This is a genomic window from Leptolyngbya sp. AN10 (assembly GCF_050565645.1).
GTDB lineage: Bacteria > Cyanobacteriota > Cyanobacteriia > Leptolyngbyales > Leptolyngbyaceae > Leptolyngbya.
The window spans coordinates 57,422-115,092 of the sequence record NZ_JBNXVP010000015.1 but is presented as its reverse complement, the minus strand read 5'-3'; the positions used below and the strand labels follow the sequence as shown (position 1 = coordinate 115,092).

Here is a 57,671-nt window from a genome sequence, read left to right as displayed (position 1 = left end):
GCGATTGTCTAAATCGTTCAGGAATGTGACCGAATTGCGGTTGAAGACCGTATCGCGAACCAAATCAGCAGCGAACATATCAAAGCTATCCGTTACACCCGAATCGTTAAATTCGATGTTGGCAAAATTCACCGAGCCAAAGGTTGCTGTGGTCAAATTGTCCAAGTTCTCCAGCTTGAAATCGCGAATGATTGCGCCTGTATTTGCAACACCCTCAAACGAGATCGCCAGATCATTACCCACTTGGGTCAAGATCATGTTCTGAGCGCTGAGATCTTCGCCGACGAATCGAATTGTGTCAGCTTCACGCACGATCGCTTCAGATGGAGTTGTCGTTGGACCAATGCCCGTAAAGTTGACCGAAGCTAGAATCCCTTCCCCTTGGTTAACGGTGGCAGTTTTGTTGCCGCCTTCATGGTTCGCCACGTTCGAGAAGCGCACACCAAATAGGGTTTGATACATCAACCGATAAATCTCGGTGTTGTCCAAGGTGCTGGGTAGGTCGTCTGCATTTAATCCAAACGCTTTAGAGACAATGCTGCCGGGGAAATCTGGAGTTCCGACCCAACCTACTGCGAAGTTGCCTAAGTTGCCATCTAAGCCATCTGTGGTCGGGAACGATCGCCAAGGAGCATCGGGACTAGCAGTACTGCCATTGATGCCGTCGAGGAAGTTGCGAACTGTGTTCGTCGTTGTGGGATTGACGTTGATAAACGGAACCGTAGGCTCGCTATCTTGCAATTCGGGAGTTGTAATCGCGTTGCCCGATGGACGATTAAAGGGCTTGAACTGTGTGACCTGCAATCCGCCTGCTTCACTGTCTGCGGCAGTCAGGACTAAAGTGTTTGGATCTTGCGATCGCACATAGTCCATTGCAACTCCGATCGCTGCATCTGCCCGACGAACTCCCTCGATCGCGCCCACTGCATTGTTATTGTTGCCGAAATTATCGGTTCCTTCTTCTTCGACCACCGCAAAGAAACCATCCGGATCGCGGCGAACAATCTTGAGGGCAGCATCGAGCATTTCCGCTACAGTCGGAGCCGTCGCAACATAGAGCGGAGAAGGATTCGGGGAATTTAGCCCTAAAGCTTCTTCGGGTCGATCGTTAAACGTATGATTTGCCGCAAACACGCCTAACAATTTCTCAGGCGGATTGCCGCTGTTCACCGCTGCATTTAATTGCTCTTCGGTATAAACCACGGTGTAACCGAGTGATTTCGCTAGATCAATTAAATTCGTCGTGGGGCGATCGGCAGGATCATCAAATTCAGCATCAATCTCAGCCGTGACATGGAATCCGGTTGTGCCTTTGGGAAGTAGGTAAACTTCACCGCCCCCAAGAATCACATTCGTTCCCGATCGAATCACTTGCTCTGCAATTTCAGCCGTTTTATCTCGCGCTCTTAGATCGTTGCCGTCTCGATTGGTAGTTTTTGCAGTGAAAGCAGCCGTTCCAGGTTCGCCAATGTGACCGGATTGAATCAAAGCTACGGCTTTTCCTGCCTCGATCGCTTCATCCAAAATCGTCTTGCCAATTCTCCCAGACAGCGGAATTACCGGATTATTGTTCTCATCCAACCCGAACGATTCTGCAAACAGCTTTGTCCCCGTCGCATGAGTGACCGCACCTGCATTCGAGGTTCCGGTAAGCTGATCTTCCATGTGTCCGAGATAAACTCCAGCATTGCTCATCATGTCCCAGTTGATGCGACCGTCTGGACCTTTATCGATGTTTCGTAATGCGCTGAAGTAGGAAGGGCTGGTTCCATCTGGGTGAATGAAAATGACATTACCCGTATCGCGAGTTGGTGTCGGTGCTGGAGTGGGCGGCGCGACTCTAGACGGCAATTCTGTGTTGAAAAGCGTCTCATACATCAACTCGTAGATGCCTGTGTTGTCGATCGTGGAAGGCAATTTATCCGAATTCAAGCCACTCGCTTTCGTGACGATCGAGCCAGAAAAATCCGGAGTTCCGACCCAGCCGACCGAGAACGGAAAGCGATCGCCATTTGCGTCTGGAGCCGCCACAAAGGGTTGAGTATTCGTTCCGGTTTGACCATCCAGCGGATTTTGGCGATCGGTATTCGTCGTGGGATTGACTGCGATCGTACCCACCGGACGATCGGCGCGGGTGTCTCGAACTTGTAAGCCACCGCCGTCACTATCAGCAGCAGTAATGATCAAAGTATTGGGATTACGATCGAGAAAATCCTGTGCCACTCCGATCGCAGCATCGGCTCTCAGAACTGCCTCGATCGTGCCCGCCGCATTATTCACATTGCCAAAATTATCGGTTCCTTCTTCTTCAAGAATCGTGATCGATCCGTTGTTAAAGTTCGGGTGTCGCTCCATTAATTTTTGCGTCACCTCTAGCATTTCCGCTGAGGTTGGAGCCGTCGGAACATAGAGCGGGGTGGCATCCGGTTGTCCGAGTCTGAGAACTTCTTCGGGTCGATCGTTAAACGTATGGAATGCAGCAAAAACACCGAGAACTTTCTGGGGCGGATTCGGGAGTTCGAGCAGATTAAACAGTTGATCTCTCGTGTAAACCACCGTGTAGCCGCGTGATTTCGCCAATTCAATCAAATTCTCTTGAGGACGATCGAGCACATTCGTACTTCGAGCATCTAACTGAGTCGCTGTCTCATGAAATCCATTCGTCCCCACAGGCAGCATGTGAAGTTCACCACCGCCCAAAATGAAATCAACTCCAGATTCGATTACGGCTTTGGTAATATCTGTGACTCGACGACGAGGAGGAATCCGTTCGCCATTGAGCGTGATCTCGCCCACTTGAGCCACAAATGCGGCGGTTCCGGGTTCTGCGATAAAGCCCGATTGAACTAAGGCAGTGACTTTATTTGTCTCGATCGCTTCTTGCACGATCGTTTTTCCAGTATTGCCCGATGCGGATGCTACAGGCGATCCATCCCGATTTAAGCCAAAAGATTCGGCATAAACCTTAGTTCCTGTCGCGTGTGTGACTGCTCCCGCATTCGAGGTTCCGGTGAGTTGGTCTTGCATGTGACCGAGATACACCGCAGAGCGATCGAGTTCGTCCCAGTTCAATCGTCCATCGGGACCATACTTCTGAAATCGTCCGGCTGCATAAGTCGCGGCACTGGTACCATCCGGGTGAATAAAAATTACGTGATTTCCGTTCATGTGAATGGGGCACTATCAGTAGAAACATCTAGTCCCCAGTGTCCCGGTCTAAGGTTAAGGGCATTCGCCCCGAACGGTTAAGGCTATCTACTCAGCAAGGTTAAGAAAACGATCGAAGAAATCTAGATTTCGTGTAAAAAGTCCTCTTGTTCGTTCAGCGATTTCCATCCTGCTTGCCACTGCGATCGATCTTTAAGCAACTTCGCATTCATCCAAAACCGGACGTTTGGATCACAAGCCGCGATCATTTCAGCAAACACCCATTCGCCTTCATTTTTACGATTCACAACTTGAAAGTGCCGCCAGCCCCAGGTTTCTTGTTGAGCCGTCCACTTTGAACCCACTAGATGCGGAAATTTTTGTTTCTTAGCCATGTTTCCATTTTAGATTTTCCCTCTCGATTCAGGAATACTCAGGCTGGATTGAAATATTCGTCACATCGGTAATCAAACAGTACTATGAAGTGTTTTCCTGCTCACTCTTCCCGGTTGAAGACTATGATTCGGACAAATTTATCCGTAGCGACACTGATCTCGATCGGTGTTGCGCTTCCCGTTCAGGCTGAAAATCTCGATCACGTCCGCCAACTGCTCTCGACAAAACAATGCGTCAATTGTGAATTAAGCGGTGCAGGACTGGTGTTTTCTCAATTATCTGGCGCGAATCTCTCTGGTGCGAATCTCTCTGGAGCCAATCTGAGCCAAGCCAATCTGACAGGCGCAAATCTCTCTGGTGCGAATCTTGCAGGTGCAACCTTGAGTGGCGCGAATTTGCAAGGCGCGAAATTGACAGGTGCGAACTTGCAAGGAACGGATTTAACTCGATCGTATCTCGTCGGTGCAGATTTGACCGGAACCCAGATCGAAACCGCGATCGTTCAAAACGCGATCGGGCTTCCAACCACTGCCGGAAATGCCGAAATGTTCTACCAAATGGCAATGGAGGCAGGGAAACGGCGACAGTATGAAAGAGCGATCGAGAATTTCAATCAAGTCTTAGTGAGAAAACCCGATTCGGCTCCAGCGTTCATCGGGCGAGCAATGGCGCGATTGGAATTGGGCGATCAAAAAGGTGCGATCGTAGATTCAGAACGAGCAGCGGCTTTATTTGAGCAGCAAGGCGATCAAAACAGTGCCAAAAGTGCAGGAAATCTAGCTCAGACGTTGAAAAATCCGCCAAAAGAACGATCGGGCGGCGGATTTGGTCAAACCGTAGTGAACGTCCTTGGCGGATTATTGCAATTGTTTTTAGTGCGGTAGAACTGCGATCGTTCCAACGCAAAGTTCAACTAGAGACGCGATTAGACCATTGCATTTCGCGTCTCTACAAATCTTAGAGAATGTTTAAAAAGTAATCGTTCATCGCCTCAATCGTCCCTCGAATGGAATTCGGGGCTATCGGAACAAAGTCTGTTGAAACAGACTGAAGAGGATCTGACGATTGGCTTTCAGTCCCCTTTAGTGGACTTTCTCCGATAGCCCGTGATTTCCAATCACGGGCGGAACGCAATTGCAGCGAAGAGTCTTTCTACACTTTCCAAACACCCTCTTAGGTAGATGCGGGATTGATTGATCAGACAATCCGTTACAAATCCCATTAATTTCTAGAGTTGAGCTACCTCTGCTTAGGGTGCGAAAGTGGTCAATCTCGACTGCAATTCAGCCGGAAGAATGACACCATTAATTGCATGAACAATGCCGTTTTCAGCTTGGATGTCTGCACCAACCACGGGAGCATTTCCAACCGTCAGCGCACCCGTTCCACCTTGAGCCGCGATCGGATTACCACCGAGCGATCGCACTTGCTTCGAGGCTAAATCTGCCGAGGAGACACGACCCCGCACAATGTGATTTTCTAAAACTTGCACTAGCAATCCACGATTCTCCGGTTGGACTAATGCTTTGAAGGTTGCAGGAGGCAGTGCAGCCAAAGCTTCATCGGTCGGCGCAAAGACGGTAATATTACCGCCTGCAAGCTGAGTTCCGAAGGTACCACCCGTCGAATCTGCTACGCGCACCAGAGCATTGAACAATTCAAACGAAGGGCTAACGCGAACGATTTGATCGATCGTTTGACCTTCAGAACCCGCAAACGATACGGGAGCCGTCGGAGTTGTAGAGGTTGTGCCCGGAAGGTTATTGGTTTCAGGGCGATTCGCAGGAGCGACAGTTCCCGGAACGCTTTGATTGTTGGGAACACCTGGAATTGTGGTTGTACCACCAGAATTAGAATTATCAGGCGATGTGATGGTTCCAGGAGTATTTTGCCCGGACTGACCCCCGATCGGAGGAACACCAGAATCGCGGTTACTGGGTGGGACGACAGGCGGCGTATTTGCTGGAGTGGTTTGTGCCACAGAAGGCAAACCGATGCTCAGGCTCAATCCCAGAGCAGAAAATCCTGTAACTAAACGCTTCAATGATGTCTTCATTGTTACTATTTTTGAACACTGCGCCTTCAGCGTATAAGTTACGCAACTGAACTTCCTCAGTCAGGTGAAATAATCCAAAAGAAGGGTTTTACCGTTGGGCTTGCTGCCGAATGTCTAGCATATCTGCCAAGGTAAAACTCACTTGGATCGGGCTGTCATCTTCAGCAGGCATGACGGTTACGACTGGACGAGCGGGAGAAATTACTTCCGGTTTCGGAGCAGATTTCGCGATCGCTCTTGCTTGTTGGGCAATCGGAGGACGAGTCGATCGAACTGGAGGACGCGATTGCACCGTTTCACGAGTCGGGGGAGCTTGCCGCTTCACCACTCGACGCGGAGTCGATTTCACCGGACGCAGTTGTTTCGCAAGCAACATAGACGTGATTGCACAACTGGAAGTTACCAGTAGAATGAGTCCGAAGGTATTGATCGGCTTGCTCAATTGAAAAGGAGTGGCTTGAACTTCAGGCTTGGGAGATTCTGCTACTTCTAGCGGGGCAGGATTTGTATAAGTCAATCCAGAGAGAGCTAACCAACCGAAAAAGAGAAAAGAACTCCAAACCGTGAACAAACAGAAGAAAGGATGACGGTTTACAAGATGGAGTAGGAGATGAAAAGCGGTTGATTTTGCACTCGGTTTTTGAGTTGTCGATCGTTTGTTCGATCGTGTCGCGCTCATGTTTTGCATGGGTATTGTCCGATTGCCCAATAGCGATGCGATTCGCATCAATGGATCTAGAAATTGTACAAGAGAAATTCTTTATTTGGCTAATATTGACCGATTGTCCGATCGCTGCAACCTATCTAAAGAATGACTCTATATACTTTGTATCGTTTACCTTTCTAGTATTCCCGGACTTTTTAGAAGGCTTGAGGAAAGAATATCTAATGCATTGTTTTCGACTCGAAAACAATGCAATGTTAAGTTCTGTGTTTGGGTGTTGTATAGCAATCCTAAATCAGTTGTGAATTGCAGGATTGATCGTGCCCCCTAACCCCCAAGCTTGGGGGAACAAGACTCTTAGCCCCCAGAATTGGGGGTTTGGGGGCGTTCCCGAATCTCACAACTCAAACCGGATTGCTATAGCAATTTTGGGGACTCGATCGAGTCCCCCGATCGTCTACAGATTCGACATTACAGATCGAGCGGCTTCGATTGTACGATCGATATCTTCATCAGTATGTGCAAGCGACATAAAGCCTGCTTCAAACTGCGATGGAGCTAAGTAAACGCCTTGTTCTAACATGCCGCGATGGAACTTGCTGAACTTTGCAAGATCCGATTTTTTTGCATCTTCGTAGTTGTGAACCGGACCTTCCGTGAAGAAGAAACCGAACATGCCGCTGATTGAGCCGCCACATGCAGAATGACCTGTTTCTTTCGCCACATCTAAAAGACCTGCAATCAGGCGCGAAGTAATGCGATCGAGATACTCATAAGTCCCCGGTTGGCGCAACAGTTCGAGCGTTTTAATGCCAGCAGTCATCGCTAATGGATTCCCCGAAAGCGTTCCAGCTTGATACATTGCGCCCGCAGGAGCAACCATTTCCATGATTTCGCGTCGTCCACCGTAAGCACCGACAGGCAGACCGCCACCGATCACTTTACCCAAGGTAGTAAGGTCTGGAGTGATGCCAAATTTCTCTTGCACACCACCGTAAGCAATGCGGAATCCGGTCATTACTTCGTCGAATACTAATAGTGCTCCGTGTTCTGTGGTCAGTTCGCGCAAGCCTGCTAAGAAGCCAGGATCGGGAGGAATGAATCCAGCATTTCCAACGATCGGTTCAAGCATAACCCCTGCAACTTCACCGGGATTTTCTTCGAGCAGTTTCTTCACTGCATCCAAATCGTTGTAAGGAGCATTCAACGTGTTGCTCGTAGTTGATTTCGGCACACCTGGAGAATCAGGCAAACCGAGCGTTGCAACACCCGATCCAGCCTTCACCAAGAACATATCTGCGTGTCCGTGGTAGCAGCCTTCAAACTTGATAATTTTTTCGCGTCCAGTAAACGCTCTCATCAAGCGCAGCACAGACATACAAGCCTCTGTGCCCGAATTCACAAAGCGCACCATTTCAATGCTCGGAACGGCATCGATCACCATTTCCGCCAAAACGTTTTCTAAATACGATGGTGCACCGAAGCTAGTTCCTTTTTCGGCAGCAGCTTGAATGGCTTGGATCACGTCGGGGTGAGCGTGACCGCAAATCGCAGGACCCCAAGTGCCAATGTAGTCGATGTATTTATTCCCATCGACATCCCAAGCATACGCACCTTTAACTCGATCGAAGACGATCGGCTGTCCACCAACGGACTTAAACGCCCGCACTGGAGAACTGACTCCACCCGGCATCAGTTTTTGTGCCGCTGCAAAGATTTCATCTGATTTAGTGGTTTTCAAAGTACCTGTAATCAAAGCTTTCTCCTTAAATCCAATCCTGAAGATATTCCGTAGGGTAGGGGATTTTTTCCCACAACAGCGAGATACTACACAATTATCCCATTTACTGGAGGCGACTGAATGTCGTACCAAAGTAATCGTGAACTGCCTGATAGTGTTCGCGATCAACTGTCGGAAACTGCCCAGCACTTTTATAGGGTAGCGTTTAACTCTGCGCTTCAGTGGTACGGTGAGGAGACAAAAGCGCATCAGATTGCGTGGAGTGCAGTGAGAAATCAAGCCGTAAGTTTGAATAGCGCGATCGTTGAAGTTCTGTAAATTAATTGCAATGAAAAACCTGCGATCGTAATTGAGCGATCGCAGGTTTTTTGTGTTCAGAAAGTTAATTAGCCTTTGCCGTTCTCATCAACCATCGATAACATGCCTTGTAACGTTGCAGGAATGCTGCGCGGGTCCATGAACATGACCTTGCTGCTATCGCTCTTACCAACAGTCGTTCCCATGTCCAGATAGCTCAGGGCTAAAAGAACTTTTCCAGCCTCGGCAGCACGCGGATCATTGTTCAAAGCTTGCGTCACAATCTGAATCGCTTCTGCGGTTGCTTGAGCTTTCAAAACTGCTTGTTGGCGTTCCGCTTGGGCTTTGAGCACGATCGTTTTCTGATCTGCCTCGGCTGCCAAAATCGTCGCTTTCTGACGGGCTTCTGCATCCAGAACTTGCGCTTCCGCTTTACCACGAGCCGAGTTTACTGCTGATTCCCGTTCCCCTTCAGAGGTGAGAATAGCAGCCCGTTTGCGGCGTTCTGCGGACATTTGCAACTCCATCGATTCTTGAACCGCTTTGGAGGGCACAATGTCGCGGAGTTCGACACGAGTGACTTTCACGCCCCAAGGATCAGTCGCGGTATCCAGTTCGCGCAAGAGAATTTCGTTAATCTGCGATCGAGCCGTAAAGGTCTCATCCAATTCCAACTGTCCCATCTCAGCCCGAATCTGAGTTAGAACCAAATTCACCATTGCAGACTGGAGATTTTGCACTTTGTAATAGGCTTTCTCCATGTCCACGATGCGCCAGTACACGACAGCATCCACCGTGATCGAAACGTTATCGCGAGTAATACAACCTTGTGGCGGAATATCGAGGACTTTTTCCCGAATCGTTTCCTGGAACGCAACGCGATCGAGTCCTGGAAACACGAAATTCAAACCAGGCGACAATTTGCGATCGTAGCTTCCCAGACGTTCCACTAACGCTTCGTTTCCTTGCTGGATGATTTTAACGCTTGAAACGGCTCCACCGCCGACGACTAAAGCAATAACCCAACCCCACATAACAACCTCTCCTTAAAATTCTTCTGGCATCACAATTAAAGTAGTTCCCCGACGACCGACCACATACACGCGGCGACCTGCGGGAATGTCAAGATTTGAGCTTTCGCAACGAGCCGCCCAAGAATTGCCCTCATAGCAAACTCGTCCTACTTCACCCGGACGAATTTCGGTGAGGGTTTCCGCTTCAGTGGCATCAAGTTTATAAGCGGCTCGACGATTGACAAACCGACGAGAAACGAGAATGAGCACGATCGACAAAATCACCCATAGCCCGATTTGGAATCCGAGCGGCAATAGGTGAGCCACGATCGCGACGAGTAACGCACTTACGCCAAGAACAAAGGCGATAAATGCAGTCGGCAGGACGAACTCGATCAAACACAGTCCTGCACCAACGATGAACCAAACGACTGTGGGAGTCATAATCTAAACAAATTTGAACGGAATCAAAGTCTCACACCGAATTTAGAATGCAGCGATCGCGGACTGGAATTCTCATGCTTTAATACAGACTTCAAATCGTGAGTGCAACATTCCGGTAACGTGTTGATCTTTTCGACGCAGTTGGCGGTAAGATGCGTTGCGATTCGCCTCCTTCATCTTAGCTTCTCCTGACTATGAACTCCTCTGGCAAACTCTTTGAACGTGCAGCTACGACGACGATTAGACGGTTTCAATCTCAAGGATTTCATTATCTTTGGGCTGTGGGAACGACTGCTGGGCGGAAAAAATCAGGAACCACGATCGCCGATCGCTATCAGGTCAAAGCGCCACAAATTTGGCTAGATACACAGCCAGAGAATGACCCACAAGCGCCTTTGGCTGCGTCGGAATTGGCACAGACTTACTTGTTGTTGTATCCGTATCGATTGCACGTTCCAGAGGTGTACGGGGTTTGTCGGGATGGCGGAGATGAGATTTTATTACTAGAGAACGTGCCAATTACGGAATCTGGAGAATTACAGCCGTCGATCGCGCAAGTTTGGTATCAAGGCAGTGCAACTCGCCAGATTTATTGGTTGTGGCAGATGCTCGAATTGTGGACACCGTTGAAGGAGTTGGGAGTCGCATCGAGTTTGTTGTCGCCGGATTTTGTTCGGATTGAGGGATGGCGGATTCGGCTGAAAGAATTGATTCTCGATGAAGGGCAAACTCAGGAAGCTTTTGCAGCGCCGACTTTGGCGAATTTGGCTCAGAGTTGGGCGGTCTTATTGCCCGATGCAAAACCTGCGATCGCGGAACAGTTACAAGCTCTCTGCGCTTTGATGCAAACTTCAGATGTGAGCTACCGCGAGATTTCGACTCGGTTAAATGTGCTGTTGTTGGAACAGGCTTCTCAGTTGCCGTTGAGAATTCAAGTGCATGGCGCGACGGAAGTTGGGAAACGTCGATCGCATAATGAAGATTCTTGTTATCCGATCGCTTCGAGAACGCAGACGTTTGATGATTTGTCGGCAAAATTAACGATCGTCTGTGATGGAATTGGTGGACATGATGGTGGCGAAGTTGCCAGTCAGTTAGCAGTTCAATCGATTCAATTGCAAGTTAAAGCACTGTTATCGGAAATTGCAGGACAGCCGGAACCGTTACCTCCGGATTTGATTTGTGATCAATTAGCTGCGATCGTTCGAGTTGTAAATAATTTGATTGCTGCTCAAAACGATGCTCAGAACCGGACGGCTCGGCGGCGGATGGGAACAACTTTAGTAATGGCATTACAGATTCCGCAACGAGTAACTTTACCGGGAGGCTCGATCGCGAATAATGCTCACGAAGTCTACCTCGTCAATGTTGGAGATAGCCGCGCTTACTGGATTACACCCGAATATTGTCATCAATTAACCGTCGATGATGATGTCGCAGTGCGAGAAGTTCGGATGGGTCGATCGCTGTATCGGGAAGCGCTGAAACGCCCGGATTCGGGAGCGCTCACTCAAGCAATGGGAACTCGTGAAGGACATCATCTGCATCCAAGTGTACGACGCTTCATTCTTGAAGAAGATGGAATGCTCGTACTCTGTTCGGATGGTATGAGCGATAACGGATTTGTCGAGCAATCTTGGGCGGATTATGCAGAGCTAATTTTGCAGGAGAAATTCTCGATCGAGTCTGCGGTGCAATCTTGGCTGGACTTCGCCGATCAGCGGAACGGACATGATAACGCCTCGATCGTGCTCACTCATTGTCAAGTTTCAGCCGCATTGCCAGAAATGCGATTACCGTTGTCGAAATCGATCTCAAGTGGAGACGATCCAGAACTGCCAGAACCGATCGTCATTCCGCCGACTGAAGTGGTGAAACCGAAGAAGAAAAATCGCATCTTCTTAAAATCTTTGCTGGTTCTGCTTTTGGGTGGTGGTGCAGCGTTGGGAACTTGGTATTACCGTGATCCGGTGGGAATGCAGCAGCGGATTCGGACAGAAGCGGGACGAATTCAGCCAACGATCGAATCATTGCGTCAACTCATCCCTAACGATTTGCTCAAACGATAGAGCGATCGACACGCATTATGCAAAGATTAAAGGGTTGTCTATCGTTCATTCAGGGCAAGTGATTGTGGTGAATCTTGCGGAGAGAGGAACACTCAAGGTTATGAAAATTGGCGATCGTGTTCGAGTGAAAGAATCAGTGGTGGTCTATCACCATCCGGAACACCGCAACGAGGCGTTTGATATCAAAGGTCAAGAAGGCGAGATAATCGCGGTCGTGAAAGAATGGCAAGGTCGTCCGGTTAGTGCAAACTTTCCTTTCCTGGTCAAATTTGCAGGCAAGTTTCGCGCTCATCTTCAAGAGTTTGAACTTGAAGTGATCTAAGTAGGTGCAAGACTTGTAAAGTTCTCGATCGCACCCCAATAACTTGGCGGAATCGTCATTTACGCTTAGAAGAGTGGAGCAATTCACTCTTTTTTCGTATGTTTTAGACGATGATGCTAACTCGATTCAAATACTGGTTTGTGGCGACGATCGCGTTTCTTTCTGTGACGATTGCTACTCAATCTCTCGCGTCCTGGAATACTTTCGATTCAACGTATAAAGCGATTTTGCCTCCGAAAAATGAGAACGGGCAAATTCAGAAATGGGATACGAGCACAGTCACTTACAGCTTTGTAACGGCTGCGAATGTCAAAGATTACCCGGATGATCATCCTGAGAAAATTAGCCCGGTTCCCGAAGAGACGAAAGGCTATGTGCGCGAAATTCTAGAAGAAATGTATGCTTCGGTGATTCCAATTACGTTCAAGGAAGTTCCAGATACGAATGATCCGAAAGCGAGTGCAAATATTCGCGTGATGGTTTATGAGAATACTTCTGGTAGTTATGCCTCTGCGTATCGACCCAAAACGTATGGCGATCAGCGCGATGGAGCGGTTTTTCTCTACAGTGGTGGCGGTGACTGGAAAAAAGGCATTGGAAGTGCAGAGTACGCAACGATCGTTCACGAGCTTGGACACGCGATGGGACTAAAACATCCCGGTCGATACGCGGAAGATGAAGAGCCGCCGTTTCTGCCGTTGGAAATGGATAACACAATTAATTCTGTGATGTCTTACGATGTGGACTCGAATCTAGCTCAGGAACCCTCGGCTTGGAATTGGTCGCTGATGGCGCATGATATCGCAGCACTACAAGCCCTTTACGGCGCGAATAAGGCGTTTCAGGCGGGCGATACCGTTTACAAATTTACCGGAGACGGAACGAGTATTTTTCCGTTTAATGGAGTCGATCGACAATTCAAAGCGACTCAAGCAATTTGGGACGGTGGAGGCAATAACTCGATCGATGTCTCTGCACTTCCCCTAGATGAAAACGGCTACTACTATGATCTTCGTCCTGGTGGTCAATTAACGACAAAAGAAGCATTCAATAGTGGGCGGTATACGCTTCATGCTCCTAAAACTCAAAATCCAGAAGGTAGCGCAGATCAAGAATTCAAAATGTCCAAGTTTGCCACGGTGATTGGATTTGGAGTGCAGATCAAAGATATCGAAGGATCATCGAGTTCTGATGAAGTGATTGGGAATGCTTTGGACAATCGGATTATTGGAAATGCAGGAAACGATCGCTTAGATGGCGGTGCTGGAAATGATTGGATTGAAGGCGGAACGGGAGACGATCGCTTAATTGCAAGTGCAGGTCGAAATGTTCTGCTCGGTGGTGCAGGCGATGATATCTATCAGGTTGGCACTGTAGCGGGAACGCGAATCATTGATAGTGAAGGACGCGATCGTATTGTCTTCGATCGACAACCGAGCTTAAACGCAATGATGCGCCGGAATGCAGATTTGATCGTGGATTTAAACTCTGATGGAATCGCGAATCCGGATCAAGATTTAGTCATTGCAGAATTTTTTGCAGAAAGCTCGATCGTTTCTGTTGGAAATTGGTCGCATCAAAGAATTGCTAATGCTTTTAGTCGCCCGATCGTCGTCGGAACCAACTAAAAACATTGATATCGCCGCGCATTTTTTCTAGTTCGCGGCGATTTTGTTCTGAAATTTCGGCATACCATTCGCAATATCGATCGTGTGCTTCACGTGAATGAACTTCTTGATAAAACTGATGTGTCGATCGATAGATTTCAAACAGTTCTGGCTCGACTTGAACTGGGGGCAAAAACCAGCGGTGATTTTGAATTGGCATGAGAACAAGCGCAAACACGTTCTGCTAATCTAGCGCAATTTATTAAAAATTCCTGTTAAGGCAGTCCTCACGGTAGAGTCAGGAATCACCAGAGTTTGCAATCATACGAAGCGTGGGGGCAGGATCAATTCACCTAAATTTAAGCTGAGTTACGATTATATTCCCTCTATGTTCGACATTGTTATACGCAATTTTGTCTCATTCAATTGTTTTTTAAATAATTCGATCGTAGAGCTATGAATGAATCTAAAAATATTCGCGATCGACAAAACCTAATTCATCAATTAGAAACCGTCGATCAACAAGTGCATCAGCTTTTTCAATCGTTTGACCAATCACCTACACCAGATGCTTCTTTTACAGAATATCTGTCTGCACTTTCCAAAGCCCTAACAGAATTAAAATCGATCGAAGAAGAAGTGTGTCAGCAAAATCAACAACTTCTTGAGACAAGACAGGCGCTTGAAGCGCAGCAACGCCGCTATCAAGAGTTATTTGAATTTGCTCCAGATGGCTATCTAATCACAGATAAACACGGAGAAATTCAAGAAGCAAATCGAGCCGCAGCAGAGCTATTAAAGATTGATAAAAGATATATTGTCGGTAAGATTCTGATTAATTTTGTCGCAGCAGAGCACCGGAATGTTTTCCGATCGCTGTTACTTCAACTGCAATCGATCGAGCAAGTTCGCGAATGGGAAATTCCGCTGATTGCCGACGATGGAACGCGATTTGAAGCTGCTTTAACCACTGTTGCGGTAAAAACAGAAACTAGAGAAACGATCGCGCTTCGGTGGCTTGTGCGAGATATTACCACGCGAAAACAAATTGAAGAACAATTAAGAAAAATTCAAAATCAGAACTTACAACTGATCGAAGCCGATCGATTAAAAGAGCAATTTATCGCAACCATGTCTCACGAGTTGCGAACGCCTTTGACTGCAATTTTAGGCTTTTCCGATTTATTACTCCGCCAATTTCATCGCCAATTTCCCCCACATCAAGCAAAATTAATCGAACGGATTTTTGAAAACGGACGGCATTTATTAAGCCTGATCGAAGATATTTTAGACTTTTCAAATCTGCGGGCGAAGCGAATTGAACTTCACTTAGAAACATTCGATTTGAACGAATTAGTCTCTTTGACCGTTGAAGAAATGCGATCGCTGGCAGAACAAAAGAAACTAGGATTTCATACTCACTTCACAGCTAGAAATTCGACGATCGTGAACGATCGAGCAAGAGTGAAACAAATTCTATTCAATCTCATTTCTAACGCGATCAAATTTACCGATTCCGGTTCCGTCTGCGTTCAAGTCAAGCCGGGAAAATTCGGCAGAATCGCGATCGCAGTTCAAGACACCGGAATTGGAATTGATGATGCCAATTTTGATTCGATTTTCCAGGAGTTTCGACAGGTCAATCAAACCACGACTCGACAACATGGCGGAACCGGGCTAGGGCTTGCTATCACTAAAGCGCTTACTCAATTGATGGGCGGAGAAATCACAGTTCAAAGCAAACCAGGGATGGGTTCTACATTTACGGTTGAACTGCCGATGCAAGTTGCCCCTCTCTAGACAGAGTGCGATCGCGCTTTTCTTCTGTCAGTGTGCAGATTTAGCCACTGTTCAAATGTTCTAAATTTAAGCCTGATTGGACTGGCGCAGGAGCGAAACATGCCGGATTTAGATGACCAAGCCATTAGCAAGGTTGCAGAACTCGGAATCAAGAGCCAACTCGACGCAGTTGAAACTTTAAACGTTGCAATTGATATTGATCCCCTAAAAGTGATCACTGGAGCCTTAAACTCTGTGTCGATCGCGGGCGAAGGAATGGTGATGAAACAAGACCTTCGCATCGAACAAATGGAGTTCAATACTGGATCAGTTGCAGTGAATCCGATGAGCCTTGCTTTTGGCAAAATTGAATTGACACATCCCACTGAAGCAGAAGCGATCGTAACCCTTACCGAATCAGATATTAATCGCGCATTTCGCTCTGATTTTGTCAAAGGCAAAATGCAGAATTTAGATGTGCAAGTCAATGGTGAAACTGCCACCGTTGATATGCAAAAAATTAATTTTGGTCTGCCTGGAGCAGGCAAGATTTTATTTAGCACAGAAGTGATTTTACAAAATTCACAAGAGAGGAAATCTGTAGCCTTTACTGCGGTTCCGAAAATCAGCCCAGACAAGCAACAGATTGTACTTGAAGATGTTGAATATTTAGACAATCAAGAACTGTCCCCAGAGTTCACTGAAGCGATGTTAAACGAAGCCAAAAAACTGCTTGATTTGAAGAATTTCGAGCTTGGTGATATGTCGCTTCAGCTCCAGCGATTGGCAGCACTGAAAGGAAAACTAATTCTTCAGTCAGAAGCGATCGTCAATCAGTTTCCGTCATCCTAAAGGCAAATTACTCTATCAGGAGAACCCCTATGTCGAGATCTACGCCGAGCGTTCCGTTGTTGGTTGAATCAGATGAAGCTGAATTGCGCGATAGTGGCGTTCCTAGCACCGTTCACGTCCTAAAACACCCGTTGCATCCGTTGATTGTCACTTTCCCGATCGCACTGTTAACCAGCACGCTCTTAACGGATGGCGCTTATTGGCTGACCCAAGATGCGTTCTGGGCGCGGGCTTCCTTCTGGTTGCTGATTGGTGGTTTGATTACTGGATTAGTTGCCGCAGCGACCGGAATGAGTGATTTTCTGCGAATTGGTCGGGTTCGTGAACACAGTGCAGGCTGGGCGCACATGGTTGGAAATATCGCAGCATTGCTCTTGTCTGGAGCGAATTTGTGGTTACGTTGGGGCAACCAAACGGGCGCAATTGTTCCCACTGGGATCTTAATTTCTTTGTTTGTTGCGGCGACTTTAGGAATTACTGGATGGTACGGGGCTGAATTAATTTACCGCCATAAAGTTGCAGTCATTGGTATTGGACCCAAAGGGCGACCCTAACTGAATGGAAGAGTGAAGAACAGGTTACTTCACGCTTTTGGACGATTGGTCAACTCATACATTTGAAAGAGGCAAGATACGCCTCTTTTTTTTACGTTTATATCAGTAAGAGTTCAATTTTTTTATTATGAATAACGATTCAAAGCCCGCTGAAAATACTAATGGGATCAATCAACCGATGACCCCTCAAGAAGTTGATCCGCAGCAAAAACTAGAACAGTTAAAAGAACTCGAAAAAGGTGGTTTGACGGCAAACCCTGGCGATCGCATTGATGAGTCGAAATCTTTAGAAGAAAAAGCGAAACAAGTTGCGGTCGATGCTCCGGATATCACGGGCGACCATATTACCGTTCCGACCTATTTCGTGTTTGAGACTCCCGAAGGCGAAGAGAAAGCGCTGCACCACGTCAAAGACGCTGAAGAGATCTCCGACATGATTCGTATGGCTCGTATGGACGAGGACGGCAACCGAATTTGGCGGTAGGAATGTTTGATTTGGGCGATCGCTAAAATTTGTCGATCGCCTAACCGCCAATATCCCAGAACAAAGGAGAACAACGATGGCACAAGCCTCAGAACAGCAAAAGTCCCAACCCGCTCAACAGCAAGACCAACAGCCCGGTAAAGAGTCCGAAATGAATCCACTACCTCGGCACTCGGATTACAAGTACAAGGGCAGCGATAAACTGCTTGATAAAGTTGCTTTAATCACTGGCGGAGATAGTGGAATTGGTCGCGCAGTCGCAATCTTTTTCGCGAAAGAAGGTGCAGATAGCGTCATTGTTTATCTCAACGAGCACGAAGATGCTCAGGAAACGGTTCGCTTGGTTGAGAAAGAAGGTCGTCGCTGTATTGCGATCGCGGGTGACATTGGCGACGAGGCTTTTTGTAAAGAAGCGGTGCAAGAAGCAGTCGGTGAATTCGGACATCTCGATATTTTGATCAACAATGCCGCAGAACAGCACCCACAAGACGGCATTGAAAACATCACCGCAGAGCAATTAGAGCGTACTTTCCGCACAAATATCTTCGGTATGTTCTTCCTAACCAAGGCAGCTATGCCACATCTGAAAGAAGGAAGTGCAATCATTAATACGACTTCTGTGACGGCATATCAGGGAAGTCCGCAGTTGCTAGATTACTCTTCAACGAAGGGCGCGATCGTGGCATTTACTCGATCGCTATCTAAGTCCTTGGTCGAAAAAGGAATTCGGGTGAATGGAGTTGCACCGGGACCGATTTGGACTCCGTTGATTCCGTCTACGTTCCCGCCTGAGAAGGTTGAGAGCTTTGGTCAACAAGTCCCGATGCAGCGAGCAGGACAACCGGAAGAAGTGGCTCCGAGCTATGTCTTCTTAGCTTCGGATGATTCGAGCTATATGACCGGACAAATTCTGCACCCAAACGGCGGTAACGTGGTCAACGGTTAGGCTTAGACCGATGAGAAGAAAGTATAGCAATCCTGAGTGAGTTGTGAAGTAGGGAGGGTTGTGAAGAAGTAGGGAGTGGGGAGTGGGGTGTTGCTCTCGTTTTGATTTCTTACTCCCTACTCCCTACCCCCACTCTTTCTAATTTAGATTAAAAATACTGCCCCATTTCTTCCCAAACCCGTTTCATAAATTGATTAATAAGTAGATGGGTGAGATTAATCGTAAGATGCGTTTCGACTCCGCTCAACGCGCAACACCCGATTCTTCGAGGGTTGAGCGCAGTCGAAACCCAAACCCAACGAGCGGTTTAATTTGGCTCTCCTACTTATCTGACTCCTTTGTTCAAACCCTTTTATTAATCTGCTTCAATTTTTTCTTTTCGCATCCACAGAGTGAATTCTATGGATCGAATCGGAGTATCCTTAGAACAATAATAAGTTTTGTTAACAAATGACTTGGAAGATTTACATTGAGCCAGATTGGTTCAACCTCACCTCACCTTTGTTGAAACGAAAGCGATCGGCGTTTGAAATTGAGGATCTACCAGGGATTTGGCGGATTCACTGGCAACTCGGTGATACAACGCTTTTATCCACGTTTTACACGCGCATTGATCAAGCCTGCCTCGTCTGGGGAATGATTTCGGTTCTCATTTTTTCCATCGCTCAGTTTTGCGCCCTTGATTGGCGACTTCAAGCGATTCTTTGGACAGGACTGACGCTGATGGGCACGATCGTCATGGTTCAACTGTCGCATCATTGGCGATCGATTAAGCCGCTAAGTGATGTGATCGATGCTTGGGTGTTTCTCATGCTGTTCGGAGTTGGACTCACGGATTTGAGCGTCTTTTTCGGTTGGGGATTTCTGCTCGTCAATCTTTGTCCGTTGTGGCTGATTTTGGATGGAATTGGCTATCTGTATACGGGCGCGAAGATGCGATCGCGTGCTTTCGCTTTTATCGGATTGCTCAACCTTGCAGGACTCGTACTTTTACCCTATATCAGCGAGTGGCAGTTCTTGGCGACTGGATTAATCACCGGAATTAGCACACTTTTGATGGCGGAACTGCAATGGGATTCGGGTGATGTCTGTGCTCACCTCGCGAAATTACAGACAGAAGAATCGAATTTCTAAATATTCCTTAAGGGGCATTTTCGATTGTCAAACTGTCGCATAAGATACAAAATATATTCAGGTTCATTCCCTTAACCCGGTTAATCCGAAGGTCTCTTATGCGTCACTCCCGTGTTGTTCAATCCTACAATTATGCGGCTCCTAGCCTAGAAGTCACGGAAGCGGAACTCTTGAACCGTCGTGTTCCGAAAGGTTGGACTTGTCAAACCGTGGCTCAATTGGGCATTCCTCACGCAGATTCACCGAAGACAGTTGAGGAACAAGCGCCCGAAAAACCTAAGCGGAATTGTATTGTTCGACGGTCATCGCACTCGATCGCGGATGCTCATCGTTTGACGATTCATCGAAATGTGACTCGTCGGATGCAGGCAGCAAAGGAACGGGGCGATGAAAAGTTATTACGCGCTTTGGAAGCTGAATTGCGAGAAATGATTTCAGCATAAGCGTACAGATTTGTAGGTGAAGGTTAGCAGGTGGCGTGATTTGAAGTTGCGCCACCTTTTTTTGCTTCTATAGCCGTACCTATTTTAGTTAGGACACGTCTTGAAAGCCCCCCAAACCCCCAATTCTGGGGGAGCCAGAGTCTTAAGCCCCCAGAATTGGGGGTTTGGGGGCAACTCCGAGGATGTCCTACTCTAAACTTCTACTGCTATAGAGTGCAGGCTTCCAAGTGCCATGAAATCCGATCGGGATCACTTCGGGCAATCCTAATCGGCACACAGGCGAATCGTTTAAGCGATCGCTATCAAAAATCCAAACTTCACTAGAGTCGGTGTTGCCATCATATACAACCGTCACGACCCAACCTCGATTGGAATCGATCGCGTCTGGCGCGTAAATTGGCTCCATTGGATACCGATTCTCACCGCAATCCGCTTCGATTAGTTCACCTGTCGATTGATCAAATCGAGCGATCGCACCAAAAATTTCTGTCACTGGATCAGCGTTACGTCGATGTAATGAGACATAGGTATGCTGCCAGGGTTGTCCAACTTGATCCGGTTGAACGATCGGGAATTCACAATGTCGATCGAGTAGTTCTTGCTGTTCCAAAACTTTTCCAGTTAGCGGATCGACTCGAATTTGCCAAAGTGTTGATTTTGCTGATGTCGAAGGTGTTCCAGTTGCGACTTGTCTGAGATATTCGTTCGTGTTGAAATCTGCGTATCGAATCACATCAACGACTGCATTTCCATGCTGATCTACACAAGCGTTTCCAAAGTGCCATTGATACCAAGGATCAGTTTCACCTTGACTGATCAGATTCAGCTTTTGTCGATCGAATACCAGCACTTGAGTGCCTTTCTCTGGCTTCCAGTCGAAGGATTCACTAAAACTTTTGAACTTCGCTAACAATGGCAGAGGATTCAATCGCACAGGCGGAATGAAAAACAAAAGATACTGTCCTGCCATGACAAAATCATGAATCAGCGGAAATCCATCAAGCTTGTGACTGTTCCGCTGTTTGAGTTTGCCAGTCGAATCCACACAGTAGAGATTCAGGACTGTATCTTTGCCGAAACTTACTCCGAAATTGTAGAGATCTCCGGTGATTGGATCGTGCTTTGGATGTGCCGAGAATGGGAGCGAATCAGGTAAATTTCCCAAATGATCTTGGTGTTGAGTTTCGAGCGTTTCTAGATCGAGCGCATACGGATGTCCACCTTCCCAGAGTGCGAGTAAGCGATCGCTAAACGCCAAAACTGAAGTATTTGCAGCATTCTTTAAGCCTTTCGTGAATCGATCGAGCAATCCTCCAGGCGGTAACATTCCATAGCCGCTGTAGAGCAATTTTCCAGAGTGTTCTTCATTCAAAAATTCGGGTGTTTCAACATAGCGATACACACCTGTTGCACCTGTAGGGTTGAAATGCACTCCTAAGATTGCGCCATCTCCATCAAACCAGTGTCCGACTCGAATTCCGCCTCGCTCTAATCGACCTGGACCATTGCGGTACAAAGAGCCGCGTAGTCCTTCAGGAATTGTGCCAGACAGAATGGGGAGTTGAGTCGGTGCGAATCCTTTTGCTGTATGTAAAACGGATTGATTCCAAGAGTAAGGGCGCGTTGCTGTTAGCATTGTTGTTCTCTGAGCTTCACTGTAGCCGTACTTATTTCAGTTAGGACACTTCGAGGAAGCCCCCCAGCCCCCAAGTTTGGGGGAGCAAGAGTCTTAAGCCCCCAGAATTGGGGGTTTGGGGGCTACTCCAAGGATGTCCTAATCTAAACTTCTACTGCTATATGTCTGATCTTAGTAGCTCGATCGCGCTAACAGCACAATTTTACGCTCAGTCATTTGTCTTACCCCAACTCAGCACAATCAGTGATATCTGCTGAAAATATGACTTTTGTTACTTTTCCTACCTTGTAGTCTTTCCGGGTTCTATTAGATAAAGAGTGTAGGAGGGGTGTGCTCTGTTTGACACGTAAAAGTGCGTGTCCAGGATGATGAACGGCTTGAATTTAACAAAATATTTCCTAACGAACTGTGGAATCGTTTTAGTTGCTTTGGGTTCTCCCGCAGTTGCTCAAATTACACCCGATACAACGCTTCCGAATGGCTCGATCGTTGAAACTCAAAATACTCGATCGCTGATTACTGGGGGAACGAGAGTTCAAGATAATTTATTTCACAGTTTCAGCGAATTTTCAGTACTGACGAATAATGCTGCGATTTTTAACAATGATCTGAGCATTCAGAATATTTTTACCCGTGTTACAGGTGGGAATATTTCTACGATCGATGGTCTGATCCAAACCAATGGTACGGCAAATTTCTTTCTGCTAAATCCGAGTGGAATTCTATTTGGAGCAAATGCCAGATTGAGCATTGGTGGATCGTTTGCAGCGAGTACTGCCGATCGATTCATGTTTGGAAATCAAGGTGAATATCGTGCTACTAATCCGCAAGCGCCGCCATTGTTAACAATCAGTGTTCCGATTGGATTGGGAATTCCACTATCGGGAAGCTCGATCGTCAATCAAGGAGTTCTCACCGTTCCTCAGACTTTCACCTTACAGTCTGATCAGTTGCAGCTAGATGGACAGATCAGTGCAGGACGCGATCTGATTCTACGATCGAACAATCCGATTGTGAGTAATGCTCAGTTCAACACAGGCGGCAACTTTTGGATTGAAGACTTTAACGGCAACTTAGGAACATTGCTGAGTTCTGGAGGTTCCCAAATTCGCTCGATCGGAGATGTTAGTTTCGGGAACTATCAAGGTGCTTCTCTACAGATTTTGGCAGGAGGATCAATCAACATTCCTGGCGAAGTTCAGATTGATCGTACAAGAAGTGCTGGAAATGCCGGAGATACAACAATTTCGGCTCAAGGCAATGTTGATATTTTCTACATTGATACTTCAAGCCGCTTTGGGAATGGTGGAAATATTACGATCGAGGCGGGTGGAACCATCACTCTGGAAGAAGGAGCAATTACCCGTGGGCAGCAAGACAGCGGTAGTGTTCAACTGACTGCAACAGGTGATATTAAACTGAGCAGCATTCAGACGGTGAGCGGATTCGGGAATGCAGGTCGTGTTCGGATTACCAGTCGTGGTGGCTCGATCGATGCAAACAGTAGCAACATTTCAGCATTTGCCGATCTATCCGGTCAAAATGGTAATTCTGTAACGCTGAATGCAGCAGGAGACATCAAGGTTCAGAACATTGGAACTTCTGGAGGATTCGCTGGAAGCAGTAGCGGAGACATTCAACTGACCAGTCAGGCTGGAAGCATTTTTCTGAATGATGGAACATTGTTTAGCTTGAAATTTGGATCAGGAACTTCTGGAGCGATTCGCCTGAGTGCTGGACAGAATGTAGACGTGAATCAAGGCGAAATCGTTTCTAGTAAGATTTTTGGCTCTGAAGGTAGATCTGGAGATATCTCGATCGACGCAGGAAACTCGATTTTTCTGAATCAAACCTCGTTATCGAGTTCAACTGGATTGGACAGTACAGCGATTAGTCGCGGCTATGGGCTAAGACAACTTAGCTTTGGTAGCAGTAACTTTTATCCAGGTTCTGGGGATGCAGGGAACATTCGATTAAACGCAGGGCGAGACATTACAGCAAAAGATAGTGCAGTCTATAGCATCGTTTTAAACAATAGTGCGGGCAATGCAGGACGCTTGGATGTCAAGGCTGGCAATAACATCATTTGGCAAAGAGATCCAGGGCGCTTTAGGAATCCAGGACTGTATGCGGTGAGCCGAGGACAGGGCAATGCGGGCGACATCACGATCGAGGCAAATTCTCTCAGCTTATTTGGTGCGGGGATTGAAACAGGACTATCCTCTCAAGCGATCGGGGAATCGGGCAACATTAACATCAATCTTCGAGACAATCTATTGCTAGACGGTGGAGCCGATTGGACGGCTGCGATTACAACCCAGATCAAGCCGTTTGATGCTTTAGTTGAAGCACTGGGCACGAAGGGCAATATTACGATCGATGCAGGCTCGATCGACATGAGAAATCGAGGTGAAATCTCATCGGGAGTAGGAGATGCGGCTTTTGGACAGCGTTCTCGGAGCCTTTCAGCAAGGGGCAACGGTGGGAATATCGACTTGAATGTTCGAGGCGACATCACGCTGGATACCAGTTCGATTAGTAGTCAAATCTTTGCGAATGGGAGCGGCAATGCAGGGAAGATCGACATTGATGCTCGATCGCTGTTGATGCGACTTTCTACGATCGCGTCAGGCTTGGAAGGTGGACAAGGCACTGCAAATACAATTCGGATCACAGCACAAGATTCGATTCATCTAGAAACCTCAGATATTACTTCCGCACTCCAACCTGGCTCGATCGGGCGTGGACAAGACATTTCCTTGACGGCTCGTTCGATTCGCTTAACAAATGGTGCTCAGATCAATACGCTGACATCAGGGAACGGCGATGCGGGGAATGTCTTCGTCAATGCCGATACTGTTCTGATTGAGGGCGTAAATTTGACCGGATATCCGTTTGCATTGTTCAGGTATTCTCCAGATTTCAGCACCATCCTTTCGACGACTGCTCCTGCTTTTGTAGGCGGAACTCAGAGCGGGATTTTTAGCAGCACGACTCAGAATAGCAGCGGGGGAAACATTACGATCGGTGCGCGATCGCTCACGATTCAGCAAGGAGCAGAGATTGATGCGATCACGGCTGATCCGATTGCAGTTTTGAGTCGTGGTCGGGGCGGTGTGATTCAAATTAATGCCGATCAACTCAGTCTACTAAACGGTGGAAAATTGAGTGTTTTGACTTCATCACAAGGGGCAGCAGGAACAATCCAAGTTACTGCAAATCAGATTCAAATTGCTGGAGATGATCCCTTTTATAGTGCTCGTTTAGAGCGGTTCTTTGAAGGAGAGATTGATTTTTATGGCAAATTCAGACGTGGGAGCCAGTCGGTGAGCGGGATCTTTGCCAGCACTTCACCAGAGTCGAGTGGAATCGGGGGTAATATTGCGATCGACACTCGCGATCTAACAGTCGCTAACAATGGGCGAATCTCGGTTGATAGCCAAGGAACTGGAGATGGCGGACGGATTCGGATTGATGCGGGTAATGTTTTGCTCGATCGAGGAAACATTGTGGCTAAAACACAAAGCGGTGAAGGGGGAAACATTTCGCTGACTTCGCAGAATTTACTAAGACTGCGGAGGAATAGTCAAATTTCTGCAACTGCAATGAGAAGTGGAAACGGTGGAAACATTGATATCACAGCGAATGGATTTATTTTGGCGATTCCGAATGAGAACAGTGATATTACCGCGAATGCAGTTCGAGGGCGCGGTGGAAATATTCAAATTACGACTCGATCGATTCTTGGAATTTCACCTTCTGAGCCAACCGGATTGAGTGATATTACTGCAAGTTCTGAGTTTGGATTAGATGGAACAGTTAGATTGAATACCTTGCAAACTGAACCGGATCAGAAAGCTCAAGAAGTTCCGCAGCTTGTTGATACCTCGAATCAGATTGCTCAGACTTGTTCTCCTCGATCGAGAGCGAATAGTTTTGTTGTGACTGGGAAAGGAGGACTTCCCCCTGATCCGACTGAGGCGTTGAATGCTACATCTGTCTGGAGAAATTCGAGAAGTGAGATTGCTTCTACTCCATCAAAATCGAACAATCTTGTCGAAGCAACTCACTGGATTAAAAATGCGGATGGAACGATTGCGCTCGTTTCGGGAACACCTGTGCAGGCAACGATTCCAACTTGTGCAGGAGAAAAACCATGAAGCGATTTCTTCTGTGTTTTCTGGTGGGATGTTTGATTGTTTTGGGGATTAGTCGATCGATGTCAGCTTCTTTGCCTGAAGCGCAGATTCTTGATAGTCAAGCTCAACAATTCCTCGCACAAGACAATGCAGAAAGCGCCCTTAGATCGTGGGAACAAGCAGAAAAACTGTATCGAAACAGCGATCGACAAATTGAAGCTCTAGGGACTCAACTCAATCAGGCTAAAGCTCTTCAATCTCTAGGTGCATTTCGTCGTGCAAAAGCATTACTGACTGAGCTACAGACTCCACTCTCACAACAATCGAATCTCAGCTTGAAAGCTAATGGATTACTTACATTAGGCAGTGTTTTAAGATTAGTTGGAGAATTCAAGCAATCCCAAGCAGTACTTGAACAAAGTCTCTCAATTAGCACTGATCCGTTTGAAATCCAGGCAGCACAATTTCAGCTAGGGAACACCCTTCTTGCACAGCAACAATTAGAACCTGCTCTTGCTCGATTTCAACAAGCAGCAAAACTTCCCAGTGAGACTCAGTTTCCAGCACAGCTACAACAGTTTAAGTTGTTAATGCGATTAGAACGTCGGTCTGAAGCAGAGAAGCTACTCCCAGAACTACGATCAAATCTCGAAACACTTCCGCTCAACTCTAGAACTATCTATGCTCAAATTGAATTTGCGGATTGTTTGTCAAAGGTTTCTTCTACAAAATCCGCAGCAGAACAATTCGCGATCGCAATTCAACAAGCTCAAACTTTAAAGAATCCAAGAGCAGAATCTTACGCAATCGGACGTTTAGCTTCTTTGTATGAACGCTCACAACAATGGAAAGAAGCTCAACAACTGACAGAAAAAGCAGTGTCGATCGCAGAACAAATCAATGCACCGGACATCCTCTATCGATGGCAATGGCAAACCGGAAGACTGTTCAGAAAGCTAGGAAATCAATCAGAAGCAACGATCGCATATTCCAACGCAGTCAAAACTCTACAAAGCTTGCGAAATGATCTCGTTTCAATTGCTTCTGATGTTCAATTCTCCTTCAAAGAGCAAGTTGAACCTGTGTATCGTGAATTCGTTGATCTCCTAATTCAGCAAGGTTCTGAGCCGAATCTAGTGCAAGCGAGACAAGTAATCGAATCCCTACAACTCGAAGAACTGAACAATTTCTTTCGCGAGGCGTGTTTAACGGCTGTAGCACGTCAGATTGATCAAATCGATCGAACTGCTGCGATCTTCTATCCGATTATTTTAAGCGATCGATTAGAAGTGATTGTTTCCCTACCCAATCAAGCTCTAAAACGGTATTCCACTGTTCTGCCTCGTGCAGACATTGAAGCAGGTATCGATCGGATGATTCAATCAATGCGATCGACTTCTTTTGAATCTGAACGATTACCGATCGCGCAAGAACTCTATCGCTGGTTGATCCAACCCGTAGCAACCGAGCTTGAATCAATTGAAACATTGGTGTTTGTGCTGGATGGTTCGCTGAGAAATATTCCGATCGCTGCATTGCACACCGGACAGCAGTACTTGATCGAGCAATACGCGATCGCAGTCACACCAAGTTTAGAACTATTCAGTCCTCGACCGTTGCCTCGACAGAATTTAACTGCATTAGTCGCAGGACTGAGCGAAGCCAATCAGGGAGCCGTCGCACTACCGGGAGTACAACAGGAGGTGATTCAAATTGTAAAGACTATCAGCGCAACTGTGCTAAAAAACGAGGCTTTTACGAACAAAGCATTGCAGAGACAACTTCAATCAAAACCTTTCTCGATCGTACATCTTGCCACTCATGGACAATTTAGCTCTAGTTCTGACAGCACATTCATCCAAACCTGGGATGGAAAATTGACTGTAGAAAATCTGCGATCGCTACTAACACAGCGAGATGTTTCTGATGCTTTCCCGATCGAACTGTTAGTCTTAAGTGCCTGTCAAACCGCAGAAGGTGACGATCGAGCAGCATTGGGAATTGCTGGAGTTGCGATTCGATCGGGAGCGCGAAGTATCTTAGCTTCGCTTTGGATGGTCAATGATCGATCGACTGCTAGTTTTGTGACTCAGTTTTATCAAGGCTTAATTCACGATCGATTACCCAGAGCAGAAGCAGTTCGCCAAGCTCAACTATCTTTGCTCAAAACCCAAGAGTTTAGTCATCCCTACTATTGGGCAGCGTTTACTTTGATTGGAAATTGGTTATAAAGTTTGGAGACTGAACAATGATGAACTTCTCAAGTACATTCACCACGGCTCTGATTGTTTTTCTCTTGGGTCAAGCCCAAATAACCCTGGCGAGTGCATTCGATCCACCTCCCGGACAAGGACAGCCTGGAAGCACAGCAGGAGGGGCTTCTCGTCCTTCACAGCCGACTTGTGCCGCTTCCAATCGTGACATTCCGATTGTTCTATCCTCCAGAACTTATCTCGGTTTAACCACACAAGCACGTCCGACATTTTGGGTTTATTTACCTTCGACTCGTGCAAAAATACTCGAATTTAGTTTGTTCGATCGACAACGCAAAGGAGTCTATCAAACGCAAATTGCGATCGAGAACAAAAGCGGATTGGTTAAAATTACGCTTCCCGAAACGGCTCCTGCTCTGGACTTCAATCAGGCGTACAATTGGACAGTTGCCCTAGTTTGTAATCCTAAGCGTCGAACCGAAGATTGGGTCGTTGGAGGTTGGATACAGCGGCAAGCTCCGACTGTTCAATTTCAACAGAAACTTAATCTTGCAATCACAGATCTCGATCGCGCAAAGCTCTATGCTCAGTCTCAATTCTGGTACGATGCAATTTCAGTCTTAATCAATTCAAAGCCTGCCAGTTCTGAATCGTTCACTAACTTTTGGTCAGAAACACTCAAAACGGCAGGATTAGAAAAGATGACTGCTCCACACACTCAGACGATTGTGAATCGATGATATTTAAGCGATCGAGGCGAATCCCAAGCTTGCTACAATTCTCCAAACTAGGAGCAATTGCAGTCGGTGTATCGGGTGCAGCGATCGCTTTACAGTGGACAGGAGCTTTCCAATTGCTAGAGTGGGCAATGCTCGATCAATGGTTTCGACTGCGCCCACCTGAAGCGGTTGAACTTCCAATTGTCTTTGTGACTGTTTCTGAGGCGGATTTGTCTGAGCTACAGCGCTTTCCAGTCACAGATCAAACGTTGTCGATCGCGATTGAAACAATCAAACGCCAGCGTCCGACTGTGATTGGCTTAGATCTCTATCGCGATCTTCCGGTAGAACCTGGACATCAGAAGCTATTGCAGACCTACGCTTCGACTCCGAATCTGATTGGAGTGGCAAAAGCGATCGGAGATGCAACTGGAGATTCGGTTGAACCACCGCCGATTTTGCGCGATCGCGATCAGATCGGAAACAGTGATCTAGTGCTGGATGCGGATGGAAAAATTCGTCGAGCATTGATCTCAATTCAACGCAAGGGTAGAACTCGATTAGCTCTCGGAACAAAGTTAGCATTGTTCTACCTCAAAACTAAGGGAATTGAACCCCAGCGATCGACAAATGGAGAGGTCCGACTCGGAAAGGCAACTTATCGATCGATTACACCTCATATTGGTGGCTATGTTCGAGCCGATGTGGGAGGATTTCAAATTCTCTCGAACTATCTGAGAGTTCAAAATAACATTCCGAGAGTTGCGATTCGGGATGTGTTGGCGAATCGAATTCCAGCGAACTTAATGCGCGATCGTATTGTGCTGATTGGCTCTACGGCTGAAAGTGTGAGTGGCGATCGTTTTTATGTGCCGTACTCGATGCAGCCAAAAGAAGCTTGGTTTGGGATGGAAATTCACGCGAATTTGACAGCACAGTTGATCAGTGGAGCGCTTTCTGAACGAACTCCGCTGTCTGGGTTGCCAGAAGCTTTGGAATGGGGTTGGATTCTACTTTGGTGTAGTGTGGGAACTGCGATCGGGTGGCGGCTTCAGTCTCGTCGCATGGTGTTAATGATTCCGATCGCGTTTTTGCTGCTTGGAGTCAGTAGCTATGGATTATTCTTGCTTGGCTGGTGGGCGATTGTTGTTGCACCTTTGGTAGGATTGAGCAGTGCGGCTTCTGTGAGTCGAGCCTACTGGGTGTGGCAACAGTTAAAAGATGCCAATCAAGCGTTAGAACTAAAAGTCTTAGAGCGTACCGCAGAGCTTCAAACACAGAATATTGCACTCGAACAAGCAAAACTTTCTGCTGATGCTGCGAATCAAGCAAAAAGTACGTTTTTAGCCTCAATGAGTCACGAGCTACGAACGCCTTTAACTGCGATTCTGGGATTTAGCGAATTGCTCAAATACTCGCCCCGATTGACTGTTGATGAGCAAACGAACATTGGCATTATCAATCGAAGTGGACAGCATTTATTAGACCTGATCAATGATGTTCTAGAACTGGCGAAAATTGAAGCAGGAGCAACCTCGATCGAGCTTCAACCCACGAATCTAATTGAATTGCTCAGAACTGTTGAAACTGTGATTCGAGGAACTGCGATCGCGAAACGATTATCCTTCATTTCAGACTATGCTCCAGACTTGCCGCATTGCATTAAAACCGACTCCCGCAAGCTGCGCCAAATTCTAATCAATCTACTCAGCAATGCCGTGAAGTTTACGACCCAAGGCACAGTAAAGTTGCAAGTAACAGCAATTCAGAATCAGCTAGTTTTTCGTGTGATAGATACGGGAGTTGGAATCGCCGCAGATGAAGTTAAACAGCTATTTCAGCCGTTCTTTCAAGCTGAAGCAGGACGAGCTTTGCAAAAAGGAACAGGGCTAGGACTATCAATCAGTCAGCGATTTGTACAACTGATGGGCGGCGAAATCTCAGTGCAAAGTACGATCGAGCAAGGAAGTGTTTTTACAGTGACCTTGCCGTTTGAACCTGCGATCGAAGCTTCAACTCCTCGATCGCAAACCTCTTGGAAATTAGCATCGAATCAACCGCCAATTCACGTATTAATTGTTGAAGACAATGTTGAAATTTGTCGATTCTTAAAGCAAATGCTCGATCGGGTTGGCTTTGAAGTAAGAACTACGAATACCGGAACCGATGCGATCGAGCATTGGAAATCATGGCAACCTGATATAATCCTGCTTGACCTACAACTACCAGATATTGATGGATATACGATCGCGCAACAAATTCGCGCAATAAGCCAACAACGAGAGATCGACGATTCAGATCCGAACGATTCGATTCTGATTGCTCTCACAGCAAACGTATTTCAAACTGATCCGACCGTCATTTTCGCGGCTGGATTCGATGATTTAGTGTGGAAGCCATTCCAAGAAGCGACGCTGCTGACGAAAATGGCTGAACACCTAGAGATTTGCTATCAGGATCAAGAGAAGGTTTAAGTATCGCATCTGTTTTAACTTTCTCCAGTAAAATGTGACTCGGTTAGAATTTGTCTCAGTGTCATCCTGTCTTCGATCGCTGTACTTTTATGCTCCCAATCCCAGCCTCACGTCGAGTTCCCTTCCCAGAGCCGCATGTTGAATCTCGCTGTTTGTCGCCTGTGACAGACTACTACATTCGCAAACTGATACAGAAAAATATTTCTCAGCTAGTCTCGACACAAGTAGATCAAGAAGTTTCAGCCGATTTATGTCGAAGTGCGATCGCATTATTCAATCGACTAAAACGAATTCATTCCGAGGTCAGTACGATCGCGCAAACGCTTGATGCGTTAGTGCTACAACATCAAACCCTACGCGCTCAAGGTGGAAAATATCAGCCTAACCTTCGACAAGTTGAAGAACAAATTTTCAAATGCTTCGCACTCAAAAGAACTCAGACAGTTGCTCAAGCTAAAATTCTGATCATTGATGACACCCCTGAAACCCTGCGATTGTTAACTTCGACTTTGACTGAGCAAGGATACGCAGTCGAACAACTCTCGAATGGAGCCGCAGCATTGAACTCGGTGCGCGATCGACAACCCGATCTAATCCTGTTAGATGTGATGATGCCAGGAATTGATGGTTACGAGGTGTGTGAACGATTAAAGCTCGATCCGCAAACTTGCCAAATCCCGATTCTATTTCTCAGCGCCGTCAATGATGCGCCGAATAAGGTCAAAGCATTCGATGTCGGTGGCGTAGATTATGTTACTAAGCCCTTTCAGCTTGAGGAAGTTTTAGCACGAATTGAGTATCAACTCAGGTTACATCGTCGCACTCAAGAAACGGAACAATCCGTGGCGATCTTTCAAACTACGCTCAATGGTCGATTCGTACAAGCAAATCAAGCGCTGGCAACCTTACTTGGCTATGATTCACCCCAAGAATTAATCAATTCGATTCAAGACATTGCTCGACAACTCTATACCATTCCACAACGTCGATCGCAGTTTGTGCTGTACCTCGAACAATACGGCGAAACTGAAGAATTTGAAGCGGAAGTGTTTCGGAAAAATGGCGATCGGATTTGGGTTCGAGAGAAAGCACGAGCAGTTCGAGATGCGGAAGGAAATCTGCAATTCTATGAAGGAACTGTGCAAGATATTACCGCTCAAAAGCAGCTAGAAGACGCACGAGATCAACTAGCTTAGATACGCTGTGAAATACTGTTGATAAAGCGGACAGCGAACCATCAACTGATTTCCCTGACGCTTGATGAGTCCTAAGCTCTCCAGCTTGTAAACAGTAATCGCTCCAAACGGAACAGAATAATCATTGGCAAGAATTGATCGAAACGCATCCAGAAGATTTGGGTGCTGTTGAATGCGATTCCACAAGCGCTCTAAGTCAGCGTGATAGATACCAACCGTGGTGTGAGCTTCTTCGAGCAATTGTTCGATCGGTAAATCCTGCTGAAGCCAATAAAAAGCAACCTGGAGTAAATAAGGATGCCCTCCTACTAAGCGTTGAAGCTGATTTAACTCATCGCAGCGAAGGTCTAACTCATATTGTTGAGCCAGCATCCGAACTTGATCAAAATTCAGTTCAGCAAGCTCGATCGGTAAACCAACATTAAATGGCGATTGATTTAACTTTAATGGCACATAAAGCTCAGTGTTATGCACCACAATCAATCTCAGCTTTTGCCAAATTTTATTCTGTGCAGCGGACTCGTGCCAAATGCGGAACAACGGTAAAACATCTTGCGCTAGTTCAGGATACTCAAACAATGCTGTGACTTCATCGAAAATCAGGACAACTCCAGCCTCAATCTTGTCTAACAAATACATCTGAAAATAAGCATTACAACTGAGCTTACTTCCACTCTCTTCATCCCAATACGCATCTAATTGGGGTTCTAAACTTAATTGCCGACTAATCAAAACACACAACCAGCGCAGAAAATCATTCAGATTGCTAAACAATCGTCGATCGGCACTCTGTAAATTAAGCACGACTGGAACTAATCCATTCGACTCAGCATGAGCGATTAATCTCAGGACTAGAGAGGTTTTTCCACTCTGCTGCGGAGCTTTAATTCGCACCAGTCCACCTGGTTTTAGAATTTCACGATAGGCTAACGATTCAATCGCCGATCGCTCAACATAGAACTTTGAATCAACGGGCAATGGACCACGAGGAAACTCTAAAGCTGACGATCGGACAATCAAAGGAAAGTTCGACAACGAATTTGCAGGCGAATCTAACCCAGCGAGAATCAATCGAACATTCTTCTTTGTCACCTTCCGTCCCAGTGCATGAGAAAGATTTTGCCAAAGCTGAAATCCTACCTCCTTTACATAGTCATAGTCGTATCCGGATTCGACCGCAATCTCGCGGTATCGCTTCCCATCTAGCGATCGCAGAAATACAATCTCCTGAATGTAGGTCAGAGGATTGGGCGCTAAAAGTTCATTGACGATCGCGAGAGCCGATTGAGGCATGAGTCCAGGTAGTTGCTTAAACAAAACGCTTTCATAGGATAGATTGTCGATCACACACTTTAGGTTGTCTAGTATTTCTAGTAAGATCCCTGCTTTTCCTCTCAACTGTGTAATCTAGGGCGCGAACCTCCTACTTTTTACCCCACAAATCCCGCCTCCCATTTCGCTGAACACTCGGCATAATACGCAGTGTGACTTCATCCGAATTAGACTTCTCTCGCGAGACTAATTGGAAAAGGGTTGCACTCGTTCATTTTCAGGCAGTTGATAGATCTGCTTTCCCCCGGAAGCAGATTTTTTTGATGAAGTGTGCGATTTTGCGGATCTGTCGCATTGTTCTCAGATTGATATGATGTCGAAGTAAATTTCCCATGCTGTAGAATTTCAGGCAATGCGAGTCCTTTGATCAGATGAACTGCAATGAGTGAGTATGAGTATCAAGTAGGAGGAAGCTTACGGCAAGATGCGCCGAGCTATATTGCACGTAAAGCAGATTTTGAGCTTTACTCGGCACTCAAGACAGGTGAGCTTTGCTATGTGTTCAATGCTCGACAGATGGGTAAATCTAGCTTGAGAGTCCAAGTCGGACAACAGCTTGAACAATCAAATTTTCGCTGTGCTTACTTGGATATGACTTGTCTTGGCAATGAGCAAGTCACTCCAATGCAATGGTATCGAGGAATTGCAGTTGAACTATTACGATCGCTGAATCTCTGGCATACGATCGACTTCAAATCTTGGTGGCGCAACCATGAAGACATTGCGATCGCTCAACGGCTTTGTCTCTTTCTCGAAGAGGTGCTGCTTGCTCAATTTCCGGATCAACAGGTGTTAATCTTTGTTGATGAGATTGATAGTACCTTGAGCTTACCGTTTCCAGTGCATGACTTTTTTGCATTGATTCGCTACTGTTACGATCGGCGCTCCACAAATTCTAATTTTCGCCGTTTGAATTGGGCGCTATTTGGAGTGACGACTCCTTCTGAACTGATTCGCGATCGCACTCGCACCCCGTTTAACATTGGTCGAGCGATCGAGCTTGAAGGCTTCCAATTTCACGAAGCATTAACGCTCACTCAAGGCTTAGTCGGAAAAGTTAGCCAACCTGCCGCGATTCTGAGAGCAATTCTGGAATGGACTGGAGGGCAGCCGTTTCTCACCCAAAAGCTCTGTCAAAAAGTGGTGCAACTCAGTTGGGAAACACCAAAAGGCAAGATTATTCTACCTCCAGGAACCGAGTCGTTTTGGGTCGCTCAATTGATTCGGCAACACATGATTGAGAATTGGGAAGCACAGGACAATCCAGAACATTTAAGAACGATTCGCGATCGAATTGTGCATCATTCTCAAGCACATCAATTACTGTTTCTGTACCGATCGATTCTGAATCAAGAAAATGTCGCTTGCACAAATTCAACGAATGCAACTGCGCTAATTTTATCGGGTTTGGTTGCAACTTTAGATGGAAAACTTCAAGTTAAGAATTCAATTTATCGAGAAGTTTTCAATCAAACTTGGTTAACTCAACAATTAGATTCACTTCAGTCAGTTTGCTCACTCACGATCGCTTTGCCCGCAGAAATTGAGGCACTGATTGATTCAGGCTGTGATCGGTCAGAATGGTTGAAGCAAGCTATTTTCGAGAAGCTGCGACGAGAAGGAAAACGACCAAAAAACGATCCCAGTAGAATGCAGAAACGAATGAGTTTCTAACTCAAGAAGTGGGTTTTTCTACGGCAATCAAATCTAAAAGTGGGAAAAGAAGGCTGTTTGGAGAAAGCACTCGACATCACAAGCTGAATTCCGTCACAATGCTTCTCAGTAGTTATCAATCAGAGAATAAATTACTCATTTGTTTGAATTGGTATTGTTTAGAAGTGCAGTAACTTGTGATGAAGATTCAATCTGCTCAACGTCAAACTTTCTCCGATCGCTCTCTCACCGAAGTCAATCTTTCCTTACCTCGCAGCGTTTCAACTTCTCCGAATCGCCTTTTATCTCGCTTCAAAACATTCAGCTTCAGAAATCAAGTTGCAACGATCGCACTTTTACTCGGAGTCATTCCAACGTTAACAGTCGGAGCAGTCAGCTATAAACTCAACGATCGCTCAGTCACTCAAGCAGTTGAAACTCAGCAAACTGTTGCAAAGTTAGCAAGTGATTCGATTCAGAGCTACATGAAACAGCGACAATCAGAGATTAGCGCGATCGCAGCATTGCCAGTTTTAAATGATGCTCGAATCTGGAATACCTTATCTCAAGAGGACAAACTCGCAGCACTCGATCGAGTAACACAATCCTACACCGCTTTTAGCAATATTGTTGTTTTCGATCCCAATGGAAATTCTCTACTGCAAACGAAGCCGCAATCTATTCCCAATCAATCAAAACAGTCTTATTTCCAATCTGCGCTGAAAGCCGATCGGATGACTCTCAGCGACGTAATCGAGACTGATGATCAGTCTGTGCTATATTTCACTGCTCCAATTAGAGAGATTGCGACCGGAAGAACGATCGCGATTCTTCGAGCAACATTACCAACTCGCAGCCTGACAAACTTACTCCCTAGTGTTCAGAATAGCTATAGCATTCTCGATAGTGCGAATCGTCTTGTAGTCGCATCAGAGCAAAATCGGACTGCACTCACCGCTTTTGCTGATGCAACGCTACCCGATAGTAAGTTCTGGACAAATACACAGACTCAGCAGCGCTTATTTCTGACTCAAACCCCGATCGCAAGAATTGATCAATTACCGGATCTAAACTGGCGAATTCTGCTGAGTACTCCGGCTGAACGCATCTCAGAACCCTCGCGGCTTTGGATTCTACTGTTCGGCTCTGGGACTGCGATCGCATCTGGACTGTTAGCAATCTTGCTGGCTCATGTGTTAACTCGCAGATTTACGATGATGACCGAGCGCGTTAAGAAGCTTTCAGACGGCGATCTCACCACTCGGCTAAATATTACTGGCAATGACGAAGTAGCAGCATTCAGCAAAGTAATTGATCAAATGGCAGATACGATCAATCGATCCATGCAGGACCAAGCAAAATCAGTTCAACAGCTACAAAAACTAAATCAAGCTGCCTATAGTATTCGTCGATCAATTAACTTCGATGAGATTATTCAAACCGGGGTTCGAGAAGTTCGGCATCTGCTAAATGTCGATCGAGCAATTGTGTATCTCTTTGATGAGAACTGGCAAGGCACGATCGTGGCAGAATCCGTCGCGATCGGATTTCCCGCTGCGCTCGGTGCGAGAATTGCTGATCCTTGTTTTGCGGAGCGGTATATCGAGAAGTATCGGACAGGTCGAACTCACGCGATTTGTAACCTAGAAGATGCCAGAATTGATCCGTGCTACCGCCAGCAACTAGAAGCATTTAACATCAAAGCGAATCTGGTGGCTCCAATGGTTGTGGAGGGACAATTGCTTGGATTGTTAGTGGCTCATCAATGCAGTGCTCCACGTCAATGGGAAGAGTCGGAAACGAGTCTACTGGTGCAAATTGCTTTACATCTAGGTGATGCGATCGCACAAGTCAATCTCACGGGCGAACGTCAAACGGCTGTTGCTCAGGCGACGCTTGCTCAAGAACGCCAACAGCAAAAAGAAGCAATGCGATCGCAGCTTCAAGAACTAATGAAACAAGCTGAAAAAGCCGCCAGTGGGGATTTAACAGTTCGCGCTGTTGTAAGTGGTGAAGAGATTGGAACTGTTGCCGATTTCTTTAATGCGATCGTTGAAAACTTACAGCAAGTTGTTCAGCAAGTGAAACAGAGTGTTTTGGAAGTCAATTCTTCGCTCAATCAGCACGAAACCGCAGTCCGATCGCTCTCGCAAGATGCGCTCAAACAATCTGAGGAAACGCACGTCACACTGAACTGTATTGATCAGATGGTGAAGTCGATTTATACGATCGCATCTCACGCCCAACAAGCTGCAAAAGTCAGTCAAACAGCCGCTTTAACTGCGGAAGCGGGCGAATTTGCCATGAGCGAAACGGCTGAAAGTATCGCAGAACTACGTCAGTCGATCAGCGAAGCTACAAAAAAAGTAAAACGATTAGGCGAATCGGCTCAACAAATCTCGAAAGCAGTGTTACTGATCAATCAGATTGAAATGCAAACCAATGTATTAGCGATCAATGCTGGAATCGAAGCAACTCGAACCGATGGACACCAAGGATTTGCGATGATTGCAGAAGAAGTGAGTGCATTAGCAAGTCGGGCTTCTGCGGCAACTCATGAAATTTCTCAACTTGTAAGCACCATTCAGCAGGAAACGATCGAGGTCGTAGAAGCAATGGAGAAAAGCACAGTTCAAGTCGTGACAGGAACTCAATCCGTAGAATCTGCAAAACAAAGCTTAGAGCAAATTTTGCAGGTGTCGCATCAGATTGATCAAATTGTCCATTCGATCTCTGAAGCAACAGTTTCACAAGTCAGCACCTCAAACACCGTGACTCATTTAATGAATACGATCGCTGAAGTTGCCGAACACACTTCCAGTTCATCGCTTGAAGTCTCTAGCTCCCTCAGAGAAACGGTCACGATCGCAAAAGCTCTGGCAGAATCCGTTGAAACCTTCAAAGTGTCTGCCTAGAAAGCATCAAAGTGTTCTCGCCGCGTTCGATTTCGCCCCGGAATAAATTCGGGGCGGGGCAATCAACGACACGCTTCAAACATCCTCTCATAGCAGTAGAAGTCTAGATTAGGACATCCTCGGAGTCGCCCCCAAACCCCCAATTCTGGGGGCTTAAGACTCTTGCTTCCCCAAACTTGGGGGCTGGGGGGCTTTCTAGAAATGTCCCAACTGAAATAAGTACGGCTATAGAATTCGCCAAACTTTGTCTCGATCGTGTATCCGATCGCTCAATTCTCGCCTATAATCCAGCCAATTCTGTTGCTGCTTATAGTCACCTCACTATGCTGAACTCGCACAAACTCGAATTGACTCTTGCGGTAGCTCCGCTGCACGCAGTGTTCGCGCTCCTCCTTGCCGCTCCTGCCACCGCTGCCCCGCTGGAAAACTGGCGCTTCGATCCCAATACCAATCAGCTCGAAGTCACCGTTCCCGCAGGAGTCAAACCCCGCTATTCGCTTTTGGCGCAACCGACCCGCATCATTCTCGATTTGCCAGAGACGCAAATTGGAGCGGTCGCACCGAGAGGAACGTTTTCAGGCGCAGTGCGAGAAATTCGGGTGTCCCAATTTCAGCCGAATGTTGCCAGAATCGTCCTGGAACTGGCTCCGAATATCGTTCTAGACAATCAGCAAGCGCAACTCCAGCAAGTTCAGGATACCGATCAGACTGTCGGTAGCTCCGCTTCACGAAGTGTGCGTTGGACGCTTCGCCCCGTTCTTGCTGCCAGCGCACCCTCTCCCACGACTCAAGCTGTATTTAATCAGCTTCGTCCAATCCAAACCGCACCTGAAACTTCAACGTCCCAAACTCCAACCGTCGCGCAAACTCCGACTTCTGCAAGTGACTTTGGTTTACCGCCTGCGCCACCTGCGATCGATGGGACTCCCTCGACACCCGTAACCGTTCCTGCACCGACCGAATCCCGTCCTTTGCCAACCGCCCCAGCCGTAATGCCACCCCTCCAAAATGCGCCCTTACCTGCTGCTGGATCAGGCAATTCTCCCGGTAGTAGCTTGTTGTTTCCTGATGCAGTTCGACCTACGAATACATCGAATCCGCTGCAATTGCCTGACGTAAATCCGAGTCTTGCAATTCCGAATTCGTTTCCGCCGATCAATGCGCCAACGGCTCAACCGACCGTGACCGTTCCCCCGCTCGATCGACCTTCCCCAGAACCAAGACCGACTGAACCGCGATCAATTCCTCAAGAACCTCAAAGAACCGCACAGCCGATCGAAGAAACTCCGGTTCCCGCTCGATCGAGAACGATTCAATTTGGTCAACCACTTCCGACCAATTGAATCATTTGAGTCTAAAACGGGACTGATGAGATTTGAACTCATGACCTATCGCTTAGGAGGCGATCGCTCTATCCTGCTGAGCTACAGCCCCAGAATGAAGGAATTATAGCAACCTCATTTGGAATCAGACCGGAATTTTAGCGCGATCGCACTTTAAAGATTTAATCCACATCCAGCCGCCCAGGTTTCGTCCCAGGGACCCCCACCCGTTTCTAAACCGCACAAATTGCTGGTCGCTCGAACGATCAGACGTTCAGCCCGATCCCAGAGTTCCACCGTGACATGACCTTGCATCGTGTCGCGACAGACGAACTGCATTCCGTCGATCGTCGGTGCGCGAAGGGGCGTTCCTGGTAGCTCAGTTGTTCCTGTCACCGTCACGCGATAGTGCTGATTTCGCGCATCCATTCGCCAGTAACCCCAAGGACGAATTACCCAATTCACTTCAGCGTTCCAGGGTACGAATTCGTAAAATTGCCCGCGATAATGAATGCCAATCATCGCGACTGATTCCATCCACCAGAGAACGCCACGTCTCCCTCCCCCTGCGGTCAATGCAAAATCTGGTTCATTCTCAAAAGCATTGCAATTGAGCCAAAACCATTTACTCGGAAATGCTCCACCCCAGTTCTTTTCACCATAAGCGGGAGCATTGGTGAATTTGTATCTCTTCCCGTTCCAGTTGATATAACCTGTGGCATGTCCGTGTGCCATTAGAACCTGCCAACCGGGTTCAAAAATTTGCAGCGACGAAAGTAATCCAGCCGTGGATTGTCGATCGCCCCATCCATACACAGGCTCGATCGAGTATTGCCATTCTGCAAAGTTCCCGTTCGGCTCTTTCAATCGTCCCTGATGCCAGGTATTCGTCGCTTGATAGCCTTCTTTGATCGTTCGATCGAATAATTTTGGATCTAATAATTTCGGGGTTCCCGGTTGTCGCCAATGACCGAGAGCAAGCTGATCCAAATCTGCCCAAAAGCGATCGACCTCTGGAAAGGTTCGACAGAGATATTCATCGTCTGCACCTAAAATTTGAGCTACTCCGCCGCTTGTGGGCTGACCCCCTTGGGGATCTTCAATGGAATACATAAACGCGAACGTTTGCCGCACCTCTGGCAACGTTACACGGTAGTACCACCCCTCAAAAAAGCGTCTAGGAATGCGATTCCAGTGATAGCCACTGTGGGGCGTGGGAAGCGGGCTAGTATTTTGACTCATACGATCGACAAGTTTCACAGGGACCCGAAGGATTGACAGCGCAACGGATGTAGGGCGATCGAGCATTGTAAATACAGGTAAAATCGCCAATCAATGCGCCAATGCCTTCGACGTAATGATAATCCGGAGGAAGGCGGAGCAGATTTTGAAGTTGTCGCCGTTCTGCGGCTGCCATTGCCGCTTGAAGTCGCTCCTGGGCTTGGATTTCCAGACGATGCCGGAGGAGAAATGCCAGGATCGAGGGAAGAAGCGCGATCGCGAGAATCAAAAGGACTGAAAGCATGATTCTATTTTGAGCGATCGTCTAGAAATTTGGTACTGATTTCTTCGATGATTCTACGGGCAGTCAAGACGAGTTTATATTTCCGATCGTAAATTTTTCGGACTGCAAACATTGACGCAACCCGATTTTTCTCAGTATTCTTACAGGAAGAGCTTCTACCGCAAAAAGACGTTGTAAAGATTTCCGAGTTCTTACTGAGACTTAAATTTATGCAATCTTCAAACTTAGAAGCTGAAATCGAGATTGGTGGGCTGTTTGATGGCTTTGTCGATCTGGAAGAAATTGCGCCTGATTTGGACTGGCTGGAAGTGGTGGCAGACAGTTGGGGGATTTTCTACACGGCTATTTCAGTAGTGCCCACAGCTCCGGAGCCGTAAAGTCCGCGATCGTAAGTTTCACTCCCAATTCATACAGTGCTTCTGGTGATTGAGTAGACGTGATCCCGATCGTTGGAATTTTCGCTGCGACTGCCGATCGAACTCCAGTTAGCGAGTCCTCGAATGCGATCGCTTGCTGCGGTTCGATGCCAAATTCTTTAAGCGCGTAAAGATAGGGAGCGGGATCGGGTTTAGCAACGCCTAAATCACCTGCAATGATCACTCGATCAAAGACTCGATCGAGTTTCAGAGCCTTCAACATGAAGTCAACGTTTTCGCGGGGTGCATTCGTGACGACGGCTTGTTTCAGCGAATGTTGTTTGCCCCACTCAATCAAGTCTAGTAAGCCCGCGGTCGGTTGGAGATCTTCAGCCAGTTCGCGAAATCGAGCTTCTTTGCGATCGCTTAAAACCGCTCCTTCTTCTGGAGTCAACTCTGGGAGAAATTCGGCAATAATTGGCGGATTCGTTTTTCCGCTAATTCGCTGTTTGTAAATCGTTTCATCAATCTCGATTCCAAACTCGCGGAAAATCTCATACCAAGTAATGATATGTACCGGATCAGTATCCGCGATCGTTCCGTCTAAGTCGTAAAGAATGGCAGCAAGCACAGGTCAACCTTCACAAAACTTCAACTAAGAGTAACGTAGATTAGCGCTGTGCGATCGTGCTTGTAGAATTTGATGAACCAAAGATCGGAGTTGCATCGAGTCCGGTCACAAGCTGAAATTCAGTCGGATCGAATGACACTGAAATTGCATCGGTTTGCCATTGAGTTAGAAGCGTTTCCACCTGTCGGAAATACTCAACTCCTTTCACCATCGGCACTCGCGCCCAATTTTGCACAATTGTTTCAACTAATGCTAACTCGATCAATCCAGTCGGATACAGTTGCAACATTGCGGTCAAACACGCAGCACAAAGCTCATGATCCTCGCCATCTAATTGATAGCTATCGATAATGTGTCTGATTCGCTGTTGTTGAATCTGTTCCTGGAGAGTCATGAAATTGCGCGATCGATTGCTTTTAAGCGTATCTCAACTTAATCATTTTAAGTGACAACTGATCGAAGTTGTGCGATAACCCATTTCAGTACTGTTTGCCTTTGAAACACTATGGATCTCAGACCCTTTATTCGCGAAATTCCTGATTTTCCCAAACCCGGAATTCAGTTCAAAGACATCACAACGCTGTTACAAAATCCGATTGGATTAAAAGGCATGATCGATCTGCTCGACGAGAAATGTTCAGATCTCAAACCGGATTTTATTGTCGGCATGGAATCACGCGGCTTTATTATTGGTGCGCCTTTAGCTTACCGAATGGGAATTGGATTCATCCCAGTTCGCAAACCTGGGAAATTGCCTGCTGCGGTGCATTCGATCGAATATGAATTAGAGTACGGCACAGACTGTTTAGAAATGCACCAAGATGCCGTTCAGCCTGGAAGCCGAATTTTGATTGTCGATGATTTAATCGCCACTGGGGGAACCGCAGGCGCGACCGCACAACTCGTAGAAAAAATTGGCTGTGAACTCGTCGGATGTGCCTTTGTGATCGAACTGAAAGACCTCAAAGGACGCGATCGACTTCCCCAAGTCCCGATCATCACACTGGCTGAATACTAAACGCTATAATCACTAAACCTCGATCGCGAAACTTCCTATGACCACCTCCACACCAAGATTTAGATTAGGCTGGGATCGATTTGTTGAGATCCTCCTGAGTGATACAACGATCTATGTTGTAAAGCGATTGTTGCAAGCATTATTTACTCTTTTTCTTGCTGCCGCTTTGAGCTTTTTCATCATTCAACTCGCTCCCGGAGACTATCTCGATACCCTGCGCGAAAATCCTCGAATTTCCCCAGAGCGTATCGATCAACTCCGACAGCAGTACGGCTTAGATAAGTCTTGGATTGAGCAATTCTTCTTATGGTTGTGGAACATCGTCACACGCGGCGATTTTGGAACGAGCTTTGTGTATAACCGATCGGTGGTTTCATTGCTTTGGGAGCGTGTCCCTCCGACTTTGCTACTAGCCACGACTTCGCTGATTGTGACTTGGGGTGTAGCCATTCCACTTGGTGTGTTAGCGGCAATTAAACAGCAGAAATGGGTCGATCGAGTGTTGCAAGTTTTGAGCTACACCGGACAAGGTTTTCCGAGCTTTATTACTGCGTTGTTATTGTTAATCTTTGCTCAGAATACTTCGCCCTTGTTTCCGGTGGGAGATTTGACGAGCATTGATTTTGCCGATTTAACGCCGTGGGGGAAAGTTCTTGATGTGGCGTGGCACTTGATTCTACCGACATTGGCATTAGCGATCGCGGGTTTTGCTGGATTACAGCGAATTATGCGCGGACAGTTGTTGGATGTCCTACGCCAAGACTATGTTCAAACGGCTCGTGCGAAAGGACTTCCTGAAAATCGCGTGATTTATGTTCATGCGTTGAGAAATGCTATCAACCCGTTAATTACTTTGTTAGGTTTTGAGTTTGCCAGCTTATTGGGTGGCGCATTCATTACGGAAAATTTCTTTAACTTGCCTGGATTGGGACGATTGATTCTTCAAGCAGTTACAGCACAGGATCTTTACTTGATCATGGCAAGTCTGATGATGGGTGCAGTAATGTTAATCTTAGGAAACCTGCTTGCCGATCTATTATTGAAAGCCGTTGATCCACGGATTAGCCTGGAAGATCTAAATTAATGCGAATTTGATCGAGCATTTTGCTACGTTGCGATCGACTAATGCCCCCTAAATCCCCCAAGTTTGGGGGACTTTGAAAGCAGATAAAGCTTTGGAATTCCAGAAATCTTTCCTGCTCTTAGTCCCCCAGAATGGGGAATTTAGGGGGCGATTCCCAGAAAAGCTGTCATACAAACAATTTATTGAACTTACATTAATTAATGTTTTCCCAATCCTACTATTTGATTCGATCGAGAATCGACGGAAGCTATCTCGCAGCTTATCCGAGACTAGATGACGATCAACCGCGATCGCCCGCAAATGGCTATGTTCTCCTATTTTCAGAGCAATACGATGCGATGGGATATCTGAACAAATTTGCAGGTGAAATGAGCGATCGCTTTACCAGTGAATTGGTGACTGAATCACAAATGAAACCGTTACTCGATCGATGGGGCTACAAAGGATTCGGTGTGGTTAAAGACCCCTTGATTCCTACGATCGACTTCCTCTCCAAAACATGACAAAATCCCAAACTCTTCCTCCCTCCGACAGGGATTGATCAAACCGAAAGTCACCCTGGTTACAGATGTTTGTCGAGGCAGAATTTTGAGTAGATAGGTGCAGATTAAATGCGATCCTGTTGAATTTAATTTCGCAGAATCCTAAGAAAAATTTCTGTACCTTTGGAGGGTATTTGTATGAAATCTCTGTTATCTGGACTGCGCTATGTATTGACTTTCTGCCTCTGTGCAGTGTTATTGTTCTCGACCTTTGTTCCGAGCGCTTCGGCTCAAGCAGTGGTCAAAGATAAACCGATGGCAAACGAACCCAGCGGTTCTACAACCAAAGCTGCTAAACAATGGGAAGGTGCAGCAAGAGAAACGATCGATAAAGGTGGCTTGCAGTCTTTAGAAGAAGTCCGCGATCGTACCAAAGGCGGCGGATTGAATGAAGTGCAAGGAACCGCTGGATTTGATTCGATGAAGCGCCCCTCGAACACTAGCGCAACCTCGATCGAAGAACAAATCGAAAAGGGCTTGAAAAACGCAGATAAAGCTCCTGAAAAACTGAGCAAGGAAGCGAAGAAAGCTCAAAAACAAGCTGAGAAGCAAGCGAAGAAGTTAGCGAAAGAAACAGCGAAACAAGCGAAGAAAGCAACCAGCGCAATGAATGACTAATTGATACTTAACTGTCGATTACAGGAGGGGCGCTTTCGCCCCTTTTTTATTAATCGTTCTTTTGTTCTTGATCGTTCATTAGTTGTTGATAGCGTTCAAATTGCTGTTGCACTTCTTCGACTGACTTCGGCGGATCAAACAAAATCGCTTCAGAATCCGGAGAACGACGACTGACCAGTGCATCAATCGCATCTAAGTCCTCCCGATGTGTCAGTACATAGTCTTTCAGTTCACGAGTTGTCATTACTTCAAAATTAGGCTTCATTAATAAACCCCCAGGTTCCACTTGGATATACAAGGATTTGCATTTCGTCACCCGCTAATATGAAAACATAACCAGACTGCGGGTTAAATCGAAATAGATGGATATCACGGTAACCGTTGGATAACCATTGGCAAACAATCAGACAGGTTATGGCTTGAGCGTTCGTTGGAAAAATGGGTCGTTCCTCAATTCTGGCATAAATATTTTGTAATCATCGCATAAATGTGTAGAAAGATTGCTGAACAGGGTTCGACGTATTGGTATGAGGGAATTTGTCCTCGATCGCAGAAACTTTTAGGCTTACCCCGCACGAAATTTGTTGAAGCGATCGCACAAGATTTAATGCAAGAACTCGCCGCAGATGAGCGGTATTCTCGCGAAGGTAAAATGTACGGTGTTCTACTGGTAGAAACGGCTCAAGGAAATCAACAAATTCTTAAAGCATTTTCGGGATTGTTGAATGGTAAAAGTGTTGTGGAAGGTTGGGTTTCACCGATTCCGGGGCGCGATCGAGTTCAATTAAACGAATCAATTACATTAACACTTCTGGAATCTCTAAAAAATCAAATCATTCAACTCAATAAAATTCCTGAACGGGAACAGTATCAAAAACTATCTGAAGAATACAATGAAAAGCTAAATCAATTATCAGAAATACATAAACAGCGAAAATTGAAGAGGCAAGAACGAAGACAAGATTTTAATCAGTTTGAACTTGATGAACAAAGTAAGCGGGATGGAATTGAAAAACGAAATCTGAAACGCGATCGCAATTATGCTCTCGAACCTCTGAAGCAGATTATTGATCAAGCTGATGAACAAATTCGACAACTGAAGCAACAACGCAAACAACTCTCTCAGCAACTCCAGTCAGAAATGTACGATAGTTATCGCATTACTAACTTTGCAGGAGAAACACGATCGCTCTCCAGTTTATTAACATCAATGCCGACTGGAACTGGAGAATGCTGTGCTCCAAAGCTTCTACATCATGCAGCAACTCATGGATTGAAACCGTTAGCAATGGCGGAATTTTGGTGGGGTGAATCGGTTGGAGATAAGATTCAAGGCGAATTTTATGGAGCTTGTATTGAGCGATGTCAGCCGATTCTCGGATTTTTGCTCTCAGGATTACCGTCGATCGAGATTGTGTACGAAGATGATTCGATCATTGTGGTGAATAAACCTGCTGGATTGCTCTCAACACGAGGGCGATACGGACAAGATTGTATTCTCGATCGCTTCTCTGAGCTATTAATCCCAGTACATCGATTAGATCAAGATACATCTGGATTATTAATTCTTGCTCGTGATACAGAAACTTATAAACAGTTAAGTGAACGGTTTCAACAACGCAAAATATATAAAACTTACGAAGCAGTATTATCCAAAGAAATCACACAAACAGAAGGCACGATCGATCTACCTTTGTGGAGTGATCCAAACGATCGACCGAAACAAAAAGTCGATTACCAACGTGGCAAGGCTTGCATTACAAACTTCCGAGCATTAGAACCAACGCGCATTGAGTTCTATCCAATCACAGGAAGAACCCACCAATTGAGAGTTCATGCTGCCCAGGGACTCGGAGCCGCGATCGTAGGAGACCGACTTTACGGCGACCCAACCTCGACTGAACGCTTACATTTACACGCTCGCGACTTACAATTTATCCATCGCGGCAAGACGATCGCGCTTAAAACCATTACGTCTTTCTGAAAGATGAAACCTTCGACTCAAGCTATTATTCAAGCGATCGAGCTTCATTCCCCGATCGACCCGACCGAATCCGCTCACAAAGCCACAATTCTCGATCATTTCAAACAAAGCGCTGACCCAATGGATTCGTTCTGCTTCGAGCCAGGACACGCGACTGGAAGTGCTTGGGTGATGGCAAAAGACACACAGCAATTTGCTTTGATCTATCACAAAACACTCGATCGCTGGCTACAACCCGGTGGACATGCAGAACCCGAAGAACCTGATCTGCTCACCGTTTCGCTCAGAGAAGCCGAAGAAGAACTGGGAATCAAACTCGATCCCACTCAAGCGACGCTACTTGATTTGGATGTGCATCGCATTCCAGACACGAAGAAATATCCTAGCCATTTGCATTTCGATTTTCGCTATCTGTGCCTGACTGAATTTCAACCCTTATATGCCGCGACCGATGCCGATCGAGCAGAATGGTTCTCACTCGATCAACTTCAAAAGATGCAGCTTGATCCCGGCATTGAGCGGATGATTCAGAAATCGATCGCGCAATTCTAATACATCAAATTCGCTTCAGGAGTCGGAGCAGTTGCAGGCTCGATCGACAAATCAAACCAAAATGTCGTGCCCACATTCGGAGTACTCTGCACCTGAAGCTTTGTCCCCAACAGTTGAAGCAATTGCTGGCTGATTGATAATCCTAACCCTGAACCTTTTCCCGATCGTCGTCCGGACTCCGTTTGCATGAACGCTTTAAACAATGATTCCATCTCATGTTCTGCAATGCCAATTCCAGTATCTTCTACCTGAAATCGCAACGACCTTGCACTTAAAGAAGAGACTCGTAGCGTAATACTCCCGTGATGTGTAAATTTCACCGCATTCGTTAATAGATTCATCAACACTCGTCGAATCTTACGCTCATCGGTTTGAATCCAGTCTGGTAGATCGGGAGCACAGTCTAAATCGAATTGGATACGTTTCTCGATCGCTTGCGGCTCGAACATTTCCAATAGATTGTACAATAGCTGTCTGAGTGACATTGGCTGCGTTTCAGCCGTTTCTGCCTTAGCTTCAAGCTTGGCTAACTCTAAGACTTCATTAATCAGATCGAGCAGATGTTCTACGCTTTGATTAATCACCGATAGACGCTCTTTCTGTTTCGATGAAAGCGTCTTGTCGTAGCTCATCAATTCACTGCTACTGAGAATGATTGAAAGCGGCGTTCTCAACTCATGATTCACATTCGCCAGAAACGTCGTTTTTGCTCGATCGGCGCTTTCTGCTTCTTGCTTTGCTCTATTTAACTCAATGTTCTGCTCTGTTAACGCTTGGGTTCGCTCTTGTACTTTTTGCTCTAGTGTTTTTGCATATTCTTGTAGCGTCTCATGCGATCGTATTAATGATCGCCAGAGCAAATATCCCCGCGTTGTCACTGCGACGAGCATCATTCCAATTAGCGGAGCCACGATCGTAATCCACCAACCGGATAGAAATAGCCCATACGCAATGAAAATTCCTGCGATCGTGACTCCGATCATCCAAGCCAGAGTACGATGCGGTGCACGAAATCGCGTTCCCAACACGATTCCGATCCCCAACCACATCCAGCCCCAAATCGTTTCAATCCATTCTGGAACGCCCCGTAAAATTGGTCTGCCGTTTAAAGCTGCGCTAAGCAACTGACTGGTAAAATCCGCATGTACTTCCACGCCAGCCGAAGTCAACTTTGCCGAATTCGTATACGGCGTGAAAAAGCGATCGTTCAAACTCTCCGCCACCGAACCGATCAAAACAATCCGATCCTGCATCAATTGGGCAGTCACTCGATCGTTCAACACATCGCTAAAACTCACCGATGTAAATTGCTGCTGCAAATTGCGAAAATTCGCCAGCAGTTGAAACCCACCAATGTCCGCACGAACATATCCTCCCGCATTCGGTTGCAAAGGCTCCAATCGTGCTTTGCCAAGCTGAATCACTCCATTCTCAAGAGGATTTGGCTTGATTCCCTGAGCCTTGAGATACTCCAATGCCAAGCGAGTTCCCAAAGTCTCGATCGTGCGACTTTGTTTGCCCCAAATTGGACCGACCCGCAACGATAAAAGATTGCGACGCACTTTCCCATCCGCATCCAGTACCAGATCACTCGCGGCAATCTGACCCTGCTCCCGCAAAATTGGCGGCGGATCAACCGAGGGCATGTTTGCACCGCTCAACGTTTTCTCGACCCCGATGAGATTGGGAGTTTGCTGATAGATAGTCCGAAGCGCATCGTGTCCGGGTTCTACCGGAAGATTGCGATAGATATCCATGCCAATCACACGCGGTTTTTGCTGCCGAATCTTTGACAATAGCGATGCCAATTGAGCATCTGGAATCGGATAGCGTCCAACCTCATTGAAATCAGACTCATCGATCGTCACAATCACAATTCGAGAATCGACGGTTTCCGGTGGACGTGCCCGAAACCATTGGTCGAGTGCCATCAGTTCCAACGGTTGGAATGCACCCGAAACTTGCAATCCGATCACGGCTGTTGCAACGGCGATCGCGCTGATTCCAACCCCTACCCACTGCCGCACTGGTTTCAACTACTCCCTAGCCTGAAAACTGTTGTGATTCCAACCTGTTAAAAACTTTAGGGCAGTGTGATTCTATTGTCTACTGAGGAGATTTGAAATTACGATCGCGATCCGCCACCAACGGTTCCACTCGGAGCACCGGAACTGGGCGGTGGCTCAATTTGGGCATGAACGGGAGAAATCGAAGCGAAATGAATTCCGAAGCACAAACTCAGACCACAGGTAGCGTTAACCAATTGAATCAGGGTCATTTTTTTACAGTATCTAAAGGTTAGGCAGTTGAGAAATTGGGGGCAATCTCTTAAAAATTTGGGCAGCAGTCTTTGATGTCGAGTCGTAGAAGCTCAGCAGAATTCCTCAACATCAATTCAGGGAAAAGAACTGGGAAAAACGAGCGAGTTTCGAGAGAAGAAATAGAGCAATTTGTAGTTCACTGGTGAGCGCGTGCTGCGGTCGAAATCAAAATACAATACTGTACTGTTTCTTATCTCAGTGATCACACTTAGAATTCGGATAAAATGTAACAAGCTTCTTTAAAGTAATGATGCAGTTTGTGTGAAGCATGTTTATAGGAATAAACAGTCGATCTGCAAGGCTTCACTGCATTATTTTTGGCGCGTTTTAGAATTTGGTATAAATCTGCGTGTTTCTTTGTAGGCAGATCTATTGGAGTCGAATGAACAAGATTTATGGTTCAAGTTCCGCTTAAATTTTCTTAAGAATTAAAGCGTTTGAATGATTATATTTAAGCGAGAAAATACAACGTTCACAGATCTATAAAGTATCAATGAATACTATGAAAAATAAAAATTATTAATTGCAATTCAGCACTCAATTATGAATGTTCTTACAGGATGTTTTAAAGGGATTGAGAGACCCATCGCTGCGATTGCATCCGCACGTGATTGCAAATCACGGTCTATCGGGGCGAAACCCGTTCAAACGGGTTGAAAGCCACTCGTCGCGATGCTCTAGTCCGTTGGAAACGGACGGATGGGCAATCAACGATTACCTTTAAAACACCCTCTCAGAATGCCGATCGCGAACTCTGTATTTTCCAAAATAAGTTAAGCTGAATTCCGATTCTTCGTTCAAATGTTCTATGCGTTACTCTGCTTCTGCCTTGTTTGTGAGTTTGCTGCTAATGGTCGGCTGTTCGACTCCTGAAGCGGCAAAAGAGCCGATCGCTGAAAGTCCAAAGTCAGAAGCAGCCCGCAATCTCGTCATTCCTCCGACTCTACCTTCGGCTCCGTTAGCGATCGCGCCCACCACTCCAGATGCGAACACAAGCGCGATCGTTCAACAATATCTTTCAAAAATCGGCTATCCCCAATCCGCACAAGGGATCTGGATTCAGACCAGCGATCAGCTTTTAGCGAATCATCAAGGTACGACTCCTCTTTCTGCGGCATCTCTGACAAAAGTTGCCACCTCACTCGCGGCACTCCAAACTTACGGAGTCGATCATCGATTTCAAACCGTGATTGGAACCGATGGCACGATCGAAAACGGGATCGTAAAAGGTAATCTGATTGTTCAAGGTGGCGACGATCCCTTTTTTGTTTGGGAAGAAGCGATCGCGCTTGGAAATGCACTCTCACAGCAAGGCATCAAACAGGTAACAGGTGATTTAATCGTCACAGGTCGCTTCTTTATGAACTTTGAGACCGATCTCGGCAAGTCTGGCACATTGCTCAAACAAGGCTTGAACGCGAGAACGTGGTCAAGTGAAGCGATCGCACAATATGAGACGCTACCCGCTGGAACTCCGAAGCCGCAGATTGCGATCGCAGGTTCAGTCAAAGTCGCTTCAAATCCGCCCAGCTTTAAGACGATCGCACGACATCAATCGTTACCGCTGCCAGAATTGCTGAAGAAAATGAATCGCTTTAGCAACAATGCCATGTCAGAAATTGTGGCAAGCTCGATCGGAGGTGCGAAAGTGGTTTCCCTTAAAGCTGCACAAGCCGCAGGAGTTCCGCAAAACGAGGTGGTTTTAGTCAATGGATCGGGATTAGCAGTCGAGAATCGAATTTCTCCACGCGCTGTCTGTTCGATGTTTTTAGCACTCAATCAATTGCTTAAACCTTCCAATATGACGATCGGAGATATTTTCGCGATCGTAGGAACGGATGAAGGCATTCTCGAAGGGCGGAGGCTGCCTACTGGACTGGTCACAAAATCTGGCAGCTTGAACGAAGTGAGTGCATTAGCAGGAGCATTACCGACTCGCCAAAAAGGAATTGTTTGGTTTGTGATCATGAACGGAGGCGGCGCGAACCTAGAAGGATTTCGAGCAGGACAGGAGGGATTGGTGACTCAGCTTGCAAATCAGTGGGGTAAAGTTCCAACGGTTCCGGCTGAACTAGCGGCGAATCGCGATCGAGCGAATCCCAAATCGGTGATTGAGAAAGCAAATTAAATGCCGCCATTAATTGAAGCAATTCGTCAAAAGTTTGCTGTTGAGCAATTTGAATTCTCTAAACATGCCACCGATCAATTGATCGTGCGGCGAATTCAAGTGCAAGAAATTAGAGAAGCGATCGTGAATGGACAAATCATCGAAGACTACCCGAACGATAAATACGGTCCAAGCTGTCTTATCAGTGGTCTGACTCAAAACTGCCGCCCGATTCACATTCAGTGTAGCTATCCATCTCGTGCATTGATTAAAATTATCACTGTGTACGAGCCTGATTCCGATCAATGGAATGACGATTTCACCCAGAGGAACTCCCGCGATGATTAATCCGCAAGAAATTCTAGTTGAGAAACAGGTGACTTATACACTTCATGTGAATGGGCAAGTCTTTATGATTCAAAATGTTCCTGCTCGTGTCAATGAAGAGACAGGAGAACAATTCTTTGCGCCTTCAACTGTGGAGCGTTTGCAGCAAATCATCTTAACTGGACAAGAACCTGATTATTTCACTCAAATTCCTGTCTACAACTATGTAGCCTGAAATGTGATTGCAAAAAGTTCTACAGTGAATAGAGAAGATTCAAAACAGTATCATGACTGAGTTTCATACCGTTCGAGTTTATCATCGTCAAAAAGACAAGTTTTATACCTTCCAAGTACCGAGCGATCGCTATATTCTTCAATCTGGCGAAACTCAAGGAGTTGAACTCCCTTTCTCCTGCCGAAATGGGGCTTGTACAACCTGTGCTGTGCGAGTTTTATCAGGACATTTAGAACAACCGGAAGCAGTGGGATTGTCACCAGAATTGAAGCAGCAAGGCTACGCACTTCTATGTGTGAGCTATGCAAAATCAGATATCGAAGTCGAAACGCAGGACGAAGACGAAGTGTACGAACTGCAATTTGGTCGCTTTTTTGGTAAAGGTAAGGTGAAACGTGGGTTGCCTTTAGATGAGGAGTGAGTCATGAGTGTGTCGATCGCGAAATGGACACTGGATGAATATCATCAGATGATCGAGGCGGGGATTTTAGACGATCGCCATGTGGAATTGTTGCGAGGAGAAATTGTCGAAATGCCGCCAGAAGGAGAACCTCATGCGTTTGGCTCCAATGAAGCGTTTAAGTATTTGCTAAAACTCCTAGATGGTTTAGCAGATGTTCGTAGCGCGAAACCAATCACTCTATCAAACCAATCAGAACCGGAACCGGATTTAGCAATTGTTCAAGACCTTGGACGAGAGTATCTCAATCACCATCCGTATCCTGAGAACATTTTTTGGGTGATTGAGTATTCCAATTCCAGCCTCAGTAAAGATCTTGAAATTAAACGCAGAATCTATGCTGAAGCTGGAATTCGCGAATACTGGATCATCAATCTGAAAAAGTTAGAATTAATTGTGTTTCGTGATCCGCAAAATGGCGATTACTATTCAGAAATGGTGCTAACCACGGGAACGATCGCGCCCGTGGCTTTTCCAGAAATTCTGATTTCGGTCGATCGCATTTTGAACGGTTAAGCCGATCTCTGTTGCTGGCGCTCTCGAATTCGATCGAGTGATCCGATCGGAATCGCTGAAATTAGCTGACGAGTGTACAGTGTTTTCGGTTTGCGGTAGATGGTGTCAGACGTGCCAATTTCTTCGATTTTGCCGCGATTCATCACGATAATGCGATCGCTCATGAATTTCACGACGCTCAAATCGTGCGAGATGAAAACGTAAGTTAAGCCAAACTCAGACTGCAATTCCTTCAGTAGATTTAACACCTGAGCTTGAACTGAGACATCGAGTGCAGAAACCGACTCGTCGCAGATAATGAATTTGGGATTGAGGGCAAGCGATCGAGCAATACAAACCCGCTGCCGCTGTCCTCCAGAAAATTCATGCGGATAGCGATTCATCCATTTCGGATCAAGTCCCACCCGCTGCAAGAGATATTCAACTCGTTGCTTGAATTCCTTACGGTTGCCTCGTCCATAAATCAGCAGAGGTTCCATCACCGCATCGCCAATGTTCATTCTCGGATCGAGTGAACTGTAAGGATTCTGGAAAATAATCTGAGCATCCCGCCGTAGTTGTCGAATCCGACCTTTCGAGAGCTTTAGAATGTCCTCGTTTTCAAAGAAGATCTTTCCTTGTTTCGGCTCGATCAATCGAAGTAACGTCCGCGCCAAAGTCGATTTACCACAACCCGATTCGCCCACCAACCCAAGCGTTTCACCCGGATACACATCGAACGAAACATCATTCACCGCCATCGTGTAGCGCTTGGTCTGACCAAACACCCCTCGAATCGGGAATGCGACTTGCAAATTCTGAACCGAAACTAATGGCTCTTTCTGTTGAAGCGTTTTTAAGCGTTGAGCAAATTCTGTTTCGCTGATTTCTTCTGCTTCCGCCAGTGCCGTATCGACATCCCGACGTTTTGCTTGAATTAGTTTCTCTCCAGTCGGCAGCATCGAGACTTCCATGAAATCCGAAACTGTTGGCAAAAATCGTAATCGTCGATCGGGCTGCGGGCGGCAAGTGAGCAACCCTTTCGTATAGGGATGCTTCGGATTTGCAAAAATGTCTAAAACCGAGCCATATTCAACGATCTTGCCTTCATACATCACCGCGACATCATCCGCGATTTCTGCAATCAAACCGAGATCGTGAGTAATGAACATCATCGCCATGCCACGCCGATCGCGCAATTCCCGCAGCAGATCCAAAATCGTCGCTTGTACCGTCACATCCAGCGCGGTAGTCGGTTCGTCTGCAATTAGCAACGTTGGATTACACGCGATCGCCATTGCAATCATGATCCGCTGCAACTGTCCGCCCGATAGCTCGTGAGGATATCGATCGAGCATTGCGGTTTTGCGTCGATTAATTTCTTGATCGAGTTCAGCTTGGCTCGGTTGCTTCTCACGCTCTTCGAGGATAAGCCCTTTCAGTTCTTCATCTGATGGCAATACTCGAACTTCTTGCAGCAACGAAGCCGCCCGACGACGCGCCTCGGATTGTGAAATCTCTTGGTGTTGCCGAATGGCTTCTACTAGCTGAAATCCGCAGGTATACACCGGATTGAGCGAACTCATTGGCTCTTGGAAAATCATCGAAATCTTTTCGCCCCGATATGCCTGCATTTGCTTTTCAGGCAGGGTGAGAAGATCCACAGGCTCTTGATCGTCTTCGGACTGAAACCAAATCTCTCCGCCCGTCACTCGTCCTGGTGGATTTGGAATCAATCGCATGACTGCCAGCGATGTCACCGATTTCCCTGACCCTGATTCGCCCACAATGCCGAGCGTTCGTCCACGTTGCACTTGAAACGAAATACTGTCAACCGCTTTCACCACTCGTTCATCGGTCTTAAATTGAACTTGAAGGTTACGGACGTTCAGGATAGTGTCGCTCATAGGTTCTGGCAAGTCAGGGAGGAGATGATTAATTCTAGCAACGCGATCGCACAATATAAGGTTCCTGACGCACTAAAGCATCGATAAATCCCCTGCGACTTCTAATCGTTTGTAGCGTCCCAAATTAATATAGGTTTCAGAAAGGTTTTCTGCGATCGACGGACTAATCCAACCCATTTGGCGTAGAACGTGAATGGCGATCGCATATTTCGCTCGTTTCGCGCCGTCCATGACTTTGATTGCAAGTCCCATTCCTTCTCCCACGCGCCCAATACATTGAACGCCTTCTGCGCCTGATTTGCTCACGAGTTCACCCTCAGTCAGCCGCATGAGTTCGGTATCAAATTCTCCTTCGCCTGCAACCATTGTGGGGTGATGCGTCATGGCTCTGAGAATCCGTTCCATGTCCAAATTCCCGCCCGATGCGAGTTGGGCATAGAGCCAAGCCAGTTGACGAAGCTGCATAAAATAAGTCGGTGCGCCGCAGTCGTCGCGGGCGGGAATAAACTCTTCAGCCGGATTTTTCAAAAATTCCGCCAGCTTGCTTAGAATCAACTGCTGAACTGGGTGATTGTAGTGCAAATAATTATTCAGCGGATAGCCTAACTGCTGAGACACTGCCAACATTCCCGCGTGTTTTCCAGAGCAGTTATATTGCAGCGGACTTTGTTTGCCCTCTGGAGTTGGGCACTGAAGCGCAGTCGGATCAACATCAGAACGCCAGAGAATATTAAACACTTGGCGAACTTGCTCGATCGTGCCTTGATGCGAACTGCAAATAATTGCTAAATCTCGATCGGTTAAATTAAATCGTTCGAGCGTTCCTGATGCCGTAACCGCGATCGCTTGAAATGGCTTCAAGACTGATCGAGCGAACGTTGCGGTTTCGGGATTGCCTGCACATAAAAGCAAGCGTCCACGATCGTCACAAATGACCGCTTGAGCATGATGAATCGATTCTGTGATCCCTTCGCGCAGTAACCGGACTTCGAGTTCTGCGGTGGCTTGAATTTTTCTTCCCCTAGTCATGCTTAGAAATCTAACACACCCGAATGAAGGCGGCTCACTCGCGTTAAAAATCGAAATAACGAAGAGTGGGGAGTGGGGAAGTGGGGAGTGGGGAAGTGGGGAGTGACTATCGCTTTACTCCTCTACCCCCTACTCCTCTACCCCCTACTCCTCTACCCCCTACTCCTCTACCCCCCACTCCTCTACCCCCTAGTGTCCGTCGCGTTCCGATCGACTCAGTGCGGTTTCTCGATCGACAGATTCCGCTCCATTCCCATCAACCAAGACAGGTCTTGCAGGGCGACGAATTCGATCTTCGAGCGATTTGATTACGATATACAGCACCGGAACGATGAACAAGCTGAGGAAGGTCGCAACCACCATACCACCGACGATCGCAGTTCCCAGGGATTGACGAGCAGCGGCTCCAGGTCCAGTTGCAATCACTAGCGGTAAAGCTCCGATCGCGGTTGAAATTGCCGTCATCAAAATCGGTCTTAACCGTTCTCGACCTGCGGAAACAACCGCGCTGGCGATTCCTTTTCCGCGATCGCGTTCTTCATTCGCAAATTCGACAATCAGAATCGAGTTCTTACTTGCCATCCCAATCAGCATGACGAATCCAATTTGGGTATAAACATCATTCGCGGTTCCTTTAAGCAAGACTGCGAGTAATGCACCCAAAATTGCTAAAGGTACAGTCAGCATGATGATAAACGGATCAATGTAGTTCTCGTACTGTGCGGCTAACGTGAGGAACACAAATACGATCGCTAATCCGAAGATAAAGACTGCGGCTCCACCAGATTCGATCTCTTCAAGCGACAGTCCCGACCATTGGAACCCAAAGCCTCTTGGCAATGTTTCTTGGGCGACAGCTTCCATTGCTTGAATCGCTTGCCCTGAACTGGTTCCGGGTGCAGGTGCGCCATTGATCTCAACTGAGCGGAATAG

Annotated in this window: 53 protein-coding genes and 1 tRNA gene (2 of these 54 running past the window's edge); 32 read left to right on the top strand and 22 right to left on the bottom strand. The window is 46.6% G+C overall.

Annotated elements, in window-relative coordinates; translation table 11 throughout:
- Both ACQ4M5_RS21200 and ACQ4M5_RS21195 read right to left on the bottom strand, forming a co-directional pair.
- On the bottom strand, window positions 1-3,168 hold the 5' portion of the coding sequence (locus ACQ4M5_RS21200) for an alkaline phosphatase (RefSeq protein ID WP_430677672.1). The gene continues 390 nt to the left of window position 1, outside the view; only the first 3,168 of its 3,558 coding nucleotides appear in the window; it begins with the start codon at window positions 3,166-3,168; its stop codon lies off the left edge, out of view.
- A gap of 122 nt (window positions 3,169-3,290) precedes the next feature.
- Window positions 3,291-3,542 (bottom strand): TIGR02450 family Trp-rich protein, encoded by a 252-nt coding sequence (locus tag ACQ4M5_RS21195; RefSeq protein WP_430677671.1) that lies wholly within the window; start codon window positions 3,540-3,542, stop codon window positions 3,291-3,293.
- A 123-nt stretch (window positions 3,543-3,665) separates the two neighbouring features.
- On the opposite strand from ACQ4M5_RS21195, the gene ACQ4M5_RS21190 reads away from it, so the two are divergent.
- Window positions 3,666-4,427 carry a pentapeptide repeat-containing protein gene (locus ACQ4M5_RS21190; RefSeq protein ID WP_430677670.1) on the top strand — a complete coding sequence of 254 codons (762 nt, stop codon included), beginning with the start codon at window positions 3,666-3,668 and terminating at the stop codon, window positions 4,425-4,427.
- A gap of 365 nt (window positions 4,428-4,792) precedes the next feature.
- Here ACQ4M5_RS21190 and ACQ4M5_RS21185 read toward each other — a convergent pair whose 3' ends face one another.
- The 3 genes from ACQ4M5_RS21185 to hemL all read right to left on the bottom strand — a co-directional run bounded on the left by ACQ4M5_RS21185 (window position 4,793) and on the right by hemL (window position 8,019).
- On the bottom strand, window positions 4,793-5,599 hold the full coding sequence (locus tag ACQ4M5_RS21185) for a fasciclin domain-containing protein (RefSeq protein ID WP_430677669.1): 807 nt from the start codon (window positions 5,597-5,599) through the stop codon (window positions 4,793-4,795).
- A gap of 88 nt (window positions 5,600-5,687) precedes the next feature.
- Complete coding sequence (locus tag ACQ4M5_RS21180; RefSeq protein ID WP_430677668.1) at window positions 5,688-6,287, bottom strand: hypothetical protein; 600 nt, start codon at window positions 6,285-6,287, stop codon at window positions 5,688-5,690.
- 433 nt (window positions 6,288-6,720) lie between these two features.
- The gene (hemL, locus tag ACQ4M5_RS21175) at window positions 6,721-8,019 is read right to left on the bottom strand and encodes a glutamate-1-semialdehyde 2,1-aminomutase (protein WP_430677667.1); all 1,299 of its coding nucleotides are present in this window, start codon (window positions 8,017-8,019) and stop codon (window positions 6,721-6,723) included.
- 105 nt (window positions 8,020-8,124) lie between these two features.
- Between hemL and ACQ4M5_RS21170 the strand changes: the two genes are divergently transcribed.
- Window positions 8,125-8,322, top strand: a complete 198-nt coding sequence (locus ACQ4M5_RS21170) for a ChaB family protein (RefSeq protein WP_430677666.1) — start codon at window positions 8,125-8,127, stop codon at window positions 8,320-8,322.
- A gap of 68 nt (window positions 8,323-8,390) precedes the next feature.
- Here ACQ4M5_RS21170 and ACQ4M5_RS21165 read toward each other — a convergent pair whose 3' ends face one another.
- Window positions 8,391-9,335: an SPFH domain-containing protein gene (locus ACQ4M5_RS21165; protein WP_430677665.1), complete on the bottom strand. Its 945-nt coding sequence runs from the start codon at window positions 9,333-9,335 to the stop codon at window positions 8,391-8,393.
- 12 nt (window positions 9,336-9,347) lie between these two features.
- On the bottom strand, window positions 9,348-9,758 hold the full coding sequence (locus tag ACQ4M5_RS21160; protein WP_430677664.1) for an NfeD family protein: 411 nt from the start codon (window positions 9,756-9,758) through the stop codon (window positions 9,348-9,350).
- A gap of 194 nt (window positions 9,759-9,952) precedes the next feature.
- On the opposite strand from ACQ4M5_RS21160, the gene ACQ4M5_RS21155 reads away from it, so the two are divergent.
- The 3 genes from ACQ4M5_RS21155 to ACQ4M5_RS21145 all read left to right on the top strand — a co-directional run bounded on the left by ACQ4M5_RS21155 (window position 9,953) and on the right by ACQ4M5_RS21145 (window position 13,777).
- The gene (locus ACQ4M5_RS21155) at window positions 9,953-11,827 is read left to right on the top strand and encodes a PP2C family protein-serine/threonine phosphatase (RefSeq protein WP_430677663.1); all 1,875 of its coding nucleotides are present in this window, start codon (window positions 9,953-9,955) and stop codon (window positions 11,825-11,827) included.
- A 34-nt stretch (window positions 11,828-11,861) separates the two neighbouring features.
- Entirely contained in the window at window positions 11,862-12,149 is a 288-nt protein-coding gene (locus ACQ4M5_RS21150) for a ferredoxin-thioredoxin reductase variable chain (protein WP_430677661.1), read from the top strand.
- Window positions 12,150-12,259: 110 nt separating this feature from the next.
- Window positions 12,260-13,777, top strand: a complete 1,518-nt coding sequence (locus ACQ4M5_RS21145; protein WP_430677660.1) for a M10 family metallopeptidase — start codon at window positions 12,260-12,262, stop codon at window positions 13,775-13,777.
- On the opposite strand, the gene ACQ4M5_RS21140 is transcribed toward ACQ4M5_RS21145, so the two are convergent.
- Window positions 13,746-13,976, bottom strand: coding sequence for a hypothetical protein (locus tag ACQ4M5_RS21140; RefSeq protein WP_430677659.1), 231 nt, complete (start codon window positions 13,974-13,976; stop codon window positions 13,746-13,748). The genes ACQ4M5_RS21145 and ACQ4M5_RS21140 overlap by 32 nt on opposite strands.
- 236 nt (window positions 13,977-14,212) lie before the next feature.
- On the opposite strand from ACQ4M5_RS21140, the gene ACQ4M5_RS21135 reads away from it, so the two are divergent.
- The 7 genes from ACQ4M5_RS21135 (at window position 14,213) to ACQ4M5_RS21105 (ending at window position 19,948) form a co-directional block, all read left to right on the top strand.
- On the top strand, window positions 14,213-15,556 hold the full coding sequence (locus ACQ4M5_RS21135) for a PAS domain-containing sensor histidine kinase (protein WP_430677658.1): 1,344 nt from the start codon (window positions 14,213-14,215) through the stop codon (window positions 15,554-15,556).
- Window positions 15,557-15,655: 99 nt separating this feature from the next.
- Window positions 15,656-16,387 (top strand): LmeA family phospholipid-binding protein, encoded by a 732-nt coding sequence (locus tag ACQ4M5_RS21130; RefSeq protein WP_430677657.1) that lies wholly within the window; start codon window positions 15,656-15,658, stop codon window positions 16,385-16,387.
- A 29-nt stretch (window positions 16,388-16,416) separates the two neighbouring features.
- Window positions 16,417-16,941 carry a DUF2231 domain-containing protein gene (locus ACQ4M5_RS21125; RefSeq protein WP_430677656.1) on the top strand — a complete coding sequence of 175 codons (525 nt, stop codon included), beginning with the start codon at window positions 16,417-16,419 and terminating at the stop codon, window positions 16,939-16,941.
- Between the two features lie 127 nt (window positions 16,942-17,068).
- Window positions 17,069-17,425, top strand: a complete 357-nt coding sequence (locus ACQ4M5_RS21120) for a hypothetical protein (protein ID WP_430677655.1) — start codon at window positions 17,069-17,071, stop codon at window positions 17,423-17,425.
- A gap of 76 nt (window positions 17,426-17,501) precedes the next feature.
- Window positions 17,502-18,371, top strand: coding sequence for an SDR family oxidoreductase (locus tag ACQ4M5_RS21115; RefSeq protein WP_430677654.1), 870 nt, complete (start codon window positions 17,502-17,504; stop codon window positions 18,369-18,371).
- A gap of 450 nt (window positions 18,372-18,821) precedes the next feature.
- Window positions 18,822-19,505, top strand: a complete 684-nt coding sequence (locus tag ACQ4M5_RS21110; protein ID WP_430677653.1) for a hypothetical protein — start codon at window positions 18,822-18,824, stop codon at window positions 19,503-19,505.
- A gap of 98 nt (window positions 19,506-19,603) precedes the next feature.
- Window positions 19,604-19,948, top strand: coding sequence for a hypothetical protein (locus ACQ4M5_RS21105; protein ID WP_430677652.1), 345 nt, complete (start codon window positions 19,604-19,606; stop codon window positions 19,946-19,948).
- Window positions 19,949-20,135: 187 nt separating this feature from the next.
- Here the strand turns inward: ACQ4M5_RS21105 and ACQ4M5_RS21100 are convergent, their stop codons facing one another.
- Window positions 20,136-21,584 (bottom strand): carotenoid oxygenase family protein, encoded by a 1,449-nt coding sequence (locus tag ACQ4M5_RS21100; protein WP_430677651.1) that lies wholly within the window; start codon window positions 21,582-21,584, stop codon window positions 20,136-20,138.
- A gap of 377 nt (window positions 21,585-21,961) precedes the next feature.
- On the opposite strand from ACQ4M5_RS21100, the gene ACQ4M5_RS21095 reads away from it, so the two are divergent.
- From ACQ4M5_RS21095 to ACQ4M5_RS21075, 5 genes are all read left to right on the top strand, one after another.
- Complete coding sequence (locus tag ACQ4M5_RS21095) at window positions 21,962-25,744, top strand: filamentous hemagglutinin N-terminal domain-containing protein (RefSeq protein WP_430677650.1); 3,783 nt, start codon at window positions 21,962-21,964, stop codon at window positions 25,742-25,744.
- Window positions 25,741-27,954: a CHAT domain-containing protein gene (locus ACQ4M5_RS21090; protein ID WP_430677649.1), complete on the top strand. Its 2,214-nt coding sequence runs from the start codon at window positions 25,741-25,743 to the stop codon at window positions 27,952-27,954. Before ACQ4M5_RS21095 ends, ACQ4M5_RS21090 begins: the two co-directional genes overlap by 4 nt.
- A 17-nt stretch (window positions 27,955-27,971) precedes the next feature.
- Window positions 27,972-28,676, top strand: coding sequence for a DUF928 domain-containing protein (locus tag ACQ4M5_RS21085; protein ID WP_430677648.1), 705 nt, complete (start codon window positions 27,972-27,974; stop codon window positions 28,674-28,676).
- 29 nt (window positions 28,677-28,705) lie between these two features.
- Window positions 28,706-31,129: a CHASE2 domain-containing protein gene (locus ACQ4M5_RS21080; protein WP_430677647.1), complete on the top strand. Its 2,424-nt coding sequence runs from the start codon at window positions 28,706-28,708 to the stop codon at window positions 31,127-31,129.
- An 89-nt stretch (window positions 31,130-31,218) separates the two neighbouring features.
- The gene (locus tag ACQ4M5_RS21075) at window positions 31,219-32,325 is read left to right on the top strand and encodes a response regulator (RefSeq protein WP_430677646.1); all 1,107 of its coding nucleotides are present in this window, start codon (window positions 31,219-31,221) and stop codon (window positions 32,323-32,325) included.
- Here the strand turns inward: ACQ4M5_RS21075 and ACQ4M5_RS21070 are convergent.
- A complete protein-coding gene (locus tag ACQ4M5_RS21070; protein ID WP_430677645.1) occupies window positions 32,317-33,618 on the bottom strand; it encodes an AAA-like domain-containing protein in 1,302 nt (433 codons plus the stop codon). The two genes, ACQ4M5_RS21075 and ACQ4M5_RS21070, sit on opposite strands and share 9 nt — an antisense overlap.
- 420 nt (window positions 33,619-34,038) lie before the next feature.
- Here ACQ4M5_RS21070 and ACQ4M5_RS21065 point away from each other — a divergent pair, with 420 nt between their 5' ends.
- The 3 genes from ACQ4M5_RS21065 to ACQ4M5_RS21055 all read left to right on the top strand — a co-directional run bounded on the left by ACQ4M5_RS21065 (window position 34,039) and on the right by ACQ4M5_RS21055 (window position 39,568).
- On the top strand, window positions 34,039-35,331 hold the full coding sequence (locus ACQ4M5_RS21065; RefSeq protein ID WP_430677644.1) for an AAA-like domain-containing protein: 1,293 nt from the start codon (window positions 34,039-34,041) through the stop codon (window positions 35,329-35,331).
- A gap of 179 nt (window positions 35,332-35,510) precedes the next feature.
- Window positions 35,511-38,225, top strand: coding sequence for a methyl-accepting chemotaxis protein (locus ACQ4M5_RS21060; protein ID WP_430677643.1), 2,715 nt, complete (start codon window positions 35,511-35,513; stop codon window positions 38,223-38,225).
- Window positions 38,226-38,548: 323 nt separating this feature from the next.
- Complete coding sequence (locus tag ACQ4M5_RS21055) at window positions 38,549-39,568, top strand: AMIN domain-containing protein (protein WP_430677642.1); 1,020 nt, start codon at window positions 38,549-38,551, stop codon at window positions 39,566-39,568.
- 17 nt (window positions 39,569-39,585) lie between these two features.
- On the opposite strand, the gene ACQ4M5_RS21050 is transcribed toward ACQ4M5_RS21055, so the two are convergent.
- From ACQ4M5_RS21050 to ACQ4M5_RS21040, 3 genes are all read right to left on the bottom strand, one after another.
- Window positions 39,586-39,659 (bottom strand) — tRNA-Arg (locus tag ACQ4M5_RS21050).
- A 62-nt stretch (window positions 39,660-39,721) separates the two neighbouring features.
- Window positions 39,722-40,789, bottom strand: coding sequence for a tocopherol cyclase family protein (locus tag ACQ4M5_RS21045; protein ID WP_430677641.1), 1,068 nt, complete (start codon window positions 40,787-40,789; stop codon window positions 39,722-39,724).
- Entirely contained in the window at window positions 40,773-41,072 is a 300-nt protein-coding gene (locus ACQ4M5_RS21040) for a DUF6464 family protein (protein ID WP_430677640.1), read from the bottom strand. The genes ACQ4M5_RS21045 and ACQ4M5_RS21040 overlap by 17 nt, the downstream gene beginning before the upstream one ends.
- A 209-nt stretch (window positions 41,073-41,281) precedes the next feature.
- Between ACQ4M5_RS21040 and ACQ4M5_RS21035 the strand changes: the two genes are divergently transcribed.
- Window positions 41,282-41,449, top strand: a complete 168-nt coding sequence (locus ACQ4M5_RS21035) for a hypothetical protein (RefSeq protein ID WP_430677639.1) — start codon at window positions 41,282-41,284, stop codon at window positions 41,447-41,449.
- On the opposite strand, the gene ACQ4M5_RS21030 is transcribed toward ACQ4M5_RS21035, so the two are convergent.
- A complete protein-coding gene (locus tag ACQ4M5_RS21030) occupies window positions 41,415-42,059 on the bottom strand; it encodes an HAD family hydrolase (protein ID WP_430677638.1) in 645 nt (214 codons plus the stop codon). The two genes, ACQ4M5_RS21035 and ACQ4M5_RS21030, sit on opposite strands and share 35 nt — an antisense overlap.
- Before the next feature lie 40 nt (window positions 42,060-42,099).
- Window positions 42,100-42,453, bottom strand: a complete 354-nt coding sequence (locus ACQ4M5_RS21025; protein ID WP_430677637.1) for a hypothetical protein — start codon at window positions 42,451-42,453, stop codon at window positions 42,100-42,102.
- A 111-nt stretch (window positions 42,454-42,564) separates the two neighbouring features.
- Here ACQ4M5_RS21025 and ACQ4M5_RS21020 point away from each other — a divergent pair, with 111 nt between their 5' ends.
- The 4 genes from ACQ4M5_RS21020 to ACQ4M5_RS21005 all read left to right on the top strand — a co-directional run bounded on the left by ACQ4M5_RS21020 (window position 42,565) and on the right by ACQ4M5_RS21005 (window position 45,321).
- Entirely contained in the window at window positions 42,565-43,077 is a 513-nt protein-coding gene (locus ACQ4M5_RS21020) for an adenine phosphoribosyltransferase (protein WP_430677636.1), read from the top strand.
- A gap of 37 nt (window positions 43,078-43,114) precedes the next feature.
- Complete coding sequence (locus tag ACQ4M5_RS21015; RefSeq protein WP_430677635.1) at window positions 43,115-44,161, top strand: ABC transporter permease; 1,047 nt, start codon at window positions 43,115-43,117, stop codon at window positions 44,159-44,161.
- Window positions 44,162-44,361: 200 nt separating this feature from the next.
- A complete protein-coding gene (locus ACQ4M5_RS21010) occupies window positions 44,362-44,664 on the top strand; it encodes a hypothetical protein (RefSeq protein ID WP_430677634.1) in 303 nt (100 codons plus the stop codon).
- Between the two features lie 177 nt (window positions 44,665-44,841).
- Window positions 44,842-45,321 carry a hypothetical protein gene (locus ACQ4M5_RS21005; RefSeq protein ID WP_430677633.1) on the top strand — a complete coding sequence of 160 codons (480 nt, stop codon included), beginning with the start codon at window positions 44,842-44,844 and terminating at the stop codon, window positions 45,319-45,321.
- Between the two features lie 49 nt (window positions 45,322-45,370).
- Here the strand turns inward: ACQ4M5_RS21005 and ACQ4M5_RS21000 are convergent, their stop codons facing one another.
- Both ACQ4M5_RS21000 and ACQ4M5_RS20995 read right to left on the bottom strand, forming a co-directional pair.
- Window positions 45,371-45,586 (bottom strand): DUF6887 family protein, encoded by a 216-nt coding sequence (locus ACQ4M5_RS21000; protein WP_430677632.1) that lies wholly within the window; start codon window positions 45,584-45,586, stop codon window positions 45,371-45,373.
- A complete protein-coding gene (locus ACQ4M5_RS20995) occupies window positions 45,576-45,761 on the bottom strand; it encodes a DUF6888 family protein (protein WP_430677752.1) in 186 nt (61 codons plus the stop codon). The genes ACQ4M5_RS21000 and ACQ4M5_RS20995 overlap by 11 nt, the downstream gene beginning before the upstream one ends.
- A 47-nt stretch (window positions 45,762-45,808) precedes the next feature.
- Here ACQ4M5_RS20995 and ACQ4M5_RS20990 point away from each other — a divergent pair, with 47 nt between their 5' ends.
- A complete protein-coding gene (locus ACQ4M5_RS20990) occupies window positions 45,809-47,305 on the top strand; it encodes a pseudouridine synthase (RefSeq protein ID WP_430677631.1) in 1,497 nt (498 codons plus the stop codon).
- A 3-nt stretch (window positions 47,306-47,308) separates the two neighbouring features.
- On the top strand, window positions 47,309-47,857 hold the full coding sequence (locus ACQ4M5_RS20985; protein WP_430677630.1) for an NUDIX hydrolase: 549 nt from the start codon (window positions 47,309-47,311) through the stop codon (window positions 47,855-47,857).
- Here ACQ4M5_RS20985 and ACQ4M5_RS20980 read toward each other — a convergent pair.
- Both ACQ4M5_RS20980 and ACQ4M5_RS20975 read right to left on the bottom strand, forming a co-directional pair.
- On the bottom strand, window positions 47,854-49,884 hold the full coding sequence (locus tag ACQ4M5_RS20980; RefSeq protein WP_430677629.1) for a CHASE2 domain-containing protein: 2,031 nt from the start codon (window positions 49,882-49,884) through the stop codon (window positions 47,854-47,856). The two genes, ACQ4M5_RS20985 and ACQ4M5_RS20980, sit on opposite strands and share 4 nt — an antisense overlap.
- 98 nt (window positions 49,885-49,982) lie before the next feature.
- Window positions 49,983-50,135, bottom strand: coding sequence for a hypothetical protein (locus tag ACQ4M5_RS20975; protein ID WP_430677628.1), 153 nt, complete (start codon window positions 50,133-50,135; stop codon window positions 49,983-49,985).
- 851 nt (window positions 50,136-50,986) lie between these two features.
- Between ACQ4M5_RS20975 and ACQ4M5_RS20970 the strand changes: the two genes are divergently transcribed.
- The 5 genes from ACQ4M5_RS20970 to ACQ4M5_RS20950 are packed head-to-tail and all read left to right on the top strand — an operon-like array spanning window position 50,987 to window position 53,823.
- Complete coding sequence (locus ACQ4M5_RS20970) at window positions 50,987-52,306, top strand: D-alanyl-D-alanine carboxypeptidase (RefSeq protein WP_430677627.1); 1,320 nt, start codon at window positions 50,987-50,989, stop codon at window positions 52,304-52,306.
- Window positions 52,307-52,633, top strand: coding sequence for a DUF4258 domain-containing protein (locus tag ACQ4M5_RS20965; protein ID WP_430677626.1), 327 nt, complete (start codon window positions 52,307-52,309; stop codon window positions 52,631-52,633).
- Entirely contained in the window at window positions 52,626-52,847 is a 222-nt protein-coding gene (locus tag ACQ4M5_RS20960) for a hypothetical protein (RefSeq protein WP_430677625.1), read from the top strand. The genes ACQ4M5_RS20965 and ACQ4M5_RS20960 overlap by 8 nt, the downstream gene beginning before the upstream one ends.
- A 52-nt stretch (window positions 52,848-52,899) precedes the next feature.
- Window positions 52,900-53,268, top strand: a complete 369-nt coding sequence (locus ACQ4M5_RS20955) for a 2Fe-2S iron-sulfur cluster-binding protein (RefSeq protein ID WP_430677624.1) — start codon at window positions 52,900-52,902, stop codon at window positions 53,266-53,268.
- A 3-nt stretch (window positions 53,269-53,271) separates the two neighbouring features.
- The gene (locus tag ACQ4M5_RS20950) at window positions 53,272-53,823 is read left to right on the top strand and encodes a Uma2 family endonuclease (RefSeq protein ID WP_430677623.1); all 552 of its coding nucleotides are present in this window, start codon (window positions 53,272-53,274) and stop codon (window positions 53,821-53,823) included.
- On the opposite strand, the gene ACQ4M5_RS20945 is transcribed toward ACQ4M5_RS20950, so the two are convergent.
- The 3 genes from ACQ4M5_RS20945 to ACQ4M5_RS20935 all read right to left on the bottom strand — a co-directional run.
- On the bottom strand, window positions 53,820-55,709 hold the full coding sequence (locus ACQ4M5_RS20945) for an ABC transporter ATP-binding protein (protein WP_430677622.1): 1,890 nt from the start codon (window positions 55,707-55,709) through the stop codon (window positions 53,820-53,822). The two genes, ACQ4M5_RS20950 and ACQ4M5_RS20945, sit on opposite strands and share 4 nt — an antisense overlap.
- 72 nt (window positions 55,710-55,781) lie before the next feature.
- Window positions 55,782-56,738 (bottom strand): asparaginase, encoded by a 957-nt coding sequence (locus ACQ4M5_RS20940; protein ID WP_430677621.1) that lies wholly within the window; start codon window positions 56,736-56,738, stop codon window positions 55,782-55,784.
- A gap of 189 nt (window positions 56,739-56,927) precedes the next feature.
- Window positions 56,928-57,671, bottom strand: partial view of an efflux RND transporter permease subunit gene (locus ACQ4M5_RS20935; protein WP_430677620.1) — the end only. The gene runs 2,472 nt beyond the window's last position; 744 of the gene's 3,216 nt are visible here — the last part of the coding sequence; the start codon falls outside the window, past its right edge; its stop codon occupies window positions 56,928-56,930.

Bases quoted from the DNA above. Each gene is read 5' to 3' on its own strand.
- ACQ4M5_RS21195 (WP_430677671.1), bottom strand. From the start codon at position 3,542: ATGGCTAAGAAACAAAAATTTCCGCATCTAGTGGGTTCAAAGTGGACG.
- ACQ4M5_RS21190 (WP_430677670.1), top strand. From the start codon at position 3,666: ATGATTCGGACAAATTTATCCGTAGCGACACTGATCTCGATCGGTGTT.
- ACQ4M5_RS21185 (WP_430677669.1), bottom strand. From the start codon at position 5,599: ATGAAGACATCATTGAAGCGTTTAGTTACAGGATTTTCTGCTCTGGGA.
- ACQ4M5_RS21180 (WP_430677668.1), bottom strand. From the start codon at position 6,287: ATGCAAAACATGAGCGCGACACGATCGAACAAACGATCGACAACTCAA.
- ACQ4M5_RS21170 (WP_430677666.1), top strand. From the start codon at position 8,125: ATGTCGTACCAAAGTAATCGTGAACTGCCTGATAGTGTTCGCGATCAA.
- ACQ4M5_RS21165 (WP_430677665.1), bottom strand. From the start codon at position 9,335: ATGTGGGGTTGGGTTATTGCTTTAGTCGTCGGCGGTGGAGCCGTTTCA.
- ACQ4M5_RS21160 (WP_430677664.1), bottom strand. From the start codon at position 9,758: ATGACTCCCACAGTCGTTTGGTTCATCGTTGGTGCAGGACTGTGTTTG.
- ACQ4M5_RS21155 (WP_430677663.1), top strand. From the start codon at position 9,953: ATGAACTCCTCTGGCAAACTCTTTGAACGTGCAGCTACGACGACGATT.
- ACQ4M5_RS21145 (WP_430677660.1), top strand. From the start codon at position 12,260: ATGATGCTAACTCGATTCAAATACTGGTTTGTGGCGACGATCGCGTTT.
- ACQ4M5_RS21140 (WP_430677659.1), bottom strand. From the start codon at position 13,976: ATGCCAATTCAAAATCACCGCTGGTTTTTGCCCCCAGTTCAAGTCGAG.
- ACQ4M5_RS21135 (WP_430677658.1), top strand. From the start codon at position 14,213: ATGAATGAATCTAAAAATATTCGCGATCGACAAAACCTAATTCATCAA.
- ACQ4M5_RS21130 (WP_430677657.1), top strand. From the start codon at position 15,656: ATGCCGGATTTAGATGACCAAGCCATTAGCAAGGTTGCAGAACTCGGA.
- ACQ4M5_RS21125 (WP_430677656.1), top strand. From the start codon at position 16,417: ATGTCGAGATCTACGCCGAGCGTTCCGTTGTTGGTTGAATCAGATGAA.
- ACQ4M5_RS21120 (WP_430677655.1), top strand. From the start codon at position 17,069: ATGAATAACGATTCAAAGCCCGCTGAAAATACTAATGGGATCAATCAA.
- ACQ4M5_RS21115 (WP_430677654.1), top strand. From the start codon at position 17,502: ATGGCACAAGCCTCAGAACAGCAAAAGTCCCAACCCGCTCAACAGCAA.
- ACQ4M5_RS21110 (WP_430677653.1), top strand. From the start codon at position 18,822: ATGACTTGGAAGATTTACATTGAGCCAGATTGGTTCAACCTCACCTCA.
- ACQ4M5_RS21105 (WP_430677652.1), top strand. From the start codon at position 19,604: ATGCGTCACTCCCGTGTTGTTCAATCCTACAATTATGCGGCTCCTAGC.
- ACQ4M5_RS21100 (WP_430677651.1), bottom strand. From the start codon at position 21,584: ATGCTAACAGCAACGCGCCCTTACTCTTGGAATCAATCCGTTTTACAT.
- ACQ4M5_RS21090 (WP_430677649.1), top strand. From the start codon at position 25,741: ATGAAGCGATTTCTTCTGTGTTTTCTGGTGGGATGTTTGATTGTTTTG.
- ACQ4M5_RS21085 (WP_430677648.1), top strand. From the start codon at position 27,972: ATGATGAACTTCTCAAGTACATTCACCACGGCTCTGATTGTTTTTCTC.
- ACQ4M5_RS21075 (WP_430677646.1), top strand. From the start codon at position 31,219: ATGCTCCCAATCCCAGCCTCACGTCGAGTTCCCTTCCCAGAGCCGCAT.
- ACQ4M5_RS21070 (WP_430677645.1), bottom strand. From the start codon at position 33,618: ATGCCTCAATCGGCTCTCGCGATCGTCAATGAACTTTTAGCGCCCAAT.
- ACQ4M5_RS21065 (WP_430677644.1), top strand. From the start codon at position 34,039: ATGAGTGAGTATGAGTATCAAGTAGGAGGAAGCTTACGGCAAGATGCG.
- ACQ4M5_RS21060 (WP_430677643.1), top strand. From the start codon at position 35,511: ATGAAGATTCAATCTGCTCAACGTCAAACTTTCTCCGATCGCTCTCTC.
- ACQ4M5_RS21055 (WP_430677642.1), top strand. From the start codon at position 38,549: ATGCTGAACTCGCACAAACTCGAATTGACTCTTGCGGTAGCTCCGCTG.
- ACQ4M5_RS21045 (WP_430677641.1), bottom strand. From the start codon at position 40,789: ATGAGTCAAAATACTAGCCCGCTTCCCACGCCCCACAGTGGCTATCAC.
- ACQ4M5_RS21040 (WP_430677640.1), bottom strand. From the start codon at position 41,072: ATGCTTTCAGTCCTTTTGATTCTCGCGATCGCGCTTCTTCCCTCGATC.
- ACQ4M5_RS21035 (WP_430677639.1), top strand. From the start codon at position 41,282: ATGCAATCTTCAAACTTAGAAGCTGAAATCGAGATTGGTGGGCTGTTT.
- ACQ4M5_RS21025 (WP_430677637.1), bottom strand. From the start codon at position 42,453: ATGACTCTCCAGGAACAGATTCAACAACAGCGAATCAGACACATTATC.
- ACQ4M5_RS21020 (WP_430677636.1), top strand. From the start codon at position 42,565: ATGGATCTCAGACCCTTTATTCGCGAAATTCCTGATTTTCCCAAACCC.
- ACQ4M5_RS21015 (WP_430677635.1), top strand. From the start codon at position 43,115: ATGACCACCTCCACACCAAGATTTAGATTAGGCTGGGATCGATTTGTT.
- ACQ4M5_RS21010 (WP_430677634.1), top strand. From the start codon at position 44,362: ATGTTTTCCCAATCCTACTATTTGATTCGATCGAGAATCGACGGAAGC.
- ACQ4M5_RS21005 (WP_430677633.1), top strand. From the start codon at position 44,842: ATGAAATCTCTGTTATCTGGACTGCGCTATGTATTGACTTTCTGCCTC.
- ACQ4M5_RS21000 (WP_430677632.1), bottom strand. From the start codon at position 45,586: ATGAAGCCTAATTTTGAAGTAATGACAACTCGTGAACTGAAAGACTAT.
- ACQ4M5_RS20990 (WP_430677631.1), top strand. From the start codon at position 45,809: ATGTGTAGAAAGATTGCTGAACAGGGTTCGACGTATTGGTATGAGGGA.
- ACQ4M5_RS20985 (WP_430677630.1), top strand. From the start codon at position 47,309: ATGAAACCTTCGACTCAAGCTATTATTCAAGCGATCGAGCTTCATTCC.
- ACQ4M5_RS20975 (WP_430677628.1), bottom strand. From the start codon at position 50,135: ATGACCCTGATTCAATTGGTTAACGCTACCTGTGGTCTGAGTTTGTGC.
- ACQ4M5_RS20970 (WP_430677627.1), top strand. From the start codon at position 50,987: ATGCGTTACTCTGCTTCTGCCTTGTTTGTGAGTTTGCTGCTAATGGTC.
- ACQ4M5_RS20965 (WP_430677626.1), top strand. From the start codon at position 52,307: ATGCCGCCATTAATTGAAGCAATTCGTCAAAAGTTTGCTGTTGAGCAA.
- ACQ4M5_RS20960 (WP_430677625.1), top strand. From the start codon at position 52,626: ATGATTAATCCGCAAGAAATTCTAGTTGAGAAACAGGTGACTTATACA.
- ACQ4M5_RS20955 (WP_430677624.1), top strand. From the start codon at position 52,900: ATGACTGAGTTTCATACCGTTCGAGTTTATCATCGTCAAAAAGACAAG.
- ACQ4M5_RS20950 (WP_430677623.1), top strand. From the start codon at position 53,272: ATGAGTGTGTCGATCGCGAAATGGACACTGGATGAATATCATCAGATG.
- ACQ4M5_RS20945 (WP_430677622.1), bottom strand. From the start codon at position 55,709: ATGAGCGACACTATCCTGAACGTCCGTAACCTTCAAGTTCAATTTAAG.
- ACQ4M5_RS20940 (WP_430677621.1), bottom strand. From the start codon at position 56,738: ATGACTAGGGGAAGAAAAATTCAAGCCACCGCAGAACTCGAAGTCCGG.